This window comes from Streptomyces sp. NPDC004629 (genome assembly GCF_042873595.1).
In the GTDB taxonomy this organism is placed as follows: Bacteria; Actinomycetota; Actinomycetes; order Streptomycetales; family Streptomycetaceae; genus Streptomyces.
On record NZ_JBIALO010000025.1, the window covers coordinates 1 to 57,112 of the forward strand.

The window sequence follows — 57,112 nt, forward strand, 5'->3', positions numbered from 1 at the left end:
TCTGATCAGCGTCTCCGACGGACACCTCCCGGGCCCGGTGAACACCACCCCCCAGGTCATGCCTTCGACAGGGGGACACAGTCATGCCGGGCCCGAAGGCCAGCGGCCCTCTTGCAGGACCGCGAAAAAGATAACGGGGGGGCGAGCGGGCGACCCGGATGCCGGTGTACGACATGCGGGCCACGACATGCCGGATCCCGGGCCGCGGTGCGGTGTACGGGTTCATGGAAGCGGGGATCACGAAGTCGCCCGGTGTTCAAGCGCCGTTCAGGGGGAGGCGGCAGCGTTCCGCGCAGCGTGATCCGCCACCCTCCACGGCATTTCCCACCGCTACAGGAGACAGCATGTCGCTCACCCGCAGGGACTTCGCCAGGACATCCGCGATCACCGGTGCCGGTGTCGCGCTGGCGGGCACCGTCGGCGCCCTCGCCACCGCCCCCAACGCGCTGGCCTCCACGGACACCGAGAGCGCGGGGGAGGAGAAGGCCACCGGACACCCCGGTGTCGGCTATGGACCGCTCGTCCCCGACCCGAACGGCATCCTCGCCCTGCCCGCCGGCTTCACCTACCGGGTCATCACCCACAGCGGCAAGACCAAGCTGGAGTCCGGCGAGTTCACGCCCTCCAACCACGACGGCACCGCCACCTTCGACGGCCCGCGCGGCGCCACCCTCCTCGTCAACAACCATGAACTCAAGGGCCCGCGCACCAAGTGGGCGTACCCCGTCCCGCTCACCGAGGGACTGGTCTACGACCCGGCCGCCTCGGGCGGCTGCACGGTCGTCGAGGTCCGCCGCGACCACGTCGCCGAGTGGGTCGGCATCGCCGGCACCGCCACCAACTGCGCGGGCGGCAGCACACCGTGGGGCACCTGGCTCACCTGCGAGGAGACCGAGGACAAGGCCGGCCAGAACGGCATGACCAAGGACCACGGCTATGTCTTCGAGGTGGACCCGGCCGACCGCCGCGCCAACCGCGACCCGCAGCCGATCAAGGCGCTGGGCCGCTACGCGCACGAGGCCGTCGTCGTGGACCCCAAGCGCGGCCACCTCTACCTGACGGAGGACGCGGACGCCCCGAACGGACTGTTCTACCGCTGGACCCCGCCGGAGGGCTTCCACCACGGCCGGGGCAGGCTGCGTACCCTCGCCGCCGACGCGGGCCGCCTGCAGGCGTTCAAGTGCTTCGACTCCGGGGGCACGTTCGTCGACGACCTGTCCCGCGCCACGCGGATCGGCACGGTCTACGGCGTCGACTGGGTCGACGTCCCCGACCGCGACGCGCGCACCACCTCCGTCCGCAAGCAGTTCACCACCGGCCAGGTGACCCGCGCCCGCAAGCTGGAGGGCATGTGGTGGGGCGACGGCGGCGCCTACGTCGTTTCCTCCTACGCCCGCGCGGAGAGCCCCGTCCAGCACGACGGCCAGGTCTGGTTCTACGACCCGAAGCGCCGCACGCTCACCCTGAAGGTCCTGCTCGGCGTCAACCCCGACCCGTCCGCCGACGGCGCCTTCGACGGCCCCGACAACATCACCGTCTCCCCGTACGGCGGACTCGTCATCGCTGAGGACGGCGACGGGATCCAGCACCTGTTCGGCGCCACCGACAGCGGCCGCACCTACCCGATCGCCCGTAACGAGCTGAACATCGGCACCGCCGAGGAGCCGGAGTACAGCGAGTTCACCGGCGTCACCTTCTCACCCGACGGCCGGACCCTGTTCGCCAACATCCAGGACCCCGGCATCATGCTCGCCATCACCGGCCCCTGGAAGCGCCAGAAGCGGAGTTGATCCACTCCCTCTCTACGATCAAGGGCTGACCCGGGTAAGGGGGGTCAGCCCTTGGCGCGCTACAGTGCCTGGCCGGCCGGCTTGACCATGTTGCGGACCGTGCGGGCCTTGACGAAGTCGCCCAACGCGGTCATCTCCCACTCGCCGGAGAACTGGCGGATGAGCTTGGCCATCATCACGCCCGTCTGCGGCTCGGCGCCGGTCAGGTCGAAGCGGACCAGTTCCTCGCCGGTCGCGGTGTCCACGAGGCGGCAGTAGGCCTTGGCGACCTCGGTGAACTTCTGGCCGGAGAAGGAGTTCACGGTGAAGACCAGGCCGGAGACCTCCTGCGGGATCCGGCCGAGGTCGACGACGATCACTTCGTCGTCGCCGCCGCCCTCGCCGGTGAGGTTGTCGCCCGAGTGCTTGATCGCGCCGTTCAGGATGGTCAGCTTGCCGAAGTAGCAGCTGTCGATGTGGTTGCGCTGCGGGCCGTAGGCGATGACCGACGCGTCCAGGTCGATGTCCTTGCCGCGGAACGCCGGTTCCCAGCCGAGTCCCATCTGCACCCGGGACAGCAGCGGACGGCCGCCCTTGACGAGGGAGACGGTCTGGTTCTTCTGGAGGCTGACCCGGCCCTTGTCCAGGTTGATCTTCCCGGTGCCGGGCGCGGGGGCGGGCGGCGCCGGGGGAGCGGCGGGCATCGGAGGCGCGGCCGGCTGGGCGGCGGGCGGGGGCGGTGCCACGGGCTGGGCGGCGGGTGCCGGTGCCGGTTCCTCCACGGTGACGCCGAAGTCGGTGGCGATGCCGGCGAGTCCGTCGGCGTACCCCTGGCCGACCGCGCGGGCCTTCCACTGGCCGTTGCGCCGATAGATCTCGACGATCACCAGCGCGGTCTCGGTGCCGAGCTGCGGGGGCGTGAAGGTCGCCAGGACGGCGTTGTCGTCGGCGTTGCGGATCGTCGCCGTCGGTTCGACGCCCTGGAAGGTCTGGCCCGCGGCGTCCGGGCTCGCGGTCACGACGATCTTCTCGATGCCGGGCGGGACGGCGCCGGTGTCGACGACGATCGCGTCGGGTGCCGCGCCTTGGCCCGAGCGGTAGGTCACGCCCGGGCCGGCGGGCTGGTTGTAGAAGATGAAGTCGTCGTCGGAGCGCACCTTGCCGTCGGCGGTGAGCAGCAGGCCCGATACGTCGAGCCGCACCGGGGCGGCGACGTCCACCGTCACACGGGCGGCGGCGAGAGGGATGTTCGAGCCGGGGGTCATAGCTGTCATGCCAGGAGTAACGAGCGAGGGTGCTTTACCGTTCCCTTACCTTGGCGCTCCGCTGGGTGGGCCGTGGTGGGGCGTTGTTCGTCTGCGGCGGTGTGGGGGCTGGGCGCGCCCGCGCGGCGGAGCCGCATGTCTATACAGCCCCGCGCCCCTTCGGGGCGCTGCCGAAGGGGCGCGGGGGCGTTCGCTGTGGTTACGGCACCACCACGATCTTGCGGCCCTTGCCTGCGGCGAACTGGTTCAGGGCATCCGGGTAGCGGTTCAGCGGGATGCGGTCGCTGATGAACAGCTCGGGGTCGAGGACGCCGTTCGCGAACAGCTCCGCCGCCCGCTCGTAGCTGTGCAGCACCGCCATCGAGCCGGTGATGGTGATCTCCTGGTTGTAGATGCGGTACGGGTCGATGGTCACGCGGGTCGCGTAGTCGGCGACCCCGAACTGCAGGAACGTGCCCGCCTTGGCCACCCGGTCCAGGCCGTCCTGGATCGCCGCCGCGTTCCCCGTCGCGTCGATCACGACCTCCCAGCCCTGCGGCCGCTCCAGTTCGTCCGCGCTCGCCGCGGACGCCGAGACGCCGAGCCGGCGGGCCGTCTCCAGCCGCGCCGGGTTGAGGTCGACCACGTCCACGCTCGCCGCGCCCGTCCGCTTGGCCAGCTCCAGCATCATCAGGCCCATGGTCCCGGAGCCGTAGATCAGCACATGGGCGGCGAGCCGGGACCGCAGGATGTCGTAGCCGCGCACCGCGCAGGACAGCGGCTCGATCAGCGCGGCGTCCTGGGTGCGCACATGCTCGGGCAGCTGCACGCAGTTCGCCACCGGTGCCACCGCGTACTGGGCCGCGCCGCCCGCGGTGGTCACGCCGATCGCGGCCCAGCGCTCGCAGAGGTTGTTGTGGCCGCTGCGGCAGTAACGGCACTCGTAGCAGTACAGCGACGGGTCGACCGCCACCCGGTCGCCGACGGCGACCTCGGTGACCTGAGTGCCCACGCCGACCACCTGGCCCGCGAACTCATGGCCGGGCACGATCGGCAGCTTGGGCGCGAACTCGCCCTGGAGGATGTGCAGATCCGTGCCGCACAGCCCGCAGGCCGCCACCTCGACGACGACCTCGCGAGGTCCTGGCGTCGGGTCGGGGACCTCGGTGACGACGGCGCGGCCCACGGACTCGATGACGGCGGCCTTCATTTCACGGCTCCCAACGACAGGCCCTGGACCAGCTTGTCCTGGGCGGCGAACCCCGCGGCGAGCACCGGCAGGGAGATGACGAGCGACGCGGCGCACACCTTCGCCAGGAACAGGCCCTGGCTGGTGATGAAGCCGGTCAGGAAGACGGGGGCGGTCTCGGCGACCACGCCCGTGAGGACCCGGGCGAACAGCAGCTCGTTCCAGCTGAAGATGAAGCAGATCAGCGCCGTCGCGGCGATACCGGGCAGGGCGATGGGGGCCACGATCCGGCCGAGCACCGTGGGCAGCCGGGCGCCGTCCACCCGGGCGGCCTCGATCACCGCCACCGGGACCTCGGCGAGGAACGACTGCATCATCCAGACCGCGATCGGCAGGTTCATGGCCGTGTAGAGGATGACCAGGAGCCAGATGTTGTCGAGCATCCCGGCGTTCTTCGCGAACAGGTAGATCGGCAGCAGGCCCGCCACGGCCGGCAGCATCTTCGTCGACAGGAAGAAGAACAGGACGTCCGTCCACTTCTTCACTGGGCGGATCGACAGCGCGTAGGCCGCCGGGAGCGCCAGCAGCAGGACGCACAGCGTCGAGACCACCGACGCCACCGTCGAGTTGATCAGCGCGGGCCACGGGCTGGCCCCGCCGCCGGTGCCGAAGAACTCGCGGTAGCCGTCCAGGGTCAGGGCGGCGGTGAACGAGGGCGGGTTGGTCGCCGCGTCCTGTTCGGAGTGGAAGGACGTCAGCGCCATCCAGGCGATGGGCAGGAAGAACAGGATGCCGGCGAGCCAGGCCACCAGGCCCAGGCCGACGCCCCTGCGGCGGCGGGCGGGAACGACTGCGGCGCTCATGCGCGGGACACCTCCTCGCGGAACAGCGACGACACCACGCGCAGCGCGAAGGTCGCGATGATGATCGAGCCGATGACCACCAGGACGCCCGCGGCCGAGGCGAGGCCGTTCTCGTGGGCCTGGTAGAAGCTCTGGTAGACGGTGTAGGGCAGGTTCGCGGTGCCCAGGCCGCCGGACGTGATCGTGAAGACCGCGTCGAAGTTCTGGACGATGTAGATCGAGCCCAGCAGCGCGCCGAGTTCGAGGTAGCGGCGCAGATGGGGCAGGGTCAGATGGCGGAAGATCTGCCAGTCGCTCGCCCCGTCCACCCGGGCGGCCTCGATCTGCTGCTGGTCGCGGCTCTGCAGCCCGGCGAGCAGGATCAGCATCATGAACGGCGTCCACTGCCAGACCAGGGCCGCCTCGACGGCGAGCAGCGGGGTGTCGGAGATCCAGTCGGGCTGGGGCCCGCCCACATAGTGCAGCAACCCGTTGAAGAGACCGTATTCAGGGTTGTAGAGCACATGTTTCCAGAGCAGGGCGGCGGCCACGGGCACGACGAGGAACGGTGCGATCAGCAGGGTGCGGACCACACCCCGGCCGCGGAAGCGCCGGTTCAGGAGCAGCGCGAGCGCCAGGCCGAGCACCAGAGATGCCAGCACCACCGCCACCGTGAGCAGCACGGTCGTCCACACCGAGTGGCGCAGATCGGCGTCGGTGAGCACCTGCCGGTAGTTGTCGACGCCGGTGAAGCGGCGGGCCTTGGGATAGAGGGCGTTCCAGTCGAAGAACGAGATCACCAGCGTGGCCACGAAGGGCAGCTGGGTCACCGCGATCATGAAGATCAGGGCGGGGAGCAGCGGGGCCCGGGTCGCCCAGGCGCGCAGCCGGGCGGGCGGCGGCGCAGCGGCGCGTACGGGTGTCGCTGACATCGGTGCTGTCGTCGTGGCGGTCATCGTCCCTCGTACTCCTTGGCGATCTTCTCGGCGAGTTGCTGGGACTTCTTGAGGGCCGCATCGACGGACTGGCGTCCGGCGATGGCCGCGCTGATCTCCTGGGAGACCTTGGTGCCGAGGTCGGTGAACTCGGGGATGCCGACGAACTGGATGCCGGGTGCGGGACGCGGCTGCACACCGGGGTCGCCCGGCCGGGCGCTCTCGATGGCGTCCTTCGTCATGTCCTGGAAGGCGGCGGCCTCCTGCCGGTAGGCGGGGTTGGTGTAGGTCGAGGCGCGCTTGCCGGCCGGCACGTCGGACCAGCCGATGGTGTCGCCGACCAACTGCTCGTATCCCTTGCCGGACGCCCAGGAGACGAACTTCCATGCCTTGTCGGGGTTGCGGGAGGCGTTCTGGATGCCCCAGGCCCAGGTGTAGAGCCAGCCGGAGGAGTCGGTCTTCTCCACCGGGGCGGGGGCGTAGCCGAGCTTGCCCTTGACCGGGGACTTGTCCGCCTCCAGGAGGCCGGCCGCGGAGGTGGCGTCGTACCACATGGCGACCTTGCCCTGGGTCATGTTGTTGAGGCACTCGGCGAACCCGGACTGGGCGGCGCCGGACTCGCCGTGCTCGCGCACCAGGTCGACATAGAACTTCGTCGCCTTCACGAACTCGGGGGAGTCGAGGTGTGCCTTCCAGCCCTTGTCGAACCAGGTGCCGCCGAAGGTGTTCACCACGGTGGTGAGCGGCGCCATCAGCTCGCCCCAGCCGGGCAGACCGCGCAGGCAGATGCCCTTCATGCCGGGCTGGGCGCCGTCCGCCTTGGCGGCGAGGTCGGCCACCTGGGTCCAGGTCGGGTGCGCGGGCATCGTCAGGCCCTTCTCGGCGAACACGTCCTTGCGGTACATGAGGAAGGACGACTCGCCGTAGAAGGGCTGACCGTAGAGCTTGCCGTCGTCGCCGGTCAGGGACTGGCGCATCGGCTTGAGGACGTCCTGCTCGTCGTAGGCCGGGTCCTCGGCGACGTAGGAGTCCATCGCGTGCAGCCAGCCGTTGCGGGCGTAGATGGGGATCTCGTAGTTGCTCAGCGTCGCCACGTCGTACTGGCCGGCCTGGTTGGCGAAGTCCTGGCTGATCTTGTCACGGACGTCGTTCTCGGGCAGCACCGTGAAGCTCACCTTGATGCCGGTCTCCTTGGTGAAGTGCGCGGCGGTGAGCTTCTGCAACTCGGTCATCTGGGGGTTGTTGACCATCAGTACGTTGATGGAGTCGCCGCCGGAACCGGACCCGCCCGCGCCGACCCAGCAGCCGGAGAGCAGCGGGGCGAGCAGCGTCCCTGCGGCGGCCATGGCGAGCGTGGCTCGCGGCCTCCGTCGGCTCTGGGTGCGCATGGATCGCTCCTGGAAGATGTGGGGACCAAAGAAGACAGGGAGATGCAAGGGGCACCGCCGGGTGGGCGCGGAATCCCTGGGTAACGCCTGGACATGTGTCGTTCAGACCCGGATGACCTGCGGCCCCAGCAGTGAGTACCGGTGGGCCTCGGTCGCCGGGAGCAGGGTGCTCGTCACGATCGCCTCCAGCGTGCCGACATCGGCGAACCGGCAGAAGCTGACCGCCCCGAACTTGGTGTGCGTGCCCGCGAAGACGGTGCGCCGGGCGGCCCGGACGGCCTGCGTCTTGACCTCGCTGACCGCCGGGTCGGGGGTGGTCAGACCGTGCTCGCGGGAGATGCCGTTGGCGCCGATGAAGGCGAGGTCGACCACGAATCCGCTGAGCATCTTCGTGGTCCAGTGGTCGACGGTCGCCAGTGTGCCGGGCCGGACCCGGCCGCCGAGCAGCAGCACCGAGACGTTCTCGGCCTCGGCCAGCGCGCCGGCGACCGGCAGGGATGCGGTGACCACGGTCAGCGGCCGGTCCACGGACAGCGACTCGGCGATGAGCTGCGGGGTGAAGCCCTCGTCGACGAACACCGTCTCCGCGTCCCCGAGCAACTCGGCCGCCGCGGCGGCGATCCGGCGCTTCTCGGGCACGTGGCTGGTGGCCCGGAAGGCGAGCGTCGTCTCGAACCCGGCGCTCTCCACGGGATAGGCGCCCCCGTGGGTGCGGCGCACCAGGCCGTGGTCCTCCAGGGCGCGCAGATCGCGCCGGATGGTCTCCTTGGCCACGCCCAGCTCGGTGGCGAGCACGGTGACGTCGACGGAGCCGGCGGCCCGCGCGGCCCGCACGATCTCCCGCTGGCGCTCTTCGGCCGTCCTGGCGCTCATCGCTTCACCTGCCTCCACGCCGAGGTGTGCCCGTTCGGGCCCGGTGCGACCCATGGGGGAAGTTGTACAGCGGGTGTGCGGCGCTGACCAGGTCTGTTGCGCGCCCGATGCTGCCCGTGTGGGCCCGATCGCCGAGCGGAGTGCCCGCCTCGGACCTGCGCGGCTGCGCGGGCAGGGGGGAGAACGGGCAGGGTGTCTGCCCGAATACGCGGGCGGGCGGGCCCGATCGGTGCCCGCCCGCCCGCGTGAACGATGTTTTTTCGCCGCCGCCGGTCTGCCGCCGGTCTGCCGCCGGTCTGCTGCCGGTGGCCGCCCCGGCCGCCGTCAGTACGGCCAGATCGGCGGATCGTTCACGAAGTGTCCGCCGAGGTGGGTGTGGGCAGGATCGTCCGGGGCCAGTTCGCCCTGCTCGGCGATCAGCTTGGCGGCGTACGGCTCCGAGTCGTCCTGCGGTGCGTAGCCGAGCGCACGCGCGGACGTCAGGTCCCACCACAGGCGCGTGTTGGCGGACGAGCCGTGCACCACGGTGTGCCCGACGTGCTCGGCGGTCAGGGCCGCGTGCAGCAGCCGGGCCCCGTCGGCCGGGCTCATCCACACCGAGAGCATCCGCACGCTGGTCGGCTCGGGGAAGCAGGAGCCGATGCGGATGGAGACGGTCTCCAGGCCGTGCTTGTCCCAGTAGAGCTGTGCGAGGTCCTCGCCGAAGCACTTGGACAGGCCGTAGAAGGTGTCGGGGCGGCGCGGGGTGTCGACGGGGATCAGCGGGTCGTCGCCGCGCGGGGCGGGCGTGAAGCCGACCGCGTGGTTGGAGGAGGCGAACACGATCCGGGGCACGCCCGCCTCGCGGGCCGCCTCGTACAGGTGGTAGGTGCCCTCGATGTTCGCCTTCAGGACCTTCTCGAAGGTCGATTCCAGGGAGATGCCCGCGAGGTGGATGATCGCGTCGACGCCCCGCACGGCCTCCCGCAGCGCCTCGGTGTCCGAGAGGTCCGCGGTGATCGCGTCCGGCTCGCCCTCGATCGGCCGCACGTCGAACAGCCGCAGCGCGTAGCCGTAGTCCGGGAGCAGCTCCCGCATCAAGGTGCCGAGCCCGCCGGCGGCGCCGGTGAGCAGAACGGTGCGGGGAGCGGGCATCCTCGGTCTCCTCGGGTCAACGTGACTCAACAGCCGCATTCATGGCCAGCATTCACATTCATGGACACGCTAGGGAGCCGCGGTCCGGCTCGTCAAGTGTGGCGTGGGGTGGGGAAATCCGCTCTCTTGTTGCGGGTTTGCCCGCTTGACCGGCCCCAACTGCGGCCCGTAGCGTGGCCGTTCAGAAATATAGACGCCGATCATAAACATGCAACGTCAGGGAGCGCCCGTGACGTCAGCTTCTCTCGCCGCCCGACTCCGCAACCCCAGCGGGCCGCTGTTCTTCCCCGTCACCCCGTACGGCGCCGACGGCTCCGTGGACCTCGACGTCTACGGCGCGCATGTGCGCCGGGGTGTCCGGGCCGGGGCCGCAGCCGTGTTCGCCTGCTGCGGCACCGGGGAGTTCCACGCGCTGCTGCCCGAGGAGTTCGAGTCCTGCGTGCGCGCCGCCGTCGAGGCGGCCGGCGGACGGGTGCCGGTGGTCGCGGGCGCCGGCTACGGCACCGCGCTCGCCACACGCTATGCGCGGCTCGCCCGGGACGCCGGGGCCGACGGGCTGCTCGCCATGCCGCCGTACCTCGTCGTCGCCGGCCAGGAGGGCCTGCTGCGGCACTACCGGGAGGTCGCCGCCGCCACCGACCTGCCCGTGATCGTCTACCAGCGCGACAACGCGGTGTTCACCCCGCCCACGGTGGCCGAACTCGCCCGCACGGAGGGGATCATCGGCTTCAAGGACGGCCTCGGCGACCTGGACCTGATGCAGCGCATCGTCAGTGCCGTACGCACCGAGGCCCCCGGCGACTTCCTGTACTTCAACGGTCTGCCGACCGCCGAGCACACCCAACTCGCCTACCGCGCCCTCGGCATCACCCTCTACTCCTCGGCCGTCTTCTGCTTCGCACCCGAGATCGCCCTCGCCTTCCACCGGGCGTTACGCGACGGCGACGAGACCACCGCACACCGGCTCCTGGACGGCTTCTACCGCCCCTTCGTGGAACTGCGCGCCCAGGGCCGCGGCTACGCGGTCGCCCTCGTCAAGGCGGGCGTGCGGCTGCGCGGCCTCGACGTCGGCGAGGTCAGGCCCCCGCTGCACGAGCCGAGTGAGGACCACGTCAAACAGCTCGCCCAGCTGATCGAGCGCGGGTACGCGCTGCTGGAGGCGGGCGCGTGAAGTCCTCGGCGTTCGTCTACCCCTGGGACGTCAACGGCGACCCGGAGGCGCCCGCGCGGCTCGCCCGGCTCGGCGCGGCCCAGGTCACCCTCGCCGCCGCCTACCACTCCACGCGCGCGCTGACCCCCCGCCACCCGCGCCACCGCGTCGTCACCGCCGAACACGCCGCCGTGCTCTACCCCCTCGGCGACCGCTGGGCGGGCCGGGTCCCGCGCCCCCACCCGGCCGGCGACTGGGCGCCCGGCGACGCCTACGGCGAGGCCGCCGAGGCGCTGGCCGCGGCCGGCCTTGAGGTGCATACCTGGGTCGTCCTCGCGCACAACTCCCGCCTGGGCGCCGACCATCCGGACACCTCCGTCGTCAACGCCTACGGCGACCGCTACCCGTGGGCCCCCTGTATCGCACAGCCCGCCACGAGCGCGTACCTCGTCGACCTGGCGGCCGAGGCCGCCGTGCGCCCCGGCGCGCGCGGCACCGAACTGGAGTCCCTGGGCTGGTACGGGCTCGCCCATCTGCACGCCCACGACAAGATCGGCGGGGTGGGGCTCGGCGAGGCCGGGCAGTACCTGATGTCGCTGTGCTTCTGCCCCGACTGCCGCACGGGGTACGGCGAACGGGGTTTGGACCCCGACGACCTGGCCGCCCGGGTGCGGACGGCGCTGGAGCCGCTGTGGCGGGGCGCGCCCGACGACGGCGGCTGGGCGGGTGTGGCGAAGCTCCTCGGCGAACCGCCGGCCGCCGCCACGCGCGCGTGGCGCGACGCCACCGCCCGCACACTCCAGGAGGCGGCCGTCGCCGCCGTCCGCGCCGCCGCGCCCGAGGGCTTCCAGGTGCTGCTGCACGCGGACCCGGTGTCGTACCACTGCGGCGCCAACGCGGGCGTGGACCCCGCGCACATCCTGACCGTCGCGGACGGGGTCGTCGTGCCGTGCACCGGCGGCCCGGGGCTGCTTGCGCCCTTCGCGGACCAGCGGCGCGCGGGCGCCGTGCTCGCGGCCAACTTCACCGTGGTCTCCGGCATGGGTGGCAGCCCCGGCACCCTGGCGGCGGACGCGGCCCGCGCCCGGACCGCGGGCGCCACCGAACTACGCCTGTACCACGCCGGGTTGGCATCGGACGATGACCTGATGGCGGTGCGGAAGGCGTTTGCGCGGCGCTGAGCGAACGGCGGGGGCGGTGGCTCTGGGGTGTCGGCGGTGGTTGTGGTTCGGGCTGGGGGTTGGTGATATGCGGGTGTGTCACGTGGGGTTGGGGTCGGATGGCGGCTTGGTGGTGGTGCGGGAGGCGTTTGCGGGGCGGTGGGCGAGTGACAGGGCCGTCAGGAGCAGTGCTCCGCCGAACAGCGGCAACAGGAGCCGGTGGTCGGCCAGTTCGACCAGGGCGGCACCGGCGGCCAGCCCGATCACGTTCGGCGTGAACATCACGGTGTTGGCGGTCGCGGTCACCCGGCCCAGCAGCGGGCCGGGCGTCTCGCGCTGCACCGCGGTGAGCGCGGCGATCAGCACGCACGGCAGCCCCACCCCGGTCGCCACGCTGCCGGCCAGCGCCAACGCCTCGTCGGGCACCGCCCGCGCGGCCACCGCCGGCGCCAGCAGGGCGATACCGGCCGCCGCGAACCCGCACTCCCCGAGCCGGCGCAGCGCCGCCCCGGAGACCAGCCCGACCGCCACCGAGCCGACCCCCTGCGCGGCGTACAGCACGCCCGCGTAGGCGGGGGAGCGGCCGAGGCCGTCCACGACGGCGTACGTCATCGCGCCGGTCAGGGCGGCGAAGAGCATCGTCACGCCGCCCGCCCGGACCAGCGCGCGCAGCGCCGGGTGCGCCCACAGATGCCGCACACCCCCCGCGGTCTGCCCGCACCAGCCGACGCCGGGCCGGCCGGGCCGCTCCCCGCCGACGCGCAGCAGGACGCACAGCCCCGCGGCCAGCACGAAGGTGACCGCGTCCAGCAGGGCCACGGCCGCCCCGCCGTACGCCGCGTAGAGACCGGCCCCGGCCGGCGGGGCCATCAGCTTCATGCCCTCGTTGGCGGTCATCCGCAGCCCGTTGAAGTCGCCGAGCAGGTCGGGGGCGACGGCCGCGGCGACGAGCGCCGACTCGGCGGCGTCGTGTACGACGCCCGCGGCGCCGTACATGAACAGCACCGCGAACAGCAGCCACAGGCCGTCCGGGGAGTCGACGGTGAACAGGGTCAGCAGCAGGCCGGCCAGGAACAGGTTCAGGGCGATGAGCAGCGGCTTGCGGCGCACCCGGTCGGCGAGCGTGCCGAGCGCCGGACCCGCAAGGGTCGGCGCCCACATCGCCAGCATGCACAGCGCGGCCAGCCCGTTCGAACCGGTGAGGTCCTTGACCCATACGCCCGACGCCAGCCACAGCGAGGACGTGCCGAAGCCCGACACCACCACCCCCGCCAGATACAGCCCCGCGTTGCGGTCCCGCAGGACGCGTGCCACCGCCCAGGAAGAATCCATGCTCGTCATGCCTGGCCATGGTGGGTCTGAGGCAGGGGCGCGGGCATCGGGCAGATGCCCTGGAAACCGCGGGCCGCGGTGTTCGGTCGGCCCCGGGCCGTGCGATGAGTTCCACAGTCGGCGCCGGTCTGCCCTCTAAGGGGCCCTTACGTACGACAGGAGAAGCAGGCATGACCGATACGATGGTCGACCTCGGCCCGCAGACGCGCATCGTGGCGCGGCTCGCCGAGGGGGTGACCGACGAGCAGCTTTCGGCGCCGACGCCGTGCCCGGACTACACGGTGCGCAACCTGCTGGGGCATGTGCTGGGGCTGGCCACGGCGTTCCGCGACGCGGCCGGCAAGCGGCTCGGCGCCACCACCGACACCAGCCCGGACGCCGCCGTGCCGGACATCGGCCCGGACTGGCGCACGGAGCTGCCCAAGGCGCTCGCGGAACTCGCCGGGGCCTGGCGCGATCCGGACGCCTGGACCGGTATGACACGGGCCGGCGGGGTGAACCTGCCCGGCGCCGTCGCGGGCGCGGTGGCCGCGGACGAGTTGGTGATCCACGGCTGGGACCTGGCGCGGACCACCGGTCAGCCCTACGAGCCCGACCCGGCCGCTCTCCAGGCGTCGTACGCCTTCCTGCTCGCCGCGGCCGAGCCCCCGGGCGGGGACAGGGGGCCGTTCGGCCCGGTCGTCCCCGTCCCGGCCGACGCACCCCTGCTGGACCGAACGGTGGGCCTGAGCGGCCGGGACCCGCACTGGGCCCTCCGGGGGTGAAGCGGGGGCCTGTCCGGCGGTTCCCTCGCGGAACCGCCGGGGCGGCCAAGCCACCCGAGGAAGACCCACCCCACACCACCACCGACCGCGGCGCCGTGGGGCGGGGCGATCGGTGGTGTGTCGGCTGGGCTGGCGAGAGCCGTGGAGCGGGGGCCGGTGGGTGCGGGACGCGGCTGCGCCACTTGCCGCGGCGTCGGGGGCGGTGGCCGGGCGGTCGCTCGCGTGTCGGTCGCGCCGGCGCGAGCCGCGGAGCGGGAGGCCGGTGGGTGCCGGGCGTGGAAGTCGGAGAGTGCCGGACGCGGTAGTCGGTGAGTGTGGCGTGGGGGCGGCGACGGGGGTGAACGCCCTGTGCTTCCTGGCCAGTTGAAGGAGCCGGCGTTGCGGGCCCAGCCTGGAGCGGCGCGGCCGGGGCCGCGTGGACGGTGTCACGGTCGTCGGGTTGACCGTGGCCGGCCTGGAGGCGTGACCAACTGCCGTCCGGTCCGCGTCCCGGGCGTCGAAAAGTACCGAAAACTCGGCGCGTCCCCCTTCTTCTGTCCGAAGCATTGACGAAACATGCGGCCCCTCTTACCTTCATCGCGTCGTACCTCGTACGTCATATATGAGACGCGATATGCGAGATCACATACGCGAGATCCGAGAGGCGCGCATGACCTCTGTGCCCATGCCGATCCCGTCCCGTACGCAGTTCGTGCTGGACGCGATCAAACACCGCATCCTCACCGGGCAGTTGACGCCCGGACAGGCCCTGGTCGAGACCGAGTTGGCCGCGCAGTTCGGGGTGTCCAAGACCCCGGTGCGCGAGGCGCTCAAGACCCTGGCCGGGACCGGACTGGTCGTGATGAGCCAGTACAAGGGCGTCACGGTGCGCATGGTGGACGCGGACATGGCGCGCGAGGTCTACGACGTGCGGCTGCTTCTCGAACCCGAGGCGCTGCGCCGGGCGGTGCGCCGCGGTGCCTCCCTTGAGGAGGCGCGGGACGCCCTGACCCGGGCCGACCGCGCCACCGACACCGCCGAACGCTCTCTGGCCAACCGGGAGTTCCACCGCGCGCTGTACATACCGTGCGGCAATCCGCTGCTCGGCCGGATGCTCGACGAGGTCCGCGACCAGGCCGCCCTGGTCTCCGCCGTCGCCTGGGCCGCCGACCCCTCCTGGGAGCGGGAGGCGGGCGAGCACCGGGAGATCCTGCGGCTCGCCCTGGCGGGCGACGCGGACGGCGCGGCGGACGCCCTGCGCTCCCATATCGGGTCGTTCGTGCGGCGCGCGTTCCCCGACGCGGAGCACGAGCCGACGAAGCAACAGCAACAGGCACGGCAACACCAACGACAGGCGCAGCAACGGCAAGAGCAGGAACAGCAACAACAGGCACAGCAACGGCAAGAGCAGGAACAGCAACAACAGGCACAGCAACAGCAAGAGCAGGAACAGCAGGCACGGCAACAGGAAGGGCAGGAATGAGCGCGAGGTTCGAGGCCCAGCGGACCGCCCTGGCCGACGTGGTGGCCATCCCGGTGACCCCGTTCGCCGCAGACGGCACCGTCGACCGGGACACCCACCGGGCCCTGCTGCGCCGGCTGCTCGACGGCGGCGTCGTCACCCTGACCCCCAACGGCAACACCGGCGAGTTCTACGCCCTCACCCCCGAAGAGCGCCGCCTGGTCACACAGTTGACCGTCGACGAGGTCGGCGACCGGGCCGAGATCCTGGTCGGCGTCGGCCATGACGTGCCCTCCGCCGTCGCCTCCGCCCGCGAGGCCCGTGTGCTCGGCGCCTCGATGGTGATGGTCCACCAGCCCGTCCACCCCTATGTCTCCCAGCGCGGCTGGATCGACTACCACCGCGCCATCGCGGAGGCCGTCCCCGAGCTGGGCGTCGTCCCCTACATCCGCAACGCCCAGCTGACCGGCGCCAGCCTCGCCGAACTCGCCGACGCCTGCCCGAACGTGATCGGCGTCAAGTACGCCGTCCCGGACGCCGCCCGCTTCGCCGCCTTCGCCCGGGACGCGGGCCTCGACCGCTTCGTGTGGGTGGCCGGACTCGCCGAGCCCTACGCCCCCTCCTACTTCTCCGCGGGCGCCACCGGCTTCACCTCCGGCCTGGTGAACGTCGCCCCGGCCGTGTCGCGGAACATGATCGAGGCGCTGCGCTCGGGGGACTACCCGGCGGCGATGAAGGTGTGGGAGCAGATCCGCCGGTTCGAGGAGCTGCGCGCGGCGAACGGTTCGGCCAACAACGTCACCGTCGTCAAGGAGGCCCTTGCCTCGCTCGGCCTGTGCCGCCGCGACGTCCGCCCGCCCAGCCGGCCGCTGCCCGAGGACGAGCGGGCCGAGGTCGCCGCGATCGTCGCCGGATGGTCGATATGACCGCCGCCCCGCGCAAGGCCCCCGAGGAACTGCGCAGCCACCAGTGGTACGGCACCGACGGGCTGCGCTCCTTCAGCCACCGTGCCCGCACCCGTCAGCTCGGCTATCTGCCCGAGGAGCACCTGGGCAAGCCGGTCATCGCGATCCTCAACACCTGGTCCGACATCAACCCCTGCCATGTGCACCTGCGCGACCGCGCGCAGGCCGTCAAGCGCGGGGTGTGGCAGGCGGGCGGCTTCCCGCTGGAGTTCCCGGTCGCCACCCTGAGCGAGACCTTCCAGAAGCCGACCCCGATGCTGTACCGCAATCTGCTCGCCATGGAGACCGAGGAACTGCTGCGCTCCTATCCGGTCGACGGCGCGGTGCTGCTGGGCGGCTGCGACAAGTCCACGCCCGCACTGCTCATGGGCGCCGCGAGCGTCGACCTGCCGACGGTGTTCGTGCCGGCCGGGCCGATGCTGCCCGGTCACTGGCGGGGCGAGGTGCTGGGCTCCGGCACCGACATGTGGAAGTACTGGGACGACAAGCGGGCCGGTCTGATCGGCGACTGCGAGATGTCGGAGCTGGAGAGCGGCCTCGCCCGCTCGCCGGGCCACTGCATGACCATGGGGACGGCGTCCACGCTGACCGCGGCGGCCGAGGCGCTCGGGGTGACGGTGCCGGGCGCGTCCAGCATCCCGGCCGTGGACTCCGGGCACGACCGGATGGCCGCGGCGTCCGGGCTGCGTATCGTCGAACTGGTTCACCGGGACCGCCGGTTGTCGCAGATCCTCATCCGTGCGGCCTTCGCGGACGCGGTCACGACCGTGCTCGGCCTCGGCGGCTCGACCAACGCCGTCATCCATCTGATCGCCATGGCGGGCCGGGCGGGCGTGCGGCTCACCCTGGACGACTTCGACCGCATCGCCCGCACGGTCCCGGTGCTGGCCAACGTCCGGCCCGGCGGACGGACGTACCTCATGGAGGACTTCCACTTCGCGGGCGGGCTGCCCGGCTTCCTCTCCCGCATCCCCGACCTGCTGCATCTGGACCGGCCGACGGTCGCGCACGACACCCTGCGCGCGCAGCTCGCCGGTGCCCGGGTGCACAACGACGACGTGATCCGGCCGCGCGCCAACCCGGTCGCGCACGAGGGCGGGGTGGCCGTGCTGCGCGGCAACCTCTGCCCGGACGGTGCCGTCATCAAGCACATCGCCGCCGAGCCGCACCTGCTCAAGCACACCGGTCCCGCGGTCGTCTTCGACGACTACAGGACCATGCAGCGCACCATCGACGACCCGGCCCTCGGCATCACCGCCGACAGCGTGCTGGTGCTGCGCAACGCGGGGCCCAAGGGCGGCCCCGGGATGCCCGAGTACGGGATGCTGCCCATCCCCGACCACCTGCTCAAGCAGGGCGTGCGGGACATGGTGCGGATCTCCGACGCCCGGATGAGCGGCACGAGTTACGGCGCGTGCGTGCTGCACGTGGCCCCCGAGGCGTATGTCGGCGGGCCGCTGGCGCTGGTGCGCACCGGGGACTCCATCACCCTGGACGTCGAGGCCCGCACCCTGCGGCTCCAGGTGTCCGACGAGGAGCTGGAGCGGCGCAGGGCGCGGTGGACACCGCCGCCCGTGCGCTACGAGCGCGGCTACGGCGCGCTCTACAGCGAGCAGATCACCCAGGCCGACACCGGCTGCGACTTCGAGTTCCTGGCCCGACCGGGCCGGGTGCAGGACCCCTACGCGGGCTAGCCCCGCCGCGGTCGCCCGCGGCCGGACAGCCGAACACCCGAATGGAAAGCGCTTCACTCAAACGCACGTACGAGCCGTACCAGATCACGCCGACGACGTCACCGGCGTCGAGACCGAACTGCTGCGCGCCAACGACATCGAGTCCGACGACACCTCCTGCGTCCGCGTCCGCACCCCCCGGGGCCCGGTCGCCGTGGCCGCGACCCTGTGCGCCGAGCGGCCGGGCGAGCCGTACGTCATGGTGCACGGCGACCGCGGCCGGATCACCTTCTGGTACAAGCAGGACCGGGTGCTGCTGCAACGGGCGGGACACGGTCCCGAGGAGAGCGAGTACGGCCGCACGGACCTGCTGGAGAACCTCGTCGCACACCTGACCAGCGGGCAGGAGCCGCTGGTCCCGCCGGCCGCGACGGGCGCCTTCATGCAGGTCGCCGAGGCGATCCGGCGGGCCCCCGAACCGGTCGCGCTGCCCGCCGGGGCCTGGCGGTTCCTGCCCGCCGAGAACCGCCGGGTGGTGCCCGGCGTCGACGGGCTCGTCGCGGCCTGTGCCGACACCCTCGCCCTCTACTCCGAGCTGGGTGCCCCCTGGGCCCCACCGAAAGAGGTGAGCACCTGATGACGACCGACGACACCCTGGTGCTGCGCGTCGCGGGCCGCCCGGTCGGCCGCTACCTCACCCGGCCCGAACTTCCGGCCCGGCTCTCCCCGCGCCCCTTCCTGCACCCCGTCACCACCCTGGCCGGCACGGCGGTCACCGAGCTGAGCCCCGCCGACCACCTCCACCACCTCGGCGTCGGTGTCGCCGTTCCCGACGTCGAGGGACACAACTTCTGGGGCGGCCGGACCTTCCTCCGCGACCGCGGCCCCACCGAACTCGACAACCACGGCGCCCAGCGTCACATCGCCTTCCCGTTGCGCGACCCCGACGGCTTTGTGGAGGAGCTGCGCTGGGTGGCCGCCGGACGCGAGCTGCTGCGCGAGCGACGCACCGTCGCCGCCACCGAACTCACGGCCGCCGCCTGGGCGCTGGACTTCACCTTCTCCCTCACCAACGTCACCGCGGCCCCGCTGTCGATCGGCAGCCCCGCCACCAACGGGCGGCCCGGCGCGGCCTACGGCGGCTTCTTCTGGCGGGCCCGCGCGGCGGCCCGCGCGCCCGAGGCCTTCACCGCCGACCGCGCGGGCGAGCCCGAGGTGCACGGCAGGACCGCCGACTGGCTGGCCCTGGCGGGCGAGGACTGGACGCTGGTGTTCGCCGGGGCCACCGCGGACACCCGGCGCGACCCGTGGTTCGTGCGCACCGCCCAGTACCCGGGCGTGGGCTCCGCACTGGCACACACCGAGCGGCTGCCCGTCCCGCCCGGCGGGACCGTCGTACGCCGCGTCGTCACCGTCGTCGCCGACGGCCGCCTGGGCCGGGACGAGGCCACGGCGCTGGTACGCAAGGCGGTGAGCCCATGAGCCTGCGCGGCGCCGACCTCGGCGACGGGACCTACCGCAACCCGGTCCTCGACGCCGACTGGTCCGACCCGGACGTCGTCCGCGTCGGCGACGACTACTACCTCACCGCCTCCAGCTTCGGCCGCGCCCCAGGACTGCCGCTGCTGCACTCCCGCGACCTGGTCAACTGGACGCTGGTCGGCCATGCGCTGCCCGCCCTGGAACCGGCCGCGCGGTTCGCCCTGCCGCGCCACGACTGCGGGGTGTGGGCGCCGTCGCTGCGCCACCACGACGACCGCTTCTGGATCTTCTGGGGCGACCCCGACCAGGGCGTCCTCCAGGTCAACGCGCCCGAGATCCGCGGCCCCTGGACCGCGCCGCACCTCCTGAAGGAGGGCAAGGGACTGATCGACCCCTGCCCGCTGTGGGACGAGGAGAGCGGCGAGGCCTATCTGGTGCACGCCTGGGCCAGGTCACGCTCCGGCATCAAGAATCGGCTCACCGGCCACCGCATGCACCCCGACGGCACCGGCCTGCTGGACGACGGCAAGGTGATCGTCGACGGCGACCGGATCCCCGGCTGGTTCACCCTGGAGGGCCCCAAGCTCTACCGGCACGACGGCTGGTTCTGGATCTTCGCGCCCGCCGGGGGAGTGGCGACGGGCTGGCAGGGCGTCTTCCGGTCCCGCGCGTTCTTCGGGCCGTACGAGGAGCGGTCCGTCCTGGAGCAGGGGGACACCGATGTCAACGGGCCGCACCAGGGCGGCTGGGTGCGCACCCCGTCAGGCGAGGACTGGTTCCTGCACTTCCAGCAGCGCGGCGCGTACGGCCGGGTGGTCCACCTCCAGCCGATGCGCTGGGCCGCCGGGGGCTGGCCGGTGCTCGGGGACGACGGCAGCCCGGTCGCCGTCCACCGCAAACCCGCTCTGCCGCCCCAGCCGGCCGCCGCGCCCGCCACCGACGACGACTTCCCCGGCGGACGGTACGGGCGGCAGTGGCAGTGGACGGCCAATCCGCGGGACGGCTGGGCCACCCAGCACTCCGGGGACGGGCTCAGGCTGGCCTGTGTCCGCTCGGCCGGCCCGCACGACCTGCGCGCGGTGCCGAACGTTCTCACCCAGCGGCTGCCCGGCTCGCCGTGCGCGGCCGAGGTCGAACTGCGGCTGGACGGCGCGGAGGCGGGCGCGCGGGCCGGACTCGCGGTGCTCGGGGACGCCTACGCCTGGATCGGGCTCGAACGGGACGCGGACGGCACGGTCCGGCTCGTGCACCGGTTCGCCGAGCCCGCCGCGGCGGGCTCGGGGGTGTCCCCGGGGCCGTGGGGGAGCGAGCGGGACGCCGCCCGGCCGGTCCCCGTGCCCGCGGGGCGGGTCCGGCTGCGGATCGAGGCCGGATCCGGGGCGCGCTGCCGCTTCGCCTACGACGCCGGGGCCGGGCTGCGCCGCTCGGGACCCGTGTTCGCCGCCACGCCCTGGCGCTGGGTCGGCGCCCTGCTCGGCCTGTTTGCCCAGGCGCCCGAGGGACCGGGCCATGCCGGGGCGGCCGTCTTCACGCACTTCCGCATCACCCCGTCCTGAGCCCGCCCGGACCCGGACACGGCACGACCGCCGTCGTCGGTCCCCGCCGGCGACCGCGAGATCGGACACCCCCCACACCGTCACATCCCCGTTGGATCCAGAAGAAGAGAGCCGACGAATGAAGAAGAGCATCCGCAGAAGCAGGCGCGCCGCCACGGCCGTCGCCCTGGGTTCCGTGCTCGTGCTGACCGCCACCGCCTGCGGTGACGACGGCAGCGGCAGCGCGGGGGACAAGGGCGGTGAGGGCTCGGGCAAGGGCACGATCACCTTCTGGGACAACAACGGCGGTGTACGCACCGACATCTGGAAGCAGGTCATCGCCGACTTCGAGAAGAAGTACCCGGACATCAAGGTCGAGTACGTGGGCATCCCGGCCGCGAGCGCCCAGTCGAAGTACGACACCGCCATCCAGGGCGGCGGGCTGCCCGACGTCGGCGGGGTGGGCACGGCGATGCTCGCCGAGGTCGCCGTGCAGGGCGCGCTGGAGCCGCTCGACGACCGGATCGCGAAGAGCCCGCTGAACGGCAAGCTGAACGAGGGCCTGCTGGCGATCTCCCAGTCGGCGGGCGGCGGGGACACCCTCTACCAGGTGCCGACCTCCGCGAACAACGGCACCCTGTGGTACCGCACCGACCTGTTCGAGCAGGCCGGCCTCGATGCGCCGACCACCTGGTCGAAGTTCTACGACGCGGCGGACAAGCTCACCGACAAGGCCAAGAACCGGTTCGGCTTCACCATCCGCGGCGGCGAGGGCGCCATCGCGCCGGCCCTGGACGCGGTGTACGGCCAGACCGGCATCACCTCGTTCTGGAAGGGCGACAAGACCACCGTCAACGATCCGCGGAACGTGGCGGCCCTGGAGAAGTACGTCGCGCTGTACAAGAAGGTCACCCCGGCCGCCGACGTCAACAACGACTTCACCAAGATGGTCGCCCAGTGGGACAGCGGCACGATCGGCATGCTGAGCCACAACCTGGGCTCCTACCAGGACCATCTGAAGGCGCTCGGCGAGGGGAAGTTCCGCGGCATCCCGAACCCGACGCTGGAGGACGGCACCCGGGTGCAGGTGTCCAACCCGGTCGACGGGCTGAGCCTGTTCAAGTCGAGCAAGAACAAGGCGGCGGCCTGGAAGTTCATCGAGTTCGCGGTGTCCCACGAGGAGAACTCCAAGTTCAACCGGTCCGCGGGCCAGGTCCCGGCGAACACCGACGCGGCCCAGGACGCCTGGATCCAGCAGTCCGAGCCCACGAAGCTGGCGGCGGAGGCGCTGAACGGAACCAGCACCAAGATCGTGCAGCTGCCGTACTACCTGCCCGACTGGAACACCATCTCGAAGGCCGACAACGAGCCGAACTTCCAGAAGGCGCTGCTCGGGAAGATGACCGCGAAGGACTTCCTGGACACCCTGGCCGAGCAGCTCAACACGGCGCAGGCCGACTGGAAGCAGAACCACTGAGTTTTTGGTGGGTCCCGGCGGCGGGGAGTCGCCGGCGTCCGGCGTGGGCCGGGCGCCCGGCTCCCCGCGTGCCCCGGCCTTCCCGCTCCCCGTTCCGAGAGGCACACCGCCGACCTCGTCCTGGATCACCTGGCCCGCATCGGGCTCGTCACCGAGGAGAACGCACCGTGCATCGTGTATGTCATGGACGTGCCACCCATGCGGCCGTCGCCGTGACCTGCGCCGCCCTCGTGCTCACCGTCACCGTCACCGGCACCGCCGCCGCACAGCCCGCCCACCGCGCCGACGCCGCCCGCCAGGTGCTGTCCGCGAACGACGGCTGGGGCGCCCACGGCACCGGCACCACCGGTGGCGCCGCCGCCGACCGCGCCCACGTCCACACCGTCACCACCTGGGAGGAGTTCAAGGCCGCACTGGCCGACGGCGGCAGCGCGCCCAAGATCGTCAAAGTCAAGGGCACCATCGACGCCGACGGCCCGGACTGCACCTCCTTCCAGGCGCCCGGCTACGACTTCGCCACCTACCTGGACACCTACTCCCCGCAGAACTGGGGCCGCGACAGGACCCTGGACGACGAGCCCGCCGACAGCCCCGAGGGACTGCGCCGCGCCTCCGCCGCCCGCCAGGACGCCTACATCAAGGCGTTCGTCCCGGCCAACACGACCATCGTCGGCATCGGCAAGGACGCCGGCTTCAAGGGCGCCAGCCTGCAGATCAAGGACGTCGACAACGTCATCGTCCGCAATCTGGCCTTCGAGAGCCCCCTCGACTGCTTCCCGCAGTGGGACCCGACCGACACCGCCGACGGCAACTGGAACTCCGAGTACGACAGCGCGGTGATCTACGGCTCGACCCATGTGTGGATCGACCACAACACCTTCACCGACGGCGACCACCCCGACAGCACCCACCCGTACCACTACGGACGGATCTACGAACAGCACGACGGCGAACTGGACGTCGTCAAGGGCGCCGACTACGTCACGGCCTCCTGGAACGTCTTCAGGGACCACGACAAGACGATCCTGATCGGCAACAGCGACAGCGCCTCGACCGCCGCGGTCGACCGCGGCCACCTCAAGGTCACCTTCCACCACAACCTGTTCGCGAACCTGGTCGAGCGCGCACCCCGGGTCCGCTTCGGACAGGTCGACTCCTACAACAACCACTTCGTCGCCGAGGCGGGCTACGGCTACAGCTACGGCATCGGCATGGAATCCCAACTCGTCGCCGAACACAACGCGTTCACCCTGACCGACGGGATCACGGCGGGCTCCGTCCTGAAGAAGTGGAAGGAGGCGCCGCTCACCGCAGAGGACAACTACGTCAACGGCGTACGAACCGACCTGATCGCCGTCCACAACGCCGAGGTCCCCGGCGAGACCCTGCAGTCCGGCGCGGGCTGGACACCCACCCTGCGCAGCAGAATCGACCCGGCTCGGGCCGTGCCCGGCATCGTCGGCCACCGAGCGGGCGCCGGCCGGCTCGGCTGACCCGCAGCGCGCACGGGCCGGGGCCCCACGGCCCCGGCCCGCCCCGGCCACCCGCCGCACCGCGAAGGAGCATCCGCATGCCCGCGGCAGCGGTTCGCCGAGTACCGCGACACCGGCCCCGGCGCCGCGGTCATCGTCCCCGGGAACCGGCCCCGACTCACCGATACGGTGGCCGAGTCGCACACCTGGCGGGCTGCCTCGGCGACTGGCGGCCCCCGGCCGTCCGCCCGCTGCGCACCGCACGGCCGGCGGCGCGACCACGACGCGGCGGACGCGTTCAGGAACCCGGGCCGAACCGGATTCCGCCGTGCACATCACGGCTCTGCACGAGCGAGGTGACCGTTCCGCTGTTGCTGTTGTGCACGGACCCGGCGGGCGCGCCGAGTTCGCGGACGAGGCCGAGGAGTTCGGGCCGCTCGGCGACGGCGGCCAGCAGGAAGGCGGTCCAGTGGGCGGTGACCCGGTCCCGCGCCTCGCCGTCGTCCGGTCCCCCGCCGTCGTCCGGGTCCCGGTCGTCCGTGTGCCGGTGCGCGTCGTCGAGCCGCCGCTCGATCTCGTCCGCCGGCTCGCCGGTCCGCCCGCTCCACCGGGCCGCGAGCCAGGTGCGCACCCGCTCCCATCCGTCGGTCATGATCGCGGCGACCAGCGCCTGGGCCCCCGGTGCCACGATCGGCGTCAGATCCATCGCGGTGTCCCCCTCCGTCCGCTCGGCGGCTCGACGGTCACCGTCGGCGACGGCTCCCGCCAGTGATGGTGTCCGCCGTCCGCCGCCGCCAATCGTCGGAGGAGTGGCCTGGTGCGACCGGTGCCGCCGGGGCCGTCGGCGGCCTACGGCCGTGCACGCCCCGGCGCGGCGAAGCCGCCCGTCACGGTGGCGCGGCGCGGGCGAGTGCGGTCTCCCGCTCCGACAGGTCGAAGGCGTGCCGCAACACCACACACGCCCGTCAGCGCGCAGGCCGGGCTGCTCGACGAGCGGGGCCAGGTGCCGGACATCGGCCGTGTGCTGTTCATCGACGGGGCCGCCGGGGTCGCCGGCGGGATCGGCTCCGCCTCCTCCAACACCGCCTACATCGAGGCGGCGGCGGGCGTCGGCGAGGGCGCCCGCACCGGCTTCGCCAACCTGGTCACCGGCGGGCTCTTCGGTCTCGCGCTGTTCCTGACCCCGATGCTGACCATCGCCGGGTTCCTGTCCTACGTCGTCATCAAGACGGTGCTGGGCAGGGCCAGGGAGGTCAACTGGCTGCTGTGGGCCGTCTCCGCACTGTTCCTGGTGTACTTCGCGATCGACCCGGTGGAACAACTCCTCGGCGTGAAGTAGACGCCGGGCAGGGCAGCGCCCTGAAGGGGCGCGGGGAACTGCGCGATCAGCCCCCGCCGGCCGGCGCCGAACCGACGACCGGACCTCGGCGGCACCACCGCGGTCACCCCTTCAACGCGGCCCGCATCATGGCCTTCGCAACAGGCGCAGCCAACCCGTTGCCGCTGACCTCCGAGCGCGCCGCGTCCGACTGCTCGACCATCACCGCGACGGCGACCTGCTTGCCCGACGAGTCGGACGTGCCGTAGGAGGTGAACCAGGCGTACGGCGTCTTGCTGTTGTTCTCGCCGTGCTGCGCGGTGCCGGTCTTGCCGCCGACGGTGACACCCGGTATCCGCGCGTTGGTACCGGTGCCCTGCTCGACCACCGTCCGCATCGCCGACTGAAGCTGCTCGGCGGTCGTGGAGCTGACGATCCGGGTGCCGCCGGCGCCATCGTCATAGTTTCGCAACACATCGCCGCCGCTGTCGGTGATCCGCGACACCATATGAGGCGAGACCAGTACACCGCCGTTGGCTATGGCCGCCGACACCATCGCCATCTGCAACGGGGTCGCGGTCACATCGAACTGACCGATGCCCGACAGGGCGGTCTGCGCGTCGTCCATGCCGGACGGGTAGACGCTGGTGTAGGCCCGCACCGGCACGTCCAGCCTGTCGTTGTCGAAGCCGAACTTGTCGGCCATCGTCTTCACCTTGTCCTGGCCGAGGTCGACGGCCATCTTCGCGAAGACGTTGTTGCAGGAGTACCGCAGGGCGGTACGGATCGAGGCGTTCTCGCAGGGCGCGGAGGCGTTCTCGTTGGCGAGGTCCCGTGTGGTGCCGGGCAGCCGGTACGGGTTCGGGCTGTCGGTCGGTTCGTCCACGTTCGCGTACCGCCCGTCCTCCAGCGCCGCCGCCGCGACGACCAGCTTGATCGTCGAGCCCGGCGGCAGCGGCTGGCGCAGCCCGCGGTTGGTCAGCGGCTTGTCGGGGTCGGCGTTGAGCCGTTTCCAGGCCGACCCGGCGGAGTTGGCGTCGGTGAGGGTGCTCGGGTCGTACGACGGGGTCGACACGACCGCGAGGATCCGGCCGGTCCTGGGGTCGATCGCGACGGCGCCGCCCTTCTTGTCGCCGAGCGCGTCGTACGCCGCCTTCTGCACGTCCGGGTCGATCGTCGTGACCACGTCGCCCGGGTCGGCCCGCTTGCCCGTGACCGTGTCCATGATGGTCTTGAGCCGGGTGTCCGTGCCGTTGAGCAGGTCCTGGTAGATGCCCTCCAACTGGGTGGGCGCATAGCTCTGCGAGGCGTAGCCAGTCACCGCGGCGTACAGCGCGCCGTCCTTGTAGGTGCGTTTGTACGCGAGGTCGCCCCCCGACGTGCGCGCCGAGCCGGTGATCGATTCCCCGGCCACGACGATGTTCCCGAGCGGTGCCGCGTACGTCTGGATCGCGTTGCGCCGGTTGTTCTTGTCGTCCGCGAGGGCCGTGCCGTCGTAGAACTGCACCCAGGTCGCCCGCACGAGCAGGGCGAGCACGAGCAGCAGCGCGAAGACGGACGCCCGCCTGATCGTCTTGTTCATCCCGGTGACAAGGACGAGGCGACGGGGGGAAACGTTCCCGTTGGCCCCGTTTTCTCATCGTGCGCTCAGAAAACCCGCCTCGTACGCGGCGATCACCGCCTGGGTGCGGTCTCGGGTCCCCGTCTTCGCCAGGACGGCCGCCACATGCGTTTTCACCGTGGCGGGCCCCACCTGCATCCGGCGTGCGATCTCCGCGTTGGTCAGCCCGTCGGCCAGATGCCGCAGCACCTCGCGCTCGCGGCCCGTGAGCCTGGCCACCCAGGGCGGGGGAGCCGGGTACGCGCGCGCGTGCTGCGCGGCGAGGCTCCGCACGGCAGAGGGGAACAGCAGGCTGTCGCTGCGCGCGACGAGCCGCACCGCCTGGACGAGGGTGTCGGCGTCGGCCCGCTTCAGCAGGAACCCGGCGGCCCCGACGCGCAGGGCGTCGTACACATACGCGTCGTTCTCGAAGGTGGTCACGACCACGACGCGCGGCGGCGCGTCGAGCGTGGCCAGGATGCGCTCGGTGGCCCGGATCCCGTCCATCTCGGGCATGCGCACGTCCATCAGGACGACGTCGGGCCGCAGCTCCCGCACGACCGACACGGCCTCGGCGCCGGTCGCCGCCTCGCCGACCACCACCAGGTCCGGTTCGGCGGCGAGGATGGCGCGCAGGGCGGTACGGACCATGCGCTCGTCGTCCGCGACGACGATACGGATCGACGGCGGTGGGGGCTGCGGTGCCTGCGCAGATGTCGCCGGCGGTGTGGGCGGCGGTGTCATTCGGGTCCCTTCCACGGCAGTCGTACGTGCAGCCGCCACGTCCCGCCGGACGCCCCCGCCCGGCACTCCCCGCCGAGCAGCCGCACCCGGTCGGCGATGCCGCGCAGACCGTGGCCGCCGCCGGGACGGGAGACGCCGGCGGCGCCCAGGGGGTTCTCCACGGTGATCTCCAGCCGTCCGTCGGCGCCGCCGATGCGCAGGGCGACCGGTTCCCCCGCCGCATGCCTGAGGGCGTTGCTCAGTGCCTCCTGCACGATCCGGTACGCCTCGCGGGAGACGAGCGGCGGCAGGGCGGCGGGATCGGTGGTGACGGTGGCCGTCACCCGCTGTCCGCCGGCCCGGGTGCGGCGCACCAGCCCGTCGAGGTCGGCCGCGAGGGTCGGCGCGGGCGCCGTGCCGGGCGGGTCGCCGTCCCGCAGCACACCGAGCACGGCGTCGAGTTCGCCGACCGTGCGCCGGGTGGTGTCCTCGATGGCGGCAAGTGCCTCGCGGACGAACTCCGGGTCGGTGTCCAGGACCCGGCGGGCCGCGCCCGCCTGGAGGGTGAGCGCGCTCAGCGCGTGCCCGACGGAGTCGTGCAGTTCGCGCGCGAGCCGGTTGCGCACGGCGAGGTCGGCGGCGCGCGCCTCGGCCGCCGCGAGCCGGTCCTCGGGCGTGGGCCCGAGCAGCGCCGGCGCCCACCGGGCGAGCAGCGCGCCGCACCCGGCGGCGCAGCCCGCGAGCCCGAGCAGCAGGGCGGCACCGGCGAGCGGGCAGAGCGGCAACGCCCAGGGCCTGCCGAGGACTTCGGGCAGCCCGAGCCGCGAGTCGCCCAGCACCGCGGGGACGGGCAGCACGATGAGCACCAACGCCAGCGGCGGCACGGCCAGGGACATCCCCGCGACGATCCCGCCGAACCCGAGGTGCAGCGTGAACCAGGCCGCCGTACGCCCGCGCGCGGCCGGGGTCCGGGCGGGGCCGTGGTCGAGCGCGTCGGGGGCGAGCCCGCACAGGGCGCGCGCCGCGGCGGCCTCCAGCGGCCGGGCGAGCGGGAACAGCAGCGCGGTGAGCGCGGCGAGCGGCAGCCCCAGGGCGAAGGAGGCGAGTTGCAGCGGCAGTTCGGAGGCCACCTGACGCGAGCCGGTGAGCGGGCCGACGACCACCTCGCCGACGAGGACGTACGGCATGGCGAGCGCGCCGCCCAGGATCAGATGGATCCAGCGGCGGCGCGCGGTACGGCCGAACACCGACCGGGCGAACTCCCTCACGCCGGTGGCCGCTTCGGGGCCTCGGCGCACCGCTCGGCGCAGAAGTGGGCGCCCAGGGCCGCGACCAGGACGCCGGCGACGAGCTGGCCGGCACAGGTGAGGTTCATCAGCTGTGTCGGCAGGCCGCCGAGGTCGCCGTTCCCGCCGAGCGGGGCCAGGGACAGCCAGCCGCCCCAGCAGGCCGCGCCGCCCGAACCGAGCCAGGCCAGGGTCAGCGGCACCGCGACCGGCAGGGTCCGGCCGCGCCGGAAGGCGAGCAGCCAGCCGCCGGTGACGGCGGCGAGCAGGAAGCCGATGGCCACGGCCTCCATCACATAGAAGTCACTGGTGCGGTCCGCGGCACGGCCGGGGCTGAGCCCCGCGGTGCCGCCCAGCACCCAGCCGAGATGGGTGCCGAGGGGCAGCAGTGCGGCGAGCGCGGCACCCCCGGCGCAGGCCCGCTGCGCCGCCTGGGTGGTCCCGGCCGGCAGGGCGCCCACTCTGCCCCGCCACACCCGGCCCCACCGGTCGCGGGCGTACAGCGCGAACAGCGCGCCCAGCGTGAGCCCCTGGACGATGAACCCGGTGTAGACGACCCCGAAGACCCATGCGTCGAGGAAGGGCCGGTGCCCGGGGCCTGCGGGCCCGGCGCCGCTCCCGGCGAGCGCGCCGGCGATCAGCTGGAGCGGGTAGCCGGCCGCGATCGGCGCGAGCAGTCCGGTGCCGACCCAGACGGGGAACACCGCGGCCCAGGCGGGTGCCGTCCGGGCCCGCGGCCGGGTCAGCACCACCGCGAGCACGATCACGGCCGCGTCCAGCAGCACGCTCAGCGCGTTGGCGACGGCCAGGGTGGCGCGGTGCTCCAGCAGGGAGCTGCCCTGCGGTATCCCGACCCGGCTGCCCGCGAGCCAGGCGGCCTTCAGCCCGATGTACGGCACGCAGGCCACGATCGCGACGGACCGCAGCAGCCGGCGGCGCGGATCGAGCCGGGGCACGGTGGCGCGGGGCGCGGGTACGGGCGTGGCTGCGGACGCCGGGGGCGGTGTCATGCGTCCACGCTCCCGCGCGCACCGGTTCCGGCACCTCCTGCGCCGTACCGATCCGCCTCCGCCGCGCGGGGGAGAGGGTCCTCGTCCGTCACAGCCTGCGCGTGGCCAGCGTCAGCCGGTCGCGGGCGTCGAACAGGGCGTCCTTGACCATCTGTTCGTGGGCCGGGGTCAGCCGGGCCACCGGCACCGAGCAGCTGATCGCGTCGCGGGCGGGTGTGCGGTAGGGGATCGCGATGCCGAAGCAGCGCAGCCCGAGCGTGTTCTCCTCCCGGTCGACGGCGAAGCCCTGCTCCCGGACCTGGTGCAGCTCCTCGATGAGCTTCTCCCGGTCGGTGATGGTGTGTTCGGTCAGGGCGGGCAGCGTCTCCGGGAGCAGCTTGCGCACCTGTTCGTCGGTGTGGGTGGCGAGCAGCGCCTTGCCGAGGGACGTGGAGTGCGCGGGCAGCCGGCGGCCCACGCGGGTGAAGGGGCGCAGATAGTGCTGCGACTGGCGGGTGGCCAGATAGACGATGTTCGTGCCGTCAAGACGGGCCAGGTGGATGGTCTCCGTCGTGTCGTCCGACAGGCGGTCCAGCGTGGGGCGGGCCGCGGCCACCACCTCGTCGCCGTCGATGTACGACGTCCCGACGAGCAGTGCCCGCACCCCGATGCCGTAGCGCGTGCCGGTGGCGTCCGTCTCCACCCAGCCCAGCTCCACGAGGGTGCGCAGCAGCATGTACAGGCTGGACTTGGGGTACCCGACGGCCTCCTGGACGGACGCGAGGGAGTGCATACCGGGCCGGCCGGCGAAGTATTCGAGCAATTCAACGGTCCGCACCGCGGACTTGACCTGCGCCCCGCCGCCTGTCTCGCCTGCCGACATCGCCCTTGACCCCTTCGTTGGACGGGAAATAGTCTCGAACAGCATATTCATCACCTGAGACGGCGTTCAGCATATCGAACGACCTGGTGGATGACCCAGATCTTTGTGGAGGGACCCGCGGTGGCAGCAGCACCAGTCTGGAGTGTCGACCCGCGTACCGGGAAGCAGCGTGAACAGGTTGCGGTGGAGGCCACAGCCGAGGAGGTCGACGCCGCGGTCCGGGCCGCCCACGCCGCGCGCGGCTCACTGGCCGACCGCGCGGTCCGCGCGGCCTTCCTGCGCTCGGCCGCGGCGGGCCTGGACGCGGCCCGGGACCGGCTCGTCGAGGCCGCCGACGCGGAGACCGCGCTCGGCCCGGTCCGGCTGACCGGCGAACTCGCCCGCACCACCTACCAGCTGCGCGCCTTCGCGAAGCTGGTCGACGAGGGTGCCTTCCTCGACGTCATCATCGACCACCCCGACGCCACCGCGACCCCGCCCGTGCCGGACCTGCGCCGCATCAAGGTCCCGCTCGGCGTCGTCGCCGTCTACTCGGCGTCCAACTTCCCCTTCGCCTTCTCCGTCGCCGGCGGCGACACCGCGAGCGCGCTGGCCGCGGGCAACCCGGTGGTCGTCAAGGCCCACCCCGACCACCCGGCCCTGTCCGAACTGGTCGCCGACACGCTGCGGCGCGCCGCCGCCGAGCACGGCATCCCCGCGGGCGTCGTCGGCCTGGTGCACGGCTTCGCGGCGGGCATCGAACTCATCAAGCACCCGCTTGTCGCCGCGGCCGGGTTCACCGGTTCCGTGCGCGGCGGCCGTGCCCTGTTCGACGCGGCGGCGGCCCGGCCGGTCCCGATCCCCTTCCACGGCGAGCTGGGCTCCCTGAACCCCGTCGTCGTCACCGAGGCCGCCGCCGCCGAGCGTGCCGAGGCGATCGGCGCCGGCCTCGCCGGTTCCATGACGCTCGGGGTCGGCCAGTTCTGCGTGAAGCCGGGCCTGGTGCTCGCGCCGTCGGGCGCGGCCGGCGACCAACTGGTGAAGTCCCTGACCGACGCGGTCAGCGACACCGAGGCCGGGGTCCTGCTGGACCACCGCATGCGGGACAACTTCATCGCCGGGGTCGCCGAACGCGCCGAGCTGGACGGCGTGGACTCCCCGGTCACCCCGGGCGCGGGCGGCGAGCACACGGTGAGCGCGGGCTTTCTCACGGTGCCGGCCGCGAAGCTGGCCGAAGCGGGCGCGTACGACCTGCTCCTGGAGGAGTGCTTCGGCCCGGTGACGGTCGTGGTCCGCTACGAGGACGACGCGGAGGTCGGCGCCGTGCTGTCCCGGCTGCCCGGCAACCTCACCGCGACCGTGCAGCTGTCCACCGAAGAGGCGGCGGGAGCCGGCCGGGGCGCCGAGATCCTGGCCGAGCTGACCCCGCTGGCCGGCCGGGTCCTGGTCAACGGCTGGCCGACGGGGGTCGCGGTGGCGCCCGCCCAGCACCACGGCGGCCCGTACCCGGCGACCACCTCCACCTCGACCTCCGTGGGCGGCACGGCGATCGAGCGCTGGCTGCGGCCGGTCGTCTACCAGAACACCCCCGAGGCCCTGCTCCCGCCGGAACTGCGGGACGCCAACCCGCTGGGTCTGCCCCGCAGGTTCAACGGGGTACTGGAGCGTTAGCCCCACCGGGGCGCGGGGATCACGGCGCCTGGGGGTGTCCCGGCATCCGCACGACGGCCCGGCCGACGGGGGCGTGAGTAGTGCGGCGGCGGGGTGGTGTCCCGGCGTCCGGTGCGGTGTCCCGTGTCCTTCGGGTGCCCGCGGTGCCGGCCCGCCCGGCGACCTCGCCGCGAACGTGCGGCTGTCCACCGAGGAGGCGGCGGGCGCCGGCCAGGGCGCCGAGATCCTGGCTGCCGGCCGAGGCGCCGAGGTTCTGGCCGAGGTGACCCCGCTGGCCGGCCGTGTTCTGTCGACGGTCGGCCGGCGGGGGGCGCGGTGGCGCCCGCCCGGCAGTACGGCGGCCCGGCCGACGGGGGCGTGAGTAGTGCGGCGGCGGGGTGGTGTCCCGGCGTCCGGTGCGATGTCCCGTGTCCTTCGGGTGCCCGCCCGGCGACCTCGCCGCGAACGGCGGTCCGTACCCGGCGGCGGCCATGCCGACGGGGCGTGAGGAGTGCGGTGGGCGGGGGTGCGGGGTGCGCCCTCGTGTGGTTTCCCGCGCCCCTGGGGCGACCGCGGTCGGCCGCCTGCGAGAATCGGCCGATGGACGTGGAACTTCCCGAACTGCCCTTCCCGCTGCGTACCTACGGACCCGACGGCCACTGGTCCTACGAGGACGGCGTGCTCACCGGGTGGGCCGGCCCCCGGCAGGACCGCTTCGTGCCGCCGACCGGGGAGGCCCTGGACCCGGCCTCCGACGCGCCCCGGCTGCTCGGGGCGCCGGAGGGGGATTTCCAGCTGATCGCCCGGATCACCGTGGGGTTCCGGGCCGCCTTCGACGCCGGTGTGCTCTACGTCCACGTCGGCGACCGGGCCTGGGCCAAGCTCTGCCTGGAGTACTCCCCGGACCTGCCCACCGTCTGCACGGTTGTCACCCGCGGCCACTCCGACGACGCCAACTCCTTCACCGTGGACGGAAGTTCCGTCTGGCTGCGGATCAGCCGCACCGGCCGCGCCTTCGCCTTCCACGCCTCCCGCGACGGCGCCCGCTGGACCTTCGTACGGCTGTTCACGCTGGACGGCGAGAAGGAGACGGGCGCCGCCCTGGTCGGCTTCCTGACCCAGTCGCCGATGGGGGAGGGATGCGTCGTGACCTACGACCACATCGAGTTCAGGCCCGTCTGGCCGAGCGACCTGCGGGACGGCAGCTGAGCCAACGGGCCCGCCCGCGCCGGCCACGTCCGTCCGCCCGCCCCCGACCCGGCGGGCTCCGGCCGCCGATCCGGGGAATGAACCAGACTGCTTGAACGTTCACCCATGGCGCGGGGACCGCCCCCGCGCCGCTGGGACCTGGAGAGAGCCGAGAACATGCGCGTCGAGATCTGGAGCGACATCGCCTGCCCCTGGTGCTACGTGGGCAAGGCCCGCTTCGAGAAGGCGCTCGCGGCCTTCCCGCACCGCGACGGCGTCGAGGTCGTGCACCGCTCCTTCGAGCTGGACCCCGGCCGCGCCAAGGGCGACGTCCAGCCCGTGCTGACGATGCTCACCCGGAAGTACGGCATGAGCGAGGCGCAGGCCCAGGCCGGCGAGGACAACCTCGCCGCGCAGGCCGCCACCGAGGGCCTGGACTACCGCACCCGGGGCCGCGACCACGGCAACACCTTCGACATGCACCGCCTGCTGCACTTCGCCAAGGAGCACGGCCGCCAGGACGAGCTGATCCAGATCCTGTACCGGGCCAACTTCGCCGAGGAGCGCTCCGTCTTCAGCGAGGGCGACGAGCGGCTGGTGCACCTGGCCGCCGAGGCCGGACTCGACGCCGACGCCGCCCGCACGGTCCTCGCCGACCCCGACGCCTACGCCGACGAGGTCAGGACCGACGAACGCGAGGCCGCGCAGCTCGGCGCGAACGGAGTGCCCTTCTTCGTCCTCGATCGCAAGTACGGCGTCTCCGGTGCCCAGCCCGCCGAGGTCTTCACCGAGGCGCTCACCCAGGCGTGGGGCGAGCGCTCCCCGCTGAAGCTGATCGACCAGGGTGCCGCGGGCGCCTGCGGCCCGGACGGCTGCGCGGTGCCGCAGAACTGAGAAACCGCAGGTCGGGGCGGACGTATAAGCCCCGCTAAGGGGAACCACGTAACCATCCGCAATGGACGGTGACTTCACGGGGCCGCACAGTGGACCCATGGAGACCTTCGAGAGCGTCATCCGCGCCGAGTTCGCCCCGAAGAACACCTTCCTGAACACCGCGAGCAGCGGACTGCTGCCGGCCCGGTCCGTCGCCGCGCTGCACGAGGCGGTGGCGCTCCGGGCCGCGGGCGCCCCGCTGGACCCGCTGTTCGAGGACGTCGAGCGGGCCCGGGCGTCCTTCGCCCGGCTGGCCGGCGTCCCGGTCACCCGGGTGGCGACGGGCCCCTCCGTCGCCGCGCACACCGGCCTCGTCGCCGCCTCGCTGCCCGCCGGTGCCGAAGTCCTCACCGCAGAAGCCGACTTCACCTCCGTGGTGAACCCGTTCCATATGCGCGCCGACCTCAAGGTGCGGGCCGTCCCGCTGGAGCGGCTCGCCGACTCCGTCCGGCCGGGCACCCAACTGGTCGCGGTGAGCGCCGCGCAGTCCGCGGACGGCCGGGTCGCCGACCTGCCCGCGCTGCGCGCCGCCGCGGCCACCCACGGTGCCCGCACCTACGTCGACTTCTCGCAGGCGGCCGGCTGGCTGCCGATGGACGCCGACGCGTCCGACTTCACCGTCTCCACCACGTTCAAGTGGCTGCTCGGCCCGCACGGCGTGGCCTTCCTCGTCGTACCCGAGGACTTCGGCGCGCTGACGCCGGTGCTGGCCGGCTGGGTCGCGGGGGAGAAACCCTGGGAGAGCTGCTACGGGCCCATCGAGGAACTGGCCCACTCCGCCCGGCGGTTCGACGTGAGCCCGGCCCTGTTCAGCCATGCCGGGCTGCGCGCCTCGCTCGCACTGATCGAGGAGATCGGCGTGGCCGCCGTGCACGCCCACGACCTGGCCCTCGCCGACCGCTTCCGCGCCGGACTCGCCGGGCTGGGCCGCGAAGCCGTGCCCGCGCCCGGCTCGGCGATCGTCTCCGTGCCGGGGCTCGGCCACCGCCGTCCCGAGCTGGCCCGCGCGGGCATCGAGGTCTCCGACCGCGCGGGCCACCTACGGGCCTCCTTCCACCTGTACAACACACCCAGGGACGTCGACCACCTCCTGGACGCGCTGTCCGGCTGACCCTTGATGAACATGTCGCTGCGCGGGAACGGGAGTGATGACGCCGGCAGCGCGCAGCTCGTGCAGGAGGCTCCGGTCGGGAAGTGGCTGGTCAGATGGCCGCAGCCTGAAATCGCGCTACGCGTGATCTGGCGCGCCGGTCCGATCCACGGACTGACGCGCCGCCGGCGACGGAAGCGATCCGAGACCGTCGGTCATCGCCACCACTTTTGCCCGGCAAGCTCAGGAACTGGCTCAGCGGACCGGTGTGAAGTTCCGGGCGCCGATGTAATCCGGGCGCCGGACGGGGGCCGCGAACGGTTCGACCGCCGTGTTCTCCACGCTGTTGAACACGATGAACACGTTGCTGCGCGGGAACGGGGTGATGTTGTCGCCCGAGCCGTGCATGCAGTTGCAGTCGAACCAGGTCGCGGAGCCCGCCCGGCCCGTGAACAGCCGGATGCCGTGCTCGCCGGCCAGGGCGGTCAGCGCCTCGTCGGACGGGGTGCCCGCGTCCTGCATCTGCAGCGACTTCTTGTAGTTGTCCTCGGGTGTGGCCCCCGCACAGCCGAGGAACGTGCGGTGCGAGCCCGGCATGATCATGAGGCCGCCGTTGGTGTCGAGGTTCTCGGTCAGCGCGATCGACACGGACACCGTCCGCATGCGCGGCAGCCCGTCCTCCGCGTGCCAGGTCTCGAAGTCCGAGTGCCAGTAGAAGCCGCTGGCCCCGAAGCCCGGCTTGACGTTGATCCGGGACTGGTGGACATACACGTCCGAGCCGAGGATCTGCCGGGCCCGTCCGACCACCCGTTCGTCGCGGACGAGGCCCGCGAACACCTCGCTGATCCGGTGGACCTCGAAGACGGAGCGGATCTCCTTCGACTTCGGCTCCACGATCGAGCGTTCGTCGGCGCGGACCGCCGGGTCGGCGACCAGCCGGTCCAGCTCCCGCCGGTAGCGGGCGACTTCGTCGCCCTCGATCAGCTGCTCGACGGTGAGGAAGCCGTCGCGGTCGTACGCCAGCAGTTCGGCGGCCGAGACGGGTCCCGGCGTATCGGGGGAGCCCCAGACGACGGGGTCCTGGCGAGGCACGGACACCTCGGTGGCGCCGCGGCTGGGGTAGAGGTCGGTGACGGTCATGTGCTCAGACCTCCTCGGGCTCGGTGAGCAGGGGGTAGACGCCGTTCTCGTCGTGGTCCTCCCGTCCGGTCACCGGCGGGTTGAACACGCAGATGCAGCGGAAGTCCTCGTGGACGCGGAGCGTGTGCCGCTCGTGCCCGTCGAGGAGGTACATGGTGCCGGGAGTGATCGCGTACGTCTTCCCGGTCTCGTGGTCGGTGAGTTCGGCCGCGCCCTCCACGCAGACGACGGCCTCAATGTGGTTGGCGTACCACATCGACGTCTCCGTGCCCGCGTACAGGACGGTCTCGTGGACGGAGAAGCCGACCCGCTCCCGGGCGAGCACGATCCTCTTGCTCTCCCAGGTGCCGGATGCCGACTTCACATGCCGGTCGGTGCCTTCGATCTCCTTGAACGAACGGACGATCACGGTGGTGCACAGCCTCCTTGGTGGAAGGGGTGGAAGGGGTGGAAGTGTTGTGGTGCGACGGTGCAGGACGGCGCCGGCCCGTGCCGGACACGGCGCCGTCCGATGCCGGTCGTGGTCAGGCGGTCTCCCGGACGGACCGGGCGAGGATGCTCAGCCCCTCGTCCAGCTCGTCCGGGGTGACGGTGAGCGCGGGCAGCAGCTTGACGACCTCGCCTTGCGGGCCGGACGTCTCGATGAGCAGCCCGAGTTCGAAGGCGCGCCGGGCCACCCGTTCCGCGCGCCCCTTGGCGTGGAACTCCAGGCCCCACACGAGTCCCCGCCCCCGGTGCTCCTTCACATCGGCGAGGTTCTCCTCGGTGACGGCGACCAGCTCCCGCTCGATCCGCTCGCCGCGGGCCCGGGTCTGTTTCTCCATGGCGGAGCCATCGGCCCAGTAGGTCTCCAGGGCCGCGGTCGCGGTGACGAACGCCGGGTTGTTGCCGCGGAACGTGCCGTTGTGCTCGCCCGGCTCCCAGATGTCCAGCTCGGGCTTGAACAGGCACAGTGCCATGGGCAGTCCGTAGCCGCTGATGGACTTCGACACGGTGACGATGTCGGGGACGATGCCGGCCTCCTCGAAGGAGAAGAAGGCGCCGGTGCGGCCGCAGCCCATCTGGATGTCGTCGACGATCAGCAGCATGTCACGGCGCGCGCACAACTCGGCCAGGGCGCGCAGCCATTCGGGCCGGGCGACGTTGATGCCGCCCTCGCCCTGCACGGTCTCGACGATCACCGCGGCGGGCTGGTTGAGCCCGGACCCCTGGTCGCCGAGAAGCCGCTCGAACCAGAGGAAGTCGGGGACCTGCCCGTCCAGGTAGTGGTCGAAGGGCATGGGTGTGCCGTGCACCAGCGGAATACCGGCCCCGGCCCGTTTGAAGGCGTTGCCGGTGACGGCCAGCGAGCCGAGGGACATGCCGTGGAAGGCGTTGGTGAACGACACGATCGCCTCGCGTCCCTTCACCTTCCGCGCCAGTTTCAGCGCGGACTCGACCGCGTTGGTGCCGGTCGGGCCCGGGAACATGACCTTGTACGGCAGGTCGCGCGGGCGCAGCACCAGGTCCTGGAAGGTCTGCAGGAAGGACCGTTTGGCCGTGGTGGACATGTCGAGGCCGTGGGTGACGCCGTCCCGCATCAGATAGTCGATCAACGCCCGTTTGAGTACGGGGTTGTTGTGGCCGTAGTTGAGTGAGCCCGCGCCGGCGAAGAAGTCGAGGTACCGGTGCCCGTCCTCGTCGTACATCAGGCTGCCCTGGGCACGGTCGAAGACGGTGGGCCAGCCGCGGCAGTAGCTGCGCACCTCGGACTCCAGGGTCTCGAAGACGCTCAGGTCGGGCTGGGTGATGGTCACGGTGATCGCTCCTCAGTGCGACGAGTGGGGGGTCAACGGGCCGATCCGGTACAGGACTTCCGGCTGGTGAGGGCCGTCAGGGAACAGCCCGGAGTCGAACAGCACCTCGCGGGTGACGCGGGCGCCGTGCCGTGCGGCGTACGAGGTGAACAGGCGCTCGGAGGCGGTGTTGCCGGGGGTGATGGTCGTCTCGACGGAGGCGAGCCCCTGCCCGGCGCCGAGCCGCGCGGTCAGCCCGTCGAGCAGCGCGGCGGCCACGCCGTGGCCGCGGTGGGCCGCGTCCACCGCGACCTGCCACACGAGCAGGGTCCGCGGGCGTTCCGGCCGCACGTATCCGGTGACGAAGCCGACGGGCGCCCCGTCCGTTCCGCGGGCCACCGCCGAGGTGCCCGCGAAGTCGCGGCACCACAGCAGATAGCTGTACGAGGAGTTCAGATCGAGGGTTCCGGAGTCCTTGGCAATACGCCAGAGAGCGGCCCCGTCCGTCACCGTCGGACGGTCGATGAGCAGGTCTGCTTGTGCGGCAGTCATGCGTATTGAATTTAGCGAGGTGAATTCAGAAATGCACGGTTACGGGTGTGCATCGATACACAAGGGAGTCCGGTATGTGCCCGTTTCACCTGCATCAAAAGGTGCAAATCGCCCCTTGATGTGGAGTGTGTCACATGGATGAAACCTGGGCGAAAATCTTCTTGTTTAGCCTTGGAAAAAGGGGGCAGAAGAACTCGGGAAAGCTATCCTAAATTAAGTAGCTGAATTGTCGAGAATTTCAACCCCCGGCCATACCGCCGACAAGCGCCCGCAGGGCGCCGCCGGGACCGGGTCATCCGTGGGCGGAATCGGCGGCGTGCCGGGCGGCCGCCAGGTCGACGGTCAGTCCCCGCTCCGCCAGGGCCGCGCCCAGCGCCGCAAGGGAGCCGCGCACCGCTGCCGGCGTCGCATCCGCCCCGTAGTGGTTGACCCGGATCATCTCCTTGGCCAGCGGGCCGCCCCCCGCGGCCAGCGGCAGCGCGGGGTCGCTCGCCAGCGCCCGGGCCACCAGCTCCGAGGCGACCACACCGGGCGGCACCCGCAGGGTCGTCGCCACCGGCGCCGCGTCCGCGGCCTCGTACACATACGGCTCCAGGCCCCCGCCCAGCGCCGACGCCCCCGCCCGCACGGCCCGCGCGGCGCCGCGGTGCCGGGCCATCACCGTGTCCAGGCCCGCGCTCTCGATCCGTTCCAGGCACGCCTGGAGCGCCAGCATCTCCAACTGCGCCGGCGCGTGCGGCAGCGCGGTACGGCCCGCGTCGATCCAGCGCTCCTTCCAGTCGAGCAGGGACAGGTAGGAGCGGCGCGGGGCGCGCGGGTTCGCCGCCATCCGGGTCCAGGCCCGCTCGCTCACCGACACCGCCGACACCCCCGCCGGGCCGCCCATCGCCTTCTGCGCGCCGATCACGCACAGGTCCACGCCCCAGGCGTCCGGCAGCACCGGTTCGGCCCCGACGGAGGCCACCGCGTCCAGGTAGAAGAGTGCGCCATGTGCCCGGACCACCTCGCCGATCTCCGCGACCGGGTTGGTGTTCCCGGTCGCCGCCTCCGCGTGCACCAGGGAGACGAAGTCGATCTCGGGGTGCTCGGCGAGGGCCGCCCGGACCCCCTCCGCGGTGACCGCCGTGTGGAACGGCACCGACAGGTCGACCACCCTCGCGCCGCAGTCCCGCAGCCAGTTCCCGAAGGTCTGCCCGTACGGTCCGGTGATCACGTTCAGCGCGGTGGTGCCGGGGCCCGCCGTCCCCCGGATCGCGCCCTCCAGCGGCAGCAGCGCCTCGCCCTGCATGATCACGACGTCCTGCCGGGTGCCGAGCAGCCGCGCCACCCGGTCCTCGACGGCGGCGAACTGCGCGGCGGTCAGCGGGGGCAGATCGAGGAAGGGGTGGGTCACGGCGGTGCTCTCTTCGCTCACAAGGGGGTCGACCCGACGAGCGTAACCGGCCCCCTCCCGACAGCGACGACCGGTGACTTCTCAGGTCAAAAGCCCCTGCGACCATGGGAACACCGCGTGCTGCGCCGGGGCCGGCCGCAGCGCGTCGCCGTCGCCCGCGCGTTCGCCATGGGCCCCGAGGCCATGCTGCTCGACGAGCCGACCTCGGCACTCGACCCCGCGTGGGCGGGCGGCGAGCCGGAGTTTCCGACCGGGTGGGCCATGGGGACCGACGGTTCAATAAGGTGCCGTACATGAGCGATGGTGCGGTGCTGCACGTGAAGGGGCGCGTCCTCGTCGGACCGGACGAGGTCCGGGACGAGGTGTGGGTGGTCGGCGGGCGGATCTCCTACGACCGTCCGGCCGGCGCCCGCGATGTGACGAGCGTGACCGGGTGGGTGCTGCCCGGTCTGGTCGACGCCCACTGTCACGTCGGCCTCGGTACGCGTGGCCCGGTCGACGCGGACGCCGCCGAGAAGCAGGCGCTGACCGACCGGGAGGCGGGCACCCTGCTGGTCCGCGACGCGGGTTCGCCCTCGGACACCCGCTGGATCGACGACCGCGAGGACCTCCCGAGGATCATCCGGGCCGGCCGGCACATCGCCCGCACCCGCCGCTACATCCGCGACTTCGCCCACGAGATCGAGCCGGAAGAACTCGTCGCTCACGTCGCCCGGGAGGCGCGGCGCGGCGACGGCTGGGTCAAGCTGGTCGGCGACTGGATCGACCGCGACCTCGGCGACCTGGCCGCCTGCTGGCCGCGCGAGGCCGTCGCGGCGGCGATCGCCGAGGCCCATCGCCTCGGCGCCCGGGTCACCGCGCACTGCTTCGCCACCAGCTCCCTGCGCGACCTGGTCGAGGCGGGCATCGACTGCGTCGAGCACGCCACGGGGCTGACCGAGGACCTGATCCCGCTGTTCGCCGAGCGCGGCGTGGCGATCGTCCCGACCCTCGTCAACATCGCGACGTTCCCGCAGCTCGCCGCCGGCGGCGAGAGCAAATACCCGCGCTGGTCGGCGCACATGCGGCGGCTCCACGAGCGGCGCTACGACACGGTGCGCGGCGCCCACGACGCGGGCATCCCGGTGTACGTCGGCACGGACGCCGGCGGTTCGCTGGCGCACGGCCTGGTCGCGGCCGAGGTCGCCGAACTGGTCGCCGCGGGAATCCCGCCCGTCGACGCGCTGTCGGCGACCGCCTGGGGCGCCCGCGCCTGGCTCGGCCGGCCCGGACTGGCCGAGGGTGCGCCCGCCGACCTGGTCGTGTACGAGGCGGATCCGCGGGCCGACGTACGGGTGCTGGCGGCCCCGCGGCGGGTGGTGCTGCGGGGACACATCGTGGGCTAGGTGTGGGCTAGGTGTGGGCTAGGTGAATGCGGCGAACTCCTGTGCCGCGGGATTCGAAAGCCTTCGCGAAAACACCACGAACGGGTGAAGTAACTCAGGATCGCTGACGGTTCACCCACAGTACGTAATTCTGGCCGGGTCCCAAGCTCATCCCACTGGGGGTCCCACCGCCTTGAACAGCAATGACTTTCGTATGCCCGCACGCCGTCTGGCCGCCGTCGCGGCGGCCACGGCCCTTGCCGCGGGCCCGGCGGCGCTGGCCGGCGCGAGCGCCGCGCACGCGACCACCGACCAGGGTCGCGCCGGTGCCGTCGTCCTGCGTACCGGGCTCGACGTGTCCCTGCTCAACAAGACCGTGAACATCCCGCTCACGGTCTCCCTCAACGAGGTGCAGGCACCGCAGAGCGCCGACAAGACGGCGCTGTCCGCCCGGCTCGACGGCGTGGACGGCGGCAAGCCGTTCACCGTGCTCGGCGCGGACGTGGCCGCCGCCAAGGCCACCGTGGCCGACGGCCGCGCCGAGGGTTCCGTCGAACTCGCCCACGCCAAGCTGCACGTCCCCGGCCTGCCCCTGCTGTCCCTCGTCGAGATCGACGCGGTCACCTCCAAGGCGACCTGCGAAGCCGGGAAGCAGCCCACCGCATCCGCCAATGTGCTGGGCGCGGTGACGGTGCTCGGCAAGCGGATCACGCTCAGCGCGGGCGGCCCGACCAACGTCGAGGTGCCCGGGGTCGGCGAGGTCCGCCTCGATCTGTCGAAGCGGGAGACCACCTCCCGCACGGCGGCCGCCACCGCGCTCGAACTGAAGGTGTCCGTCAACCCGTTGAAGCTGAACGTGGCCGAGGTCGAGGGGACCGTCACCCTCGCCAAGGCGACCTGCGAGACGCCCGACGCACCGGCCAGGCCGAGCGAACCGGCCAAGCCGAGCGACCCGGCCAAGCCCGCCGACCCGGCCAAGCCCGCGTCGGACGTCAAGCCCCAGGGCGCCGCCGAGGCCGACCTCGCGGAGACAGGCGGCAACTCGGCGACGCCGTACATCGCGGGCGGCGCGCTCGCGCTCGTCCTGGCGGGCGGCGGCGCGGTGGCCCTGGCACGCCGCCGGAACTGACCGTCCGACGCGCGCGAGGGCCGGCCCGCCCCGGGGGACGCGCGCGGTACGGCCGATCCCGCTCCGCCACGGCGGCGGTGCCGCCGCGCGGCCGACCGAGCCGGTACGACCGGACCGGCGCGACCGAGCCGGAACGGGAACCCGAGCCGGAGCCGGTCGCCGGGTCCCGACAGCCGTGAGCAGTCGGCCGCCGGGTCCCGACAGTCATGAGCCCCGGCGGTTCCGCGCTGTCGTGAGGTTCGGCGGTCTTGCGGGCCGAAGGACGCCCTCTCGGCGGTCCCGTGGGGGAGGGGGCCCGAGGGGTCAGTCCGGGGCCGGTCCGGTCGGGAGGCCGGCCGGAGGGGGCAGCGCCGCGTCCAGGGCGCGCAGCAGGCCGTCCGTCGTGGTCCGGTCGCGCACCGCCATCCGGACCCAGTCCGCGCCGAGCCCCGGAAATGTGTCCCCGCGGCGCACGGCGTACCCGAGGTCGCGCAGCCGCCGCCGCACCCCGACCGCGTCCGGGATACGGACCAGGACGAATGGGCCTTCGGCCGGCTCCGCGACCCGCACCCCGCGCGCCGCGAACGCGGACAGGCCCGCCACCAGGTGGGCCCGGTCGGCCGCGATGCGATGGGCCGCGTGCGCCGCCTCCGCCAGCGCCCGCGACGTCACACACGCCCGCGCCGCCGCCAGGGCCGGCGTGGACACCGGCCACAGCGGCTGGGCCCGCGCCAGCTCCGCGACGGTCTCCTCGGCCGCCAGGAGGTAGCCGATGCGTAGCCCGGCCAGGCCCCAGGTCTTCGTCAGGCTGCGCAGGACGACCAGGCCGGGCACATCCGTCCGGCCGGCCAGCGCCTCGGGCTCGCCCGGCACCGCGTCCATGAACGCCTCGTCCACCACCAGCGTCCGCCCGCGGCGGGCGAGCCGGACGAGCGTCGCGGCCGGGTGCAGCACCGAGGTGGGGTTCGTCGGATTGCCGATCACCACCAGGTCGGCCTCCTCGGGGACGGCCGCCGCATCCAGCCGGAAGCCGTCCTCGGCGCGCAGCAGCACCCGGTCCACCGTGTGCCCCGCGTCCCGCAGCGCCGCCTCCGGCTCCGTGAACTGCGGGTGCACCACCACCGGCCGGCGCACCTTCAGGGCGCGGGCGAGCAGTACGAACGCCTCCGCCGCCCCCGCCGTCAGCAGCACCCGGTCCGCCCCGACCCCGTGCCGCGCCGCCACCGCCGCCCGCGCGGCCCGCCCGTCCGGGTAGGCCGCGAGAGCGGTCAGCGACCCGGCGATCCGCTCCCGCAGCCAGTCGGGCGGGGTGCCGGCACGGACGTTGACCGCGAGGTCGACCAGCGCCGACCCGTCGTCGCGGACCTCCGCGTCGCCGTGGTGGCGCAGATCGGGCCCGGCGCCGTCCTCAGTGGGCATGGGCGTGCCCGCCGTGATGGTGCCCGCCGTGGTGGTGGCCGTCGTCGTCCGGATGGAAGTGCGGCTGCTGCGGCAGGCCCACCTTGTCCTCGAAGCCCGGCAGCGCGATCCGGTACACGCACGCGTCGCAGTTCATCCGCACATCGCCCTGGACGGCCTCCGCGTACCGCTCCATCACCAGGTCGAGCAGTTCCGGCTCGGGCCCGATGACGTCGGCGCAGCGCACGTCCAGCTCCGGGTGCGCGGCGGCCCAGCCCTCGGCCTGCTGCCGCACCCGCTCCGGGAGGACGCCGGTGAACAGGAAGTACGGCAGGACCACGATGCGACGCGCCCCCAGCCGGGCGCACCGGTCGAGGCCGCTCGGCACGTCCGGCGCCGCCAGCGACACGAACGCCGTCTCCACTCCCGCGTACCCGCGCCCCTCCCACAGCAGCCGCGCCGCCTTGTACACCTCGGCGTTGGCGTCCGGGTCGGTGGAGCCCCGGCCGACCAGCAGCACGGTCACATCGGCCCGGTCGGCGGGCGTGCGGGCGGCACCGCCGAGCGCCTCGTCGAGCCGCCGCTCCAGCACGTCCAGCAGCGCCGGATGCGGGCCCAGCGGGCGGCCGTAGGCGTACGAGACGCCGGGATGCCGCTCCTTCTCCCGGGCCAGCGCCGCCGGTATGTCGCCCTTGGCGTGCCCCGCGGACACCAGCATCAGCGGCACGGCGGCGAACCGGCGCACGCCCCGCTCCACCAGTGCGGCAACGGCCTCGCCCAGCGGCGGCGGGGACAGCTCGATGAAGCCGCCCGCCACGGGCAGTTCGGGGTGGCGGCGGCCCAACTCCCGCACGAAGGACCGGAACGCCTCGGCTCCGGCCTCGTCCCGGGTGCCGTGGCCGGCGATGAGCAGGGCGGGCGGCGGGGTGGTCACTGATTCTCCTCGGTCGGTGAAGTCGGGTGGTACAGAAGGGCGTTGAGGGCGGCGGCGGCCACCGCCGAACCGCCCTTCTCGGAGACGTTGCTGACGGCGGGCAGCCCGCTCGCGCGCAACGCGGCCTTGGACTCGGCCGCGCCGACGAAGCCGACGGGCAGACCGATGACGAGTGCGGGGGAGGCGTCCAGCGTCAGCAGCTCCTCCAGGGCGGTCGGCGCACAGCCGATCACCCAGAGCGCCCCGGGTCCGACGTCCTCGTACGCGAGCCGGACCGCATGCGCCGAACGGGTCAGTCCTGGCCCGGACTCGGCGTCCCGCAGCCGGCAGACGGTCTTTTGGCGGGTGATGCCGGCCGCGACCATCTCCACGTCCACGACGACCGGCGCCCCGGCGTGCAGCGCGGCGTGCGCCCGCACCAGGTCGGCCTCGGCCATGACGAGGTCGTGCGCGTAGTCCAGATCGGCGGCGGAGTGGATGACCCGCTCCACCACCGCCCGGGTCAGCGGCGCGAAGCGGGAGGTGTCCAGACGGGCCCGCAGCCGCCGGAAGGACTCCTGCTCGATCGGGTGGATCACACGGTTCACCGGGCCTCCTCCTGCCGGGTGTCCTGCCAGCGGTAGCCGCGCGGGGTCACCATGCGTCCCGCGATCTCACGGGTCGCCGTGTTGCCCACCGTCACGACCGTCATCATGTCCACCCACGCCGCATCGAGCGCCCCCAGGGTGGTCAGCCTGCTCGACTCGTCGGCCCGCGACGCATTGCGTACGACACCGACCGGGGTGGCCGGCGCGCGGTGCTCGGCGAGGATCCCCAGCGCCGTGGGCAACTGCCAGGCACGGCCCCGGGAGCGCGGGTTGTAGAACGTCACCACGAGGTCCGCCTCGGCGGCGGCCCGCACCCGTCGCTCGATCACCTCCCACGGCGTGTGCAGGTCGGACAGGCTGATCGACACATGGTCGTGGCCCAGCGGCGCGCCCAGGACCGCCGCGCCGGCCAGCGCCGCGGTCACGCCCGGCACACCGGCCACGTCGATGTCGTCGGACGCCTCGGCGAGCGCGGGCGACGCCATCGCGTACACGCCGGCGTCCCCGCTCCCGATCAGCGCGACCGCATGGCCCGCACGGGCCTCGGCGACCGCCGTCCTGGCCCGCTCCTCCTCGGCGCCGAGGCCCGACTCCAGGACCCGGGTGCCCGGCCGCAGCAGGTCACGGATCTGGTCGACGTACTGATCCAGCCCGACGACCACCGAGGCGCGCCGCAGTTCGGCCCCGGCGCGTGGCGTGAGCAGATCACGGGCGCCGGGTCCGAGCCCGACGACCGCGAGCCGTCCGCGCGCGGGCCGCCGCGCCACGGCGCAGGTCGCCATGGCGGGCCGCCCGGCCGACTTCCGCTTGGGTACGAGGAGTTCGCCGCCGCGCAGCAGAGCGGCGGCCTCCGCGACGGACGGGGTGCCGACGGCGGCGAGCGGCGCTGCGGACGGGTTCGGCACGTCGACGCCCGCCAACTCCTCGGCGGAGCAGGTCACCAGGGGCACGCCGAGCCGTGCGGCGGCGGCCACGATGCCCGGCTCCGCGGACTTGGCGTCCACGGTGGCGAGTTCGGCGACGGACGCGGCCGACAACCCGGCGTCCCGCAGCGCGTCCGCGACCAGCTCCAGGACCTCCTCGGCCGGGGCGCCGCGGGAAGCGCCGACGCCGACCCTCAGCGTCGGCGGGCGCACCACCACCTCGCGCGGGCCGGGTTCGACATCCCGGTCGGTCACCCGGATCGTGTACGCGCCCTCGGCGGCGACCGGCAGCGGCGGCAGCGGCCAGGTCACCTCGGCGTCCAGAGCGACCGGCTCGCCGTCCAGCAGCGCCCGGGACACGGCCGCGACGGCGCCCTCGACCGGCAGCCCGAGGGTGTCGAGGCCGGGCACGCCCACCGCGTCCGTCGCCGTCGTCACCACCGGCGTCGCCGCCAGCAACCCGCCCACCTCGCGGGCGAGTTCGTTGGCCCCGCCGCCGTGCCCGCCGACCAGCGACACGGCGAACCGGCCGCCCTCGTCCACACACACCACGCCCGGATCGGCCGCCTTGTCGCCGAGCAGCGGGGCGATCAGCCGTACCACGGCCCCCGTCGCCAGGAAGCACACCAACTGCTCGCACTCCGCGAACGCGGCCCGTACGGCGTCCCTGACCGGGCCGTCGTACACCCGGGTGCGGTCCGGCCAGGCCGTGGCCAGCCGGTCGCGTGCCGCCGCCCCCGCAGCCGTGGCGGAAATCAGGCCGATCACTGAGCAACTCCTTCGACACTCGCGCGGGGCCGCTCGCCCCACAGCAGGAACACGGGATTGGTCGCGGCCAGCCGGGTCACGTCCCCGGGCAGCGGCGCGAGCCGCGACGACTGCAGCAGCACGCCGTCGCAGGAGAACCCGGCGGCGGTGAGCGCCGCGCGCGCCGCCGGCACCCGGTCCAGGGCGGCCACCGCGACCACCACGGCCCGCCGGGCCCGCCCGGCGCACTGCGTGACGACGGCGGGCAGCTCCCGGCCGCCGCCGCCGACGAACACGGCGTCGGGGTCGGGCAGTCCGGTCAGTACGGCCGGCGCCGTCCCGTGCACCGCCCGTACGTCGACGCCGTGCGCCGCCGCGTTGGCACGGATCCGCTCGATGCCGTCCGCGCTCTTCTCGACGGCCACGGCGGCGGCACCGAGCCGCGCGCACTCCACGGCCACCGAACCGGAGCCCGCGCCGACGTCCCACACCAGGTCGCCCAGGCGCGGCCCGAGCCGGGCCAGGGCCAGCGCCCGCACCTCGAACTTGGTGATCATCGAGTCGCGGTGGACGAACTCGGCCTCGTCCAGCGCCCACCGGGACGGCGGGGAGCCCGGCCCGGCCACCGTGCGCATCGCTCCCGGCGCCCGCGCCTCGTCCAGGCAGACGACCACGTTCACCGCGGTGCCCCAGTCCCGGGCGGCGGCCTCGGCGGGCGTGACCCGCTCCACCCGCTCACGGTCGGGATCGCCGAGCGCGCTCGCCACGACGAGGACCCGGCCCGCGTCGAGCGCGGCCCCCAACTCGGCGGGGCCCGCGCCAGGGCCGGTCAGCACGGCCACCTTGGGGTGCGCCAGGCACACGTTGACGGCGGTGCGCAGGGCCCGTCCGTGCGCGCTGACCACGACCGCGTCGTCCCAGGACAGCCCGATGCGTGCGAACGCCGTCGCGACCGACGAGACACCGGGCCGCACATCCAGCAGCCCGGACCCGAACCGCTCGGCCAGCGCCCGGACGATCCCGAAGAACCCCGGATCCCCGGAGGCCAGCACCACGACCGGCCGGGCCGCCCCGACGTACGCCGCGATGGTGTCGAGGGCGGGTCCGAGCGGCCCGAGGACCAGCCGTTCGGCCCCCTCCGGCAGCGGTACGGCGTCCAGGTGCCGGCGCGCGCCCACGACCAGCCCGGCACCGGCCAGGACGTCCTGCCGGACCGGCGCCCCGGTACCCGTGCCGACGACGGTGATCAACGGCGTCACGGGGTCGCGCCCCGCTCGCGCAGCGCCCTGCGGGCCTCCGGGTCGGCCCTGCGGAAGCCGTGGAAGTGACCGGGGTGGTAGAGATGCGAACGGGTGCCGTGCGCGTCCAGGGCCGGGCCGACCAGGAAGAGCGTGTGCTTCCACAGCCGGTGCTCCTTGACCGTCTCCTCCAGCGTGCCGATCGTGCAGCGCACCACCAGCTCGTCGGGCCACGTCGCCCGGTACGCGACCACCACCGGGGTGCTGGTCGGATAGCCGCCCTCCAGCAGCTCCCGCACCAGCTGCCCGCTGCGCGCCGCGGACAGGAAGACCGCCATGGTCGTGCCGTGCCGGGCGAACTCGCGCACCTCTTCACCGGTCGGCATCGGCGTCTTGCCCCCGCCGAGCCGGGTGAGCACGACGGACTGCGCCACCTCGGGAACGGTCAGCTCGCGCCGTGCGATCGCGGCGACCGCGGAGAACGCGGAGACCCCGGGCACCACCTCCGTCTCGATCCCGATCTCCGCGCACCGGTCGAGCTGTTCCTGGGTGCCGCCCCACAGGGCCGGGTCGCCGGAGTGGACTCGCGCGACCCGCAGCCCCTCGGCGTGCGCCTGGCGGTAGACGGCGACGACGTCCTCCAGCGCCATGGTCGCCGAGTCCAGGATCCGCGCGCCCTCGCGGGCGTGGTCGAGAACCTCCGCCTGCACCAGGCTGGCCGCCCAGATCACCACGTCGGCCTCGGCGATGGCGCGCGCGGCACGGAACGTCAGCAGGTCGGCGGCGCCGGGGCCGGCACCGACGAACGTCACCTTGCCGGTGAGGGCATCGGCCATGGGAAGGGGTCCTCTCGTACGAAATGTCATGGTTGGTGCGGTGGGTGGGCGGGCCGGATGTGCGCGGTGGGCGGCTGATCGGATAGCAAGGGCCCATGGCTGTCTTCGTCGCGCTCGGCGCGTTCCTGATGACGCTGGCCGGCGGCTGGACGGCACAGCGGGTGACCGACCGCCGCCACCTGGTCCTCGGCCTGGCCGGCGGCCTGATGCTGGGCGTGGTCGGTTTCGATCTGCTGCCGGAGGCGCTGGCGGTGGCCGGGCGGGAGGTGTTCGGCGTGCCGGCCGCCCTGCTGCTGTTCGTGGCCGGCTTCCTCCTGGCCCATCTGGTGGAACGCCTCCTGGCGGCCCGCCGCGCGGCCCACGGCGCCACGGAACACACGCAGCCCCTCGGCCACTCGGACCCCCTGACGCCCGCCCCCGCGCCTACGACAGACGGGGCGGGCGGCGAGGCTGATCCTCTTGGCGGGTCGGGTCCCGCGGTGCCCGGCCCCGTGCCTGCGGCAGAGGGGGCGGGTGGCGGCGCTGAGTCTCTCGGTTCGGCGGGTTCGCCGGTGTCCGGTCCCGTGCCTGGGGCAGACGGGGCGGGTGGCGATGCCCGGCCCCTCGGTCCGGCGGGTTCCGCGGTGTCCGGTCCCGTGCCTGCGGCAGAGGGGGCGGGCGGCGACGCTCAGCCTCTCGGCCCACCGGGTCCCCCGGTGTCCGGTCCCGCGGCTGCGGCAGACGGGGCGGGTGGCGATGCCCGGCCCCTCGGCCACTCGGAACCCCTGGTGTCCGGCCCCGTGCCCGCGCCGGACCGCACGAGCGACCGCACGCAGCCCCTCGGCCACTCGGACCCCCTGATGCCCGCCCCCGCGCCTACGGCAGACGGGGCGGGCGGCGACGCTCAGCCTCTCGGCCCACCGGGTCCCGCGGTGTCCGGACCCGCGGCTGCGGCAGACGGGGCGGGCGGCGAGGCTGATCCTCTTGGCGGGTCGGGTCCCGCGGTGCCCGGTCCCGTGCCTGCGGCAGAGGGGGCGGGTGGCGGCGCTCGGTCTCTCGGTTTGGCGGGTTTGGCCGTGTCCGATGCTGCGCCGCAGGCCGTTGCCTCGCCGCACTTCCACGAGCACCGCTCGCCCGAGGTGGGGCTCACCGCGGCCGGCGCGATGGTCGGGCACAGCGCCATGGACGGCGTGGCCATCGGCGCCGCCTTCCAGGTCGACGGCGGCATGGGCGCGGCCGTCGCGCTCGCGGTGATCGCCCACGACTTCGCGGACGGCTTCAACACGTTCACCCTCACCAGCCTCTACGGCAACGCCCGCCGCAAGGCGCTCGCGATGCTGTTCGCCGACGCCTGCGCCCCGCTGATCGGCGCCCTGTCGACGGCGCTCTTCACCATCCCCGAGCAGGCTCTCGGCGGCTATCTCGGCCTCTTCGGCGGCGTGCTCCTGTACCTCGCCGCGGCCGAGATCCTGCCCGAGGCACACCACCAGCACCCCGCCCGCTCGACCGTGCTGTGCACCGTCGCGGGGGCCGCGTTCATCTGGCTGGTGGTGGGCATCGCCGGCTGAGGGCGCCCCGACGACGCTCACAGTTTGCCGCCCCGCGAGCCGTCGCGCCGGGCCGGCGCGATGAGCGTGGACAGATACGGCAGCGGCGCCCCGTCCAGATCGGCGGCGGGCCGGACCGACTCCTCCGGCAGGCCCAGCGCCGAGCCCCACACGGCGTCCTGGAGCCGCCCGGTCTCCCGCAGCGCCTCGGCCACCTCCCCGGCCTGCCGCCCGAACTTGTACGCGACGACCGTGCCGGGCCCGGCCAGCGCGTCCTTGAGCGCGGACGCCCCGGCGGTCACCGGCACCAGCGTGAGCGGCTCGGTCCCCTCCGTCAGTACGGCGCCCGACCGGGCCGCCAGGTCCTGCATCGCGGTGATCCCGGGCACGGTCCGCACGACGGCCCCCGGTACCAGCCGTGCGACCGTCTGGGCGAGATAGGTGAACGTGGAGTACACGTTCGGGTCGCCGATGGTCGCGAAGGCGACGGTCCGCGCCTCCCGCAGCAACCCTGCGACCCGCTCCCCGGCCGCGTCCCAGGCGGCCTCCCGCCGGGCCCGGTCCGTGCGCTCGTTGAGCGCGAACACCACCCGGACCACCTTCTTCGCGGGCACGTAGTGCAGCACGGTCGCCTCCGCGCGCCCGCGTTCCCCGGTGTCCATCACCGGTACGACCACGACATCGGCGGCGCGCAGCGCGTTCACGCCCTTCACGGTCACCAGCTCCGGGTCGCCGGGACCGACCCCGACCCCGATCAGCGTGCTGCTCATGACGTCCGGCACCTCTCCACGAACCGACGGGCCACGCCGGGCCGCGCGGCCCAGTGCGTATGCAGATAACTCGCGTGCACCCCGTGCTGCACAAAACCCTCGACGCGCCGCTCCGGGCCCCGCACGCCCCACGCCGGGGCCGCCCCCGCACCCGGCGCGACGACGGTCCGGTGGAACTCGTGCCCCCGCATCCGCGTCCCGGCCCCGGCCAGCACGCTGTCGCTGACGGCGACCGCGTCCCGGTAGCCGAGGGTGAGCCGCTCAGTCATCCGCGCGGTGGCGTCCAGCACCCCGCACATGGGTCGGCCGTCCAACTCCCGGCACAGATACAGCAGTCCGGCGCACTCCGCGGCGAGCGGGGCACCTCGCCGTGCCAGCCCGGCGATGGCCCCGCGCAGCGGCTCGTTGGCGGACAGCTCGGCGCCGTACACCTCGGGAAAGCCGCCGCCGATGACCAACCCGACCGTGTCGTCGGGCAGTTGCTCGTCCCGGAGCGGATCGAAGGTCACGACGTCGGCACCGGCGGCGGTGAGCAGTTCGGTGTGCTCGGCATAGGAGAAGGTGAACGCGGGCCCGCCGGCGACGGCAACGGTCGGCGCCGACCGCCCGGCCGGCGGTTGCGAACCGGCGGCGGCCGAGGCGGGGTTCCAGGGGGCCGAGCCCTGCGGAAGGGGACCGGCCGCACGGGCGAGCGCCGCCAGCGCGCTCACATCACACCCCTCGGACACCAGCGCCGCCATCGCCCGCACCGCGTCGACCGCCGCGGACCGCCGCTCCGCGACCGGCACAAGACCCAGATGCCGGGACGGCGTCGCCACGGCGGCCGCCCGCCGCAGCACCCCCAGCACCGGCACCCCCACCGACTCCAACGCCTCCCGCAGCAGCTCCTCGTGCCGGTCGGACCCCACCTTGTTCAGGATCACCCCGCCGATCCGCACCTGCGGGTCCCAGGACGCGAACCCGTGCACCAGCGCCGCCACCGACCGTGACTGCGCGGACGCGTCCACCACCAGCACGACCGGCGCCCGCAGCAGCTTCGCCACCTGCGCCGTGGATCCCAGCTCGCCCTCCCCTGCGGCACCGTCGTACAGCCCCATCACGCCCTCCACGACGGCGATGTCGCAGTCGTGCGCCGCGTGCAGGAACAGCGGGCCGATCAGCTCGGGGCCGCACAGATACGCGTCGAGGTTGCGGCCCATGCGCCCGGTGGCCAGCGCGTGATACCCGGGGTCGATGTAGTCGGGGCCGACCTTGTGCGGGGACACGCTGAGCCCCCGCCCGGCCAGGGCTGCCATCAGCCCGGTGGCGACGGTGGTCTTGCCGCTGCCCGACGCGGGCGCGGCGATGACCAGACGGGGTACGGACGTCACCACTCGATGCCCCGCTGGCCCTTCTGGCCCACGTCCATGGGGTGCTTGACCTTCGACATGTCGGTGACGAGGTCGGCGAAGTCCACGAGCGCGCCGGGCGCGTGCCGCCCGGTGATCACCACATGCTGCGTGCCCGGCCTGTCGCGCAGCACCGCGATCACCTCGTCCGTGTCCACCCAGCCCCAGTGCATCGGGTACGCGAACTCGTCGAGCACATACAGCCGGTACGTCTGCGCCGCCAGGTCCCGCTTGACCTGCTCCCAGCCCTCCCGGGCCTTCTCCGCATTACCCAGATTGTCCAGGTTGTTCAGTGTGTCCCGCTGCACCCAGGACCAGCCCTCGCCCATCTTGTGCCAGACGACGGAGCCGCCCTCGCCGGAATCGCCGAGCACCCGCAGCGCCCGCTCCTCGCCGACCCTCCACTTGGCGGACTTGACGAACTGGAACACCCCGATCGGCCAGCCCTGGTTCCAGGCGCGCAACGCAAGACCGAAAGCGGCCGTGGACTTGCCCTTGCCCACACCCGTGTGGACCACGACGAGCGGACGGTTGCGTCGCTGCCGCGTCGTCAGCCCGTCGTCCGGCACCACACTCGGCTTTCCTTGTGGCATTACGCGGCCCTCCTCGACGTCCCCTGTACATCCCTGACCAGACCGGCGATCGCATCGGCACGCAATGCGTCCAGCGTGACGGCCGTACCGCCCAACTCGTCCGCCAGCCGCCCGGCGAGCCCGAGCCGCACCGGCCCCGACTCGCAGTCCACGACCACCGAGGCGATCTGCTCGGCCGCGAACAGCCGCGCCGCACGCCCGGCGAGGCCGACCGGATCGGGGCCGCCGGTGGCGCGACCATCGGTCACCACCACGACCAGCGCCCGGCGCGCCGGATCCCGCAGCCGCTCCACCCGCAGCACCTCGTGCGCCTTGAGCAGCCCGGCCGCCAGCGGCGTCCGCCCGCCGGTCGGCAGCGACTCAAGCCGGGCCGCCGCCGTGTCCACCGACGAGGTCGGCGGCAGCGCAACCTCCGCGGCCGACCCCCGAAAGGTCACCAGCCCCACCTTGTCCCGCCGCTGATAGGCGTCGAGCAGCAGCGACAGCACGGCACCCTTCACGGCGCCCATCCGCTGCCGGGCCGCCATCGAACCGGAGGCGTCCACGACGAAGAGAACGAGGTTCCCCTCGCGGCCTTCCCGCGTCGCCTGCCGCAGATCGTCCCGCCGGATCACCAGCCCCGGCCCCGACCGCCCACGCGCCCGCTGGTGCGGGGCGGCGGCCCGCACGGTGGCGGCCAGATGCAGCTTGGTCAGCGCACCCCGGGGCCGGCGGGCGCCGGTGGTGCGCCCGTGCTCGGTCCGCGCCCGCGACCGCCGCCCGGCGGCACCCTCACCGATCCCGGGCACGCTCAGCGCCTTGGTGCGGAACGGCTCGCCGGCCCGTACGGCCGACTGCTCCCGCCCGCCGGACGTCTGCGGTTCCCCGCCCTCACCGGCCTCGGGCCGTGCGGCGGTGTCCCCGTCGCCCTGCGGGCCGCTGTCGGGCGTCGGCTGCCCACCGCCGCCGCCGGGCCCATCGGGATCGGGATCGTCGTCGCCCTCGTCCTGCCCGGAGAACTCCTCCAGCGTGTCGTCCAGCCTGTCCTCGTCCAAACCAGGCGCGTCGAACGGATTGCGTCGGCGCCGGTGCGGCAGCGCGAGCAGCGCCGCCTGCCGTACGTCCTCGGCGAGCACATCGGTCCGGCCCGCCCAGGCCGCCAGCGCGGTCGCCGTACGCGCCATCACGATGTCGGCGCGCATGCCGTCCACCTCGAACGCGCTGCACACCGCCGCGATCTGCCGCAGCGCGCCATCGCCCAGCAGCACCCGCGGCAGCAACTCCCGTGCGGCGACGATCCGCCCGCGTACGGCGACCTCCTCGTCCGCCCAGCGCGCGGCGAAACCGGCGGGGTCGTCGTCGTACGCCAGCCTGCGACGCACGACCTCAACCCGCTGATCCGGCTCCCGCGAGGCGGCGACCTCCACCGTGAGGCCGAAACGGTCCAGCAACTGCGGCCTCAGTTCGCCCTCTTCGGGGTTCATGGTCCCGACGAGCAGAAAGCGCGCGGCATGCCGTACGGAGACCCCTTCGCGCTCGACGTACGAGGCACCCATCGCGGCGGCGTCCAGCAGCAGGTCGACGAGGTGGTCGTGGAGCAGGTTGACCTCGTCGACGTAGAGGATGCCGCGGTGCGCTTGCGCCAGGAGGCCCGGCTCGAAGCTCTTCACGCCTTCGGCCAGCGCGCGTTCGATGTCCAGCGCGCCGACGAGCCGGTCCTCGGAGGCACCGACGGGCAGTTCGACCATGCGGGCCGGCCGTTCGACTTCCTGGCCCGGCTCGTGCGGCCCGTCCGGGCACGACGGATCCGGTGCCGCCGGGTCGCAGGAGAAGCGGCATCCGGGGACGACCGCCACCTGCGGCAGCAACGCGGACAAGGCGCGTACGGCCGTGCTCTTCGCGGTCCCTTTCTCCCCTCGGACCAGCACTCCGCCCACGGCAGGGCTCACTGCATTGAGGAGCAGGGCCAGCCGCAGATCGTTCTGCCCGACGACGGCAGTGAACGGATAGGGGATACTCACGCCGAGATCACTCCTTTGAGTGGCTGGTGCGATGACCGTGCGTCGCAGGCCGTTGCAGCTGACAGGGTGTGGGCATGTTCCCCGCTGGCGCGGGGGTGATCCGGGCACCGCCAAATCGACGGCCGTCCGTGCGCTGTTGTCCCCGCCGACGCGGGGGTGCGGAGAGCGTTCATTCGCCGCCCTCCAGATCTCCCTCAAGTTCGAGGTAGGTGTCCCGGAGCCGGTCCAGAGTCTCCTGGTCCGGCTCCGCCCACAGCCCACGGTCCGCCGCCTCCAGCAGGCGCTCGGTGATCCCGCGCAGCGCCCATGGGTTGGACTTCTTCATGAAGTCCCGGTTCTCGGCGTCGAAGACGTACTCCGCGCTGAGCTTCTCGTACATCCAGTCGTCGACCACGCCCGCCGTGGCGTCGTAGCCGAACAGGTAGTCCACGGTCGCGGCCATCTCGAAGGCACCCTTGTAGCCGTGCCGTCGCATCGCCGCCATCCAGCGCGGGTTGACGACCCGCGCCCGGAACACCCGGTGCGTCTCCTCGCCGAGCGTCCGCGTCCGCACCTGGTCCGGTACGGCCGAGTCGCCGACGTACGCCTCCGGGTTGGCCCCCGTCAGATGCCGCACCATGGCGACCATGCCGCCGTGGTACTGGAAGTAGTCGTCCGCGTCGACCAGGTCGTGCTCGCGGGTGTCGACGTTCTTCGCCGCCACGGCGATCCGCCGGAACGCCGTTTCCATGTCGCCGCGCGCCGCCCGCCCGTCGAGTCCGCGCCCGTACGCGTACCCGCCCCAGACGGCGTACACCTCGGCCAGGTCGGCATCGGAGCGCCAGTTGCGAGCGTCGATCAGCGGCAGCAGACCCGCGCCGTACGCACCCGGCTTCGAACCGAAGACGCGGGCCGTCGCGCGCCGCCGGTCACCGTGCTCGGCCGCATCCTCCTCCACATGCGCCCGCACGTAGTTGGACTCGGCGGGCTCGTCCAGCTCGGCCACCGCCCGTACCGCGTCATCGATCAACCCGACCACGTGCGGGAACGCGTCCCGGAAGAAGCCCGAGATACGGACCGTGACATCGATACGGGGCCTGCCGAGTTCGGCGAGCGGCACGATCTCGAAGCCGGTCACCCGGCGGGAGGCGTCGTCCCAGACCGGGCGGCAGCCCAGCAGCGCCAGGATCTCCGCGATGTCGTCGCCCTGGGTGCGCATCGCGGACGTGCCCCAGACCGTCAGACCGACCGACTTCGGGTACTCACCGGTGTCGCTGAGATACCGCTGCACCAGTGAGTCGGCGAGCGACTGGCCGACCTCCCAACTCAGCCGGGACGGAATGGCCTTGGGGTCGACCGAGTAGAAGTTCCGGCCGGTCGGCAGGACGTTGACCAGC

At 73.0% G+C, this 57,112-nt stretch carries 48 protein-coding genes and 6 pseudogenes (1 of these 54 cut by a window edge); 23 read left to right on the plus strand and 31 right to left on the minus strand.

What is annotated here, in order from left to right; genetic code table 11:
- Positions 1-344 precede the first annotated feature (344 nt).
- Positions 345-1,790 (plus strand): alkaline phosphatase PhoX, encoded by a 1,446-nt coding sequence (locus ACFYTE_RS30850; protein ID WP_388717540.1) that lies wholly within the window; start codon positions 345-347, stop codon positions 1,788-1,790.
- 59 nt (positions 1,791-1,849) lie between these two features.
- Here ACFYTE_RS30850 and ACFYTE_RS30855 read toward each other — a convergent pair whose 3' ends face one another.
- From ACFYTE_RS30855 to ACFYTE_RS30885, 7 genes are all read right to left on the minus strand, one after another.
- Positions 1,850-3,034 (minus strand): TerD family protein, encoded by a 1,185-nt coding sequence (locus ACFYTE_RS30855; protein WP_388717824.1) that lies wholly within the window; start codon positions 3,032-3,034, stop codon positions 1,850-1,852.
- Positions 3,035-3,233: 199 nt separating this feature from the next.
- The gene (locus tag ACFYTE_RS30860) at positions 3,234-4,223 is read right to left on the minus strand and encodes a zinc-dependent alcohol dehydrogenase family protein (RefSeq protein WP_388717542.1); all 990 of its coding nucleotides are present in this window, start codon (positions 4,221-4,223) and stop codon (positions 3,234-3,236) included.
- Positions 4,220-5,065, minus strand: a complete 846-nt coding sequence (locus tag ACFYTE_RS30865) for a carbohydrate ABC transporter permease (protein ID WP_388717545.1) — start codon at positions 5,063-5,065, stop codon at positions 4,220-4,222. The genes ACFYTE_RS30860 and ACFYTE_RS30865 overlap by 4 nt, the downstream gene beginning before the upstream one ends.
- A complete protein-coding gene (locus tag ACFYTE_RS30870; protein ID WP_388717548.1) occupies positions 5,062-6,000 on the minus strand; it encodes a carbohydrate ABC transporter permease in 939 nt (312 codons plus the stop codon). The genes ACFYTE_RS30865 and ACFYTE_RS30870 overlap by 4 nt, the downstream gene beginning before the upstream one ends.
- Positions 5,997-7,367, minus strand: a complete 1,371-nt coding sequence (locus ACFYTE_RS30875) for an ABC transporter substrate-binding protein (protein WP_388717551.1) — start codon at positions 7,365-7,367, stop codon at positions 5,997-5,999. The genes ACFYTE_RS30870 and ACFYTE_RS30875 overlap by 4 nt, the downstream gene beginning before the upstream one ends.
- Before the next feature lie 102 nt (positions 7,368-7,469).
- Entirely contained in the window at positions 7,470-8,240 is a 771-nt protein-coding gene (locus ACFYTE_RS30880) for a DeoR/GlpR family DNA-binding transcription regulator (RefSeq protein ID WP_388717554.1), read from the minus strand.
- Between the two features lie 324 nt (positions 8,241-8,564).
- A complete protein-coding gene (locus ACFYTE_RS30885; RefSeq protein ID WP_388717557.1) occupies positions 8,565-9,374 on the minus strand; it encodes an NAD-dependent epimerase/dehydratase family protein in 810 nt (269 codons plus the stop codon).
- A gap of 229 nt (positions 9,375-9,603) precedes the next feature.
- On the opposite strand from ACFYTE_RS30885, the gene ACFYTE_RS30890 reads away from it, so the two are divergent.
- Positions 9,604-10,545: a 5-dehydro-4-deoxyglucarate dehydratase gene (locus ACFYTE_RS30890; RefSeq protein ID WP_388717559.1), complete on the plus strand. Its 942-nt coding sequence runs from the start codon at positions 9,604-9,606 to the stop codon at positions 10,543-10,545.
- A complete protein-coding gene (locus ACFYTE_RS30895; RefSeq protein WP_388717561.1) occupies positions 10,542-11,705 on the plus strand; it encodes a hypothetical protein in 1,164 nt (387 codons plus the stop codon). Before ACFYTE_RS30890 ends, ACFYTE_RS30895 begins: the two co-directional genes overlap by 4 nt.
- 78 nt (positions 11,706-11,783) lie before the next feature.
- Here ACFYTE_RS30895 and ACFYTE_RS30900 read toward each other — a convergent pair whose 3' ends face one another.
- On the minus strand, positions 11,784-13,016 hold the full coding sequence (locus tag ACFYTE_RS30900) for an MFS transporter (protein ID WP_388717827.1): 1,233 nt from the start codon (positions 13,014-13,016) through the stop codon (positions 11,784-11,786).
- A gap of 170 nt (positions 13,017-13,186) precedes the next feature.
- Between ACFYTE_RS30900 and ACFYTE_RS30905 the strand changes: the two genes are divergently transcribed.
- From ACFYTE_RS30905 to ACFYTE_RS30950, 10 genes and pseudogenes are all read left to right on the plus strand, one after another.
- Positions 13,187-13,780 (plus strand): TIGR03086 family metal-binding protein, encoded by a 594-nt coding sequence (locus ACFYTE_RS30905; RefSeq protein ID WP_388717563.1) that lies wholly within the window; start codon positions 13,187-13,189, stop codon positions 13,778-13,780.
- A gap of 649 nt (positions 13,781-14,429) precedes the next feature.
- A pseudogene (locus ACFYTE_RS30910) lies at positions 14,430-15,086 on the plus strand (GntR family transcriptional regulator); the annotation flags it as partial.
- A 152-nt stretch (positions 15,087-15,238) separates the two neighbouring features.
- Positions 15,239-16,147: a dihydrodipicolinate synthase family protein gene (locus ACFYTE_RS30915; protein WP_388717566.1), complete on the plus strand. Its 909-nt coding sequence runs from the start codon at positions 15,239-15,241 to the stop codon at positions 16,145-16,147.
- Positions 16,135-17,880 (plus strand): L-arabinonate dehydratase, encoded by a 1,746-nt coding sequence (araD, locus tag ACFYTE_RS30920; protein ID WP_388717569.1) that lies wholly within the window; start codon positions 16,135-16,137, stop codon positions 17,878-17,880. Before ACFYTE_RS30915 ends, araD begins: the two co-directional genes overlap by 13 nt.
- A gap of 88 nt (positions 17,881-17,968) precedes the next feature.
- Positions 17,969-18,496, plus strand: a pseudogene (locus ACFYTE_RS30925) (gfo/Idh/MocA family oxidoreductase); the annotation flags it as partial.
- On the plus strand, positions 18,496-19,341 hold the full coding sequence (locus ACFYTE_RS30930) for a PmoA family protein (protein ID WP_388717572.1): 846 nt from the start codon (positions 18,496-18,498) through the stop codon (positions 19,339-19,341). The pseudogene ACFYTE_RS30925 and the gene ACFYTE_RS30930, both read left to right, overlap by 1 nt.
- Positions 19,338-20,897 carry a glycoside hydrolase 43 family protein gene (locus tag ACFYTE_RS30935; RefSeq protein ID WP_388717575.1) on the plus strand — a complete coding sequence of 520 codons (1,560 nt, stop codon included), beginning with the start codon at positions 19,338-19,340 and terminating at the stop codon, positions 20,895-20,897. Before ACFYTE_RS30930 ends, ACFYTE_RS30935 begins: the two co-directional genes overlap by 4 nt.
- Positions 20,898-21,015: 118 nt before the next feature.
- A complete protein-coding gene (locus ACFYTE_RS30940; protein ID WP_388717578.1) occupies positions 21,016-22,353 on the plus strand; it encodes an ABC transporter substrate-binding protein in 1,338 nt (445 codons plus the stop codon).
- 167 nt (positions 22,354-22,520) lie between these two features.
- Positions 22,521-23,846: a polysaccharide lyase family 1 protein gene (locus ACFYTE_RS30945; RefSeq protein WP_388717581.1), complete on the plus strand. Its 1,326-nt coding sequence runs from the start codon at positions 22,521-22,523 to the stop codon at positions 23,844-23,846.
- 87 nt (positions 23,847-23,933) lie between these two features.
- Positions 23,934-24,061, plus strand: a pseudogene (locus ACFYTE_RS30950) (pectin esterase); the annotation flags it as partial.
- Positions 24,062-24,123: 62 nt separating this feature from the next.
- Here ACFYTE_RS30950 and ACFYTE_RS30955 read toward each other — a convergent pair.
- Positions 24,124-24,531, minus strand: a complete 408-nt coding sequence (locus ACFYTE_RS30955; protein WP_388717584.1) for a hypothetical protein — start codon at positions 24,529-24,531, stop codon at positions 24,124-24,126.
- A 258-nt stretch (positions 24,532-24,789) separates the two neighbouring features.
- Here ACFYTE_RS30955 and ACFYTE_RS30960 point away from each other — a divergent pair.
- Positions 24,790-25,164 (plus strand): annotated as a pseudogene (locus ACFYTE_RS30960) (NCS2 family permease); the annotation flags it as partial.
- Positions 25,165-25,267: 103 nt separating this feature from the next.
- Here the strand turns inward: ACFYTE_RS30960 and ACFYTE_RS30965 are convergent.
- The 5 genes from ACFYTE_RS30965 to ACFYTE_RS30985 form a co-directional block, all read right to left on the minus strand.
- The gene (locus ACFYTE_RS30965; RefSeq protein WP_388717587.1) at positions 25,268-26,725 is read right to left on the minus strand and encodes a peptidoglycan D,D-transpeptidase FtsI family protein; all 1,458 of its coding nucleotides are present in this window, start codon (positions 26,723-26,725) and stop codon (positions 25,268-25,270) included.
- 54 nt (positions 26,726-26,779) lie between these two features.
- A complete protein-coding gene (locus ACFYTE_RS30970) occupies positions 26,780-27,487 on the minus strand; it encodes a response regulator (protein WP_388717589.1) in 708 nt (235 codons plus the stop codon).
- Positions 27,484-28,734: a sensor histidine kinase gene (locus ACFYTE_RS30975; protein ID WP_388717592.1), complete on the minus strand. Its 1,251-nt coding sequence runs from the start codon at positions 28,732-28,734 to the stop codon at positions 27,484-27,486. Before ACFYTE_RS30975 ends, ACFYTE_RS30970 begins: the two co-directional genes overlap by 4 nt.
- Positions 28,731-29,762: a hypothetical protein gene (locus ACFYTE_RS30980; protein ID WP_388717595.1), complete on the minus strand. Its 1,032-nt coding sequence runs from the start codon at positions 29,760-29,762 to the stop codon at positions 28,731-28,733. Before ACFYTE_RS30980 ends, ACFYTE_RS30975 begins: the two co-directional genes overlap by 4 nt.
- 88 nt (positions 29,763-29,850) lie before the next feature.
- Positions 29,851-30,624, minus strand: a complete 774-nt coding sequence (locus tag ACFYTE_RS30985; protein ID WP_388717598.1) for an IclR family transcriptional regulator — start codon at positions 30,622-30,624, stop codon at positions 29,851-29,853.
- 120 nt (positions 30,625-30,744) lie between these two features.
- Here ACFYTE_RS30985 and ACFYTE_RS30990 point away from each other — a divergent pair, with 120 nt between their 5' ends.
- From ACFYTE_RS30990 to ACFYTE_RS31010, 5 genes are all read left to right on the plus strand, one after another.
- Positions 30,745-32,274, plus strand: a complete 1,530-nt coding sequence (locus tag ACFYTE_RS30990; RefSeq protein ID WP_388717601.1) for an aldehyde dehydrogenase (NADP(+)) — start codon at positions 30,745-30,747, stop codon at positions 32,272-32,274.
- Between the two features lie 175 nt (positions 32,275-32,449).
- Entirely contained in the window at positions 32,450-32,635 is a 186-nt protein-coding gene (locus ACFYTE_RS30995; RefSeq protein WP_388717603.1) for a hypothetical protein, read from the plus strand.
- A 218-nt stretch (positions 32,636-32,853) separates the two neighbouring features.
- Positions 32,854-33,462: a DUF1349 domain-containing protein gene (locus ACFYTE_RS31000; RefSeq protein ID WP_388717606.1), complete on the plus strand. Its 609-nt coding sequence runs from the start codon at positions 32,854-32,856 to the stop codon at positions 33,460-33,462.
- Between the two features lie 156 nt (positions 33,463-33,618).
- Positions 33,619-34,335, plus strand: coding sequence for a DsbA family oxidoreductase (locus ACFYTE_RS31005; RefSeq protein ID WP_388717830.1), 717 nt, complete (start codon positions 33,619-33,621; stop codon positions 34,333-34,335).
- A 97-nt stretch (positions 34,336-34,432) separates the two neighbouring features.
- Positions 34,433-35,485, plus strand: a complete 1,053-nt coding sequence (locus ACFYTE_RS31010; protein WP_388717609.1) for an aminotransferase class V-fold PLP-dependent enzyme — start codon at positions 34,433-34,435, stop codon at positions 35,483-35,485.
- Positions 35,486-35,719: 234 nt separating this feature from the next.
- Here ACFYTE_RS31010 and thpD read toward each other — a convergent pair whose 3' ends face one another.
- The 5 genes from thpD to ACFYTE_RS31035 form a co-directional block, all read right to left on the minus strand.
- Entirely contained in the window at positions 35,720-36,604 is an 885-nt protein-coding gene (thpD, locus tag ACFYTE_RS31015; RefSeq protein ID WP_388717612.1) for an ectoine hydroxylase, read from the minus strand.
- Positions 36,605-36,608: 4 nt separating this feature from the next.
- Complete coding sequence (locus tag ACFYTE_RS31020) at positions 36,609-37,013, minus strand: ectoine synthase (RefSeq protein ID WP_388717615.1); 405 nt, start codon at positions 37,011-37,013, stop codon at positions 36,609-36,611.
- 115 nt (positions 37,014-37,128) lie between these two features.
- Positions 37,129-38,400, minus strand: coding sequence for a diaminobutyrate--2-oxoglutarate transaminase (gene ectB, locus ACFYTE_RS31025; protein ID WP_388717618.1), 1,272 nt, complete (start codon positions 38,398-38,400; stop codon positions 37,129-37,131).
- Between the two features lie 12 nt (positions 38,401-38,412).
- Positions 38,413-38,931, minus strand: coding sequence for a diaminobutyrate acetyltransferase (gene ectA, locus ACFYTE_RS31030; RefSeq protein ID WP_388717621.1), 519 nt, complete (start codon positions 38,929-38,931; stop codon positions 38,413-38,415).
- Between the two features lie 292 nt (positions 38,932-39,223).
- Positions 39,224-40,324, minus strand: coding sequence for a pyridoxal-phosphate-dependent aminotransferase family protein (locus ACFYTE_RS31035; RefSeq protein WP_388717833.1), 1,101 nt, complete (start codon positions 40,322-40,324; stop codon positions 39,224-39,226).
- A 129-nt stretch (positions 40,325-40,453) separates the two neighbouring features.
- On the opposite strand from ACFYTE_RS31035, the pseudogene ACFYTE_RS31040 reads away from it, so the two are divergent.
- The 3 genes and pseudogenes from ACFYTE_RS31040 to ACFYTE_RS31050 all read left to right on the plus strand — a co-directional run.
- Positions 40,454-40,543 (plus strand): annotated as a pseudogene (locus ACFYTE_RS31040) (amino acid ABC transporter ATP-binding protein); the annotation flags it as partial.
- A gap of 74 nt (positions 40,544-40,617) precedes the next feature.
- Positions 40,618-41,709, plus strand: coding sequence for an amidohydrolase family protein (locus ACFYTE_RS31045; RefSeq protein WP_388717624.1), 1,092 nt, complete (start codon positions 40,618-40,620; stop codon positions 41,707-41,709).
- 172 nt (positions 41,710-41,881) lie between these two features.
- Entirely contained in the window at positions 41,882-42,817 is a 936-nt protein-coding gene (locus ACFYTE_RS31050) for an SCO1860 family LAETG-anchored protein (protein WP_388717627.1), read from the plus strand.
- A gap of 303 nt (positions 42,818-43,120) precedes the next feature.
- Here the strand turns inward: ACFYTE_RS31050 and cobC are convergent, their stop codons facing one another.
- From cobC to ACFYTE_RS31085, 7 genes are read right to left on the minus strand one after another with little or no spacing between them, the layout of a single operon-like run.
- The gene (cobC, locus tag ACFYTE_RS31055; RefSeq protein ID WP_388717630.1) at positions 43,121-44,215 is read right to left on the minus strand and encodes an Rv2231c family pyridoxal phosphate-dependent protein CobC; all 1,095 of its coding nucleotides are present in this window, start codon (positions 44,213-44,215) and stop codon (positions 43,121-43,123) included.
- Positions 44,205-45,128: a sirohydrochlorin chelatase gene (locus ACFYTE_RS31060; RefSeq protein WP_388717634.1), complete on the minus strand. Its 924-nt coding sequence runs from the start codon at positions 45,126-45,128 to the stop codon at positions 44,205-44,207. Before ACFYTE_RS31060 ends, cobC begins: the two co-directional genes overlap by 11 nt.
- A complete protein-coding gene (locus ACFYTE_RS31065) occupies positions 45,125-45,715 on the minus strand; it encodes a precorrin-8X methylmutase (protein ID WP_388717637.1) in 591 nt (196 codons plus the stop codon). Before ACFYTE_RS31065 ends, ACFYTE_RS31060 begins: the two co-directional genes overlap by 4 nt.
- A complete protein-coding gene (cobJ, locus tag ACFYTE_RS31070; RefSeq protein WP_388717640.1) occupies positions 45,712-47,406 on the minus strand; it encodes a precorrin-3B C(17)-methyltransferase in 1,695 nt (564 codons plus the stop codon). The genes ACFYTE_RS31065 and cobJ overlap by 4 nt, the downstream gene beginning before the upstream one ends.
- The gene (cbiE, locus tag ACFYTE_RS31075; protein ID WP_388717836.1) at positions 47,403-48,635 is read right to left on the minus strand and encodes a precorrin-6y C5,15-methyltransferase (decarboxylating) subunit CbiE; all 1,233 of its coding nucleotides are present in this window, start codon (positions 48,633-48,635) and stop codon (positions 47,403-47,405) included. Before cbiE ends, cobJ begins: the two co-directional genes overlap by 4 nt.
- A gap of 5 nt (positions 48,636-48,640) precedes the next feature.
- A complete protein-coding gene (cobM, locus tag ACFYTE_RS31080; protein ID WP_388717643.1) occupies positions 48,641-49,459 on the minus strand; it encodes a precorrin-4 C(11)-methyltransferase in 819 nt (272 codons plus the stop codon).
- 26 nt (positions 49,460-49,485) lie between these two features.
- Positions 49,486-49,854 (minus strand): hypothetical protein, encoded by a 369-nt coding sequence (locus tag ACFYTE_RS31085; RefSeq protein ID WP_388717646.1) that lies wholly within the window; start codon positions 49,852-49,854, stop codon positions 49,486-49,488.
- A gap of 708 nt (positions 49,855-50,562) precedes the next feature.
- On the opposite strand from ACFYTE_RS31085, the pseudogene ACFYTE_RS31090 reads away from it, so the two are divergent.
- Positions 50,563-51,006, plus strand: a pseudogene (locus tag ACFYTE_RS31090) (ZIP family metal transporter); the annotation flags it as partial.
- A 17-nt stretch (positions 51,007-51,023) separates the two neighbouring features.
- Here ACFYTE_RS31090 and cobI read toward each other — a convergent pair.
- The 5 genes from cobI to cobN form a co-directional block, all read right to left on the minus strand.
- Positions 51,024-51,755: a precorrin-2 C(20)-methyltransferase gene (gene cobI, locus ACFYTE_RS31095; RefSeq protein ID WP_388717649.1), complete on the minus strand. Its 732-nt coding sequence runs from the start codon at positions 51,753-51,755 to the stop codon at positions 51,024-51,026.
- A complete protein-coding gene (locus ACFYTE_RS31100) occupies positions 51,752-53,128 on the minus strand; it encodes a cobyrinate a,c-diamide synthase (RefSeq protein ID WP_388717651.1) in 1,377 nt (458 codons plus the stop codon). The genes cobI and ACFYTE_RS31100 overlap by 4 nt, the downstream gene beginning before the upstream one ends.
- Positions 53,122-53,736 (minus strand): cob(I)yrinic acid a,c-diamide adenosyltransferase, encoded by a 615-nt coding sequence (cobO, locus tag ACFYTE_RS31105; protein WP_388717654.1) that lies wholly within the window; start codon positions 53,734-53,736, stop codon positions 53,122-53,124. The genes ACFYTE_RS31100 and cobO overlap by 7 nt, the downstream gene beginning before the upstream one ends.
- Positions 53,736-55,736 carry a putative cobaltochelatase gene (locus ACFYTE_RS31110; protein ID WP_388717657.1) on the minus strand — a complete coding sequence of 667 codons (2,001 nt, stop codon included), beginning with the start codon at positions 55,734-55,736 and terminating at the stop codon, positions 53,736-53,738. Before ACFYTE_RS31110 ends, cobO begins: the two co-directional genes overlap by 1 nt.
- A 169-nt stretch (positions 55,737-55,905) precedes the next feature.
- Positions 55,906-57,112: the 3' end of a cobaltochelatase subunit CobN gene (gene cobN / locus ACFYTE_RS31115; protein ID WP_388717660.1), read on the minus strand. It continues 2,444 nt past the right edge of the window; the window shows 1,207 of its 3,651 coding nt (coding positions 2,445-3,651); its start codon lies off the right edge, out of view; the stop codon is at positions 55,906-55,908.

Excerpts from the sequence above, each read along its gene's own strand:
- ACFYTE_RS31005 (WP_388717830.1), top strand. The coding sequence starts at position 33,619 with ATGCGCGTCGAGATCTGGAGCGACATCGCCTGCCCCTGGTGCTACGTG.
- ACFYTE_RS31010 (WP_388717609.1), top strand. The coding sequence starts at position 34,433 with ATGGAGACCTTCGAGAGCGTCATCCGCGCCGAGTTCGCCCCGAAGAAC.
- ACFYTE_RS30860 (WP_388717542.1), bottom strand. The coding sequence starts at position 4,223 with ATGAAGGCCGCCGTCATCGAGTCCGTGGGCCGCGCCGTCGTCACCGAG.
- ACFYTE_RS30855 (WP_388717824.1), bottom strand. The coding sequence starts at position 3,034 with ATGACCCCCGGCTCGAACATCCCTCTCGCCGCCGCCCGTGTGACGGTG.
- ACFYTE_RS30980 (WP_388717595.1), bottom strand. The coding sequence starts at position 29,762 with ATGACACCGCCCCCGGCGTCCGCAGCCACGCCCGTACCCGCGCCCCGC.
- ACFYTE_RS30870 (WP_388717548.1), bottom strand. The coding sequence starts at position 6,000 with ATGACCGCCACGACGACAGCACCGATGTCAGCGACACCCGTACGCGCC.
- ACFYTE_RS30965 (WP_388717587.1), bottom strand. The coding sequence starts at position 26,725 with ATGAACAAGACGATCAGGCGGGCGTCCGTCTTCGCGCTGCTGCTCGTG.
- cobC (WP_388717630.1), bottom strand. The coding sequence starts at position 44,215 with ATGCCCACTGAGGACGGCGCCGGGCCCGATCTGCGCCACCACGGCGAC.
- ACFYTE_RS30930 (WP_388717572.1), top strand. The coding sequence starts at position 18,496 with ATGACGACCGACGACACCCTGGTGCTGCGCGTCGCGGGCCGCCCGGTC.
- ACFYTE_RS30940 (WP_388717578.1), top strand. The coding sequence starts at position 21,016 with ATGAAGAAGAGCATCCGCAGAAGCAGGCGCGCCGCCACGGCCGTCGCC.
- ACFYTE_RS30900 (WP_388717827.1), bottom strand. The coding sequence starts at position 13,016 with ATGGATTCTTCCTGGGCGGTGGCACGCGTCCTGCGGGACCGCAACGCG.
- ACFYTE_RS30885 (WP_388717557.1), bottom strand. The coding sequence starts at position 9,374 with ATGCCCGCTCCCCGCACCGTTCTGCTCACCGGCGCCGCCGGCGGGCTC.
- ACFYTE_RS30935 (WP_388717575.1), top strand. The coding sequence starts at position 19,338 with ATGAGCCTGCGCGGCGCCGACCTCGGCGACGGGACCTACCGCAACCCG.
- cobI (WP_388717649.1), bottom strand. The coding sequence starts at position 51,755 with ATGAGCAGCACGCTGATCGGGGTCGGGGTCGGTCCCGGCGACCCGGAG.
- ACFYTE_RS30905 (WP_388717563.1), top strand. The coding sequence starts at position 13,187 with ATGACCGATACGATGGTCGACCTCGGCCCGCAGACGCGCATCGTGGCG.
- ACFYTE_RS30880 (WP_388717554.1), bottom strand. The coding sequence starts at position 8,240 with ATGAGCGCCAGGACGGCCGAAGAGCGCCAGCGGGAGATCGTGCGGGCC.
- cobO (WP_388717654.1), bottom strand. The coding sequence starts at position 53,736 with ATGCCACAAGGAAAGCCGAGTGTGGTGCCGGACGACGGGCTGACGACG.
- ectA (WP_388717621.1), bottom strand. The coding sequence starts at position 38,931 with ATGACTGCCGCACAAGCAGACCTGCTCATCGACCGTCCGACGGTGACG.
- ACFYTE_RS30955 (WP_388717584.1), bottom strand. The coding sequence starts at position 24,531 with ATGGATCTGACGCCGATCGTGGCACCGGGGGCCCAGGCGCTGGTCGCC.
- ACFYTE_RS30915 (WP_388717566.1), top strand. The coding sequence starts at position 15,239 with ATGAGCGCGAGGTTCGAGGCCCAGCGGACCGCCCTGGCCGACGTGGTG.
- ACFYTE_RS30865 (WP_388717545.1), bottom strand. The coding sequence starts at position 5,065 with ATGAGCGCCGCAGTCGTTCCCGCCCGCCGCCGCAGGGGCGTCGGCCTG.
- araD (WP_388717569.1), top strand. The coding sequence starts at position 16,135 with ATGGTCGATATGACCGCCGCCCCGCGCAAGGCCCCCGAGGAACTGCGC.
- cobM (WP_388717643.1), bottom strand. The coding sequence starts at position 49,459 with ATGGCCGATGCCCTCACCGGCAAGGTGACGTTCGTCGGTGCCGGCCCC.
- thpD (WP_388717612.1), bottom strand. The coding sequence starts at position 36,604 with ATGACCGTCACCGACCTCTACCCCAGCCGCGGCGCCACCGAGGTGTCC.
- ACFYTE_RS30985 (WP_388717598.1), bottom strand. The coding sequence starts at position 30,624 with ATGTCGGCAGGCGAGACAGGCGGCGGGGCGCAGGTCAAGTCCGCGGTG.
- ACFYTE_RS30850 (WP_388717540.1), top strand. The coding sequence starts at position 345 with ATGTCGCTCACCCGCAGGGACTTCGCCAGGACATCCGCGATCACCGGT.
- ACFYTE_RS30875 (WP_388717551.1), bottom strand. The coding sequence starts at position 7,367 with ATGCGCACCCAGAGCCGACGGAGGCCGCGAGCCACGCTCGCCATGGCC.
- ACFYTE_RS31000 (WP_388717606.1), top strand. The coding sequence starts at position 32,854 with ATGGACGTGGAACTTCCCGAACTGCCCTTCCCGCTGCGTACCTACGGA.
- ACFYTE_RS31045 (WP_388717624.1), top strand. The coding sequence starts at position 40,618 with ATGAGCGATGGTGCGGTGCTGCACGTGAAGGGGCGCGTCCTCGTCGGA.
- ACFYTE_RS30970 (WP_388717589.1), bottom strand. The coding sequence starts at position 27,487 with ATGACACCGCCGCCCACACCGCCGGCGACATCTGCGCAGGCACCGCAG.